Raw genomic sequence first — 57,671 nt, 5'->3', positions numbered from 1 at the left:
AGGTATAGCGGATAACGCTTCCATTGCCACGTGTTGCACCGCAACGACCAGCTCCTCCGAGGAACTTCCTGAACCGGTGGGCAGCCTATGTCTGCTTTCAGGCAGAATCGATCCCTCGATGTCGACCAGTGCCGCTTCAACCTTCGTTCCGCCGAAATCCACTCCAAGCGCGAACTCAGCCACTGGGCTCCCTTTCATCCAACGTTCCCCCAATGTGACTCGCCGAAGGCCATCGCGCAGTCATCTCGGCGAAATACTCCCCAACCACAGCGGCGGCTTCCTTACCGAAAACGCAGTAATCGTCATTGAGATTCGACTCAGTCACCGGGTAGAGGTTCGGCGGCCAATCCCAGAGCATAATGCCGCGGACCCACTCCCGCCCACTGCAGGCGTCAAACATGGCCCGGTACCACCGTGCCTGCTCTGATTCGGATGGTTCGCCGGGAAGTGACCAATCGTTGGGCTTTGCTGCGGAACCGGTGCGGCTGGGACATCCGGCTTCCATGAAGAAGAAGGGTTTACCCTCCTGCTCGACCACCTGTTCGATGCGGTCCAGTTGAGCATCCCATTCCAGCTCCGGGTAATAGCCGCTTGAGGAGATGACATCGACTGCATCCCACCAGCGCACCCTGCCTTCCTGGTACTTGTCGCAGTTGTAGGTGATTGATCCTCGGTAGACCGACCGCACTTCCGCGATGAGCGCGCGCCACTCGTGTTCCCGCTTATCCGACTGCACCATCTCGCAGCCGATGCACAGCATCTCGCAGCCTTCCTCTTCGGCCACGCGGGCATAGTGCAGCATGAAACGGGTATAGGACTCGAACCATTGCCCCCAGGTAGGCTCGCCCGGCGTGTCCTCGTCAAAGAATCCGATGAACGCCCGCCAGGTTCCGTCTGCGCAATTGACTACCGGTTTGAGACAGACTGAGTACCCCTCTGCCTTCGCGGCCCGGATGGCCCAGCGCACCTCTTCATCCGTCACGGTCGGCTCATCCTTGAACGGAATCTCTGTCGACTGCGCGGTGTCCTGCAACACGGCGAAGGACACCGCGACCCAGTTGAGATTCAGATCCCTCATCAGCCGCACGGATTCCTGGGCCGCCGGGGTTCCCCAGGTTCCTCTTACACCGGTCCACCCCCAGGTCATGCCCGCGATTGGTTCGCTCGGGAAAACTACTCCGGTCACTGTGCTGTTCCCCCGGCCACGAGCTGGTTCGCACTCCTCAGCACGCGGCCGGCGGTCAATTCACCCGCATCCAGGGAGCTGGCCGACTGGACGTGAAAGGTAACGCTTTCTCCGGGAAGGAGGGTGACGAGCTGATCATCCACACGCGCACCAGAGTCTACCTTGTCAACAAGCAGCGTAAGGTCACGAACCAGATTCCCGGCTCGTACCCGCACCTCATAGCCCTCGTCCACCGGAACCACCTCGGTGGCAAGTTGAGGTGCGGCTAGCTCGGAATCCCGGTACTCAGCGAAGAACCACAGCGCCCGCTCAGTTCCCACGGTTGCGCACACAAGATCTCCACTCGAGCTTGTGCTGGTGGCGACTTCCTCAGGGACAGTGAGGGTAGCGCTCTCCCGGGCGCCGAGTTGCAGGGGGAGAGTGACTGAAGCCCGCTCATGCCCGCCGTAGGAAAGCAAACGGACAATGACGTCGTCCCGCCATTCCTGATCGGTGTCATTGACGACGCAAACGGCGAGCCCGTTCTCGCGCGGCTGGATGGTGACCAGCCGGTCTTCGTAGGCGTGCTTGATCGCATAGAGAAGCGGCTTGGCCCGCCCGTCGCCGTCGATAGCCGCCCAGGAGGTGACGGGCCAGCAGTCATTGAGCTGCCACACGATGCTTCCCATACACAGCGGACTCAAAGACCGGAAGTGTTCGATCGCCACTTCGATCGCCCTCGCCTGGTTCAACGACATGGCCCAGTGCCAGTCGTCGGTGTCATCAGGCAGCGGCAGATGGTCAACCAAACCGTCGATGAGTTTTGTGTTTCCCTCCATCGCCTTCTGGTGAACGAGCATGCCCGGCGATTCGGGGGTCAGTGGACTGTCGCTGATTGACCGGGTGAGGGTTGACCACGTGGGCGGCCCCTGCCACCCGTACTCTGCCACGAAACGCGGCTGATAGCTGCGGTAGTGAGGGTAGTCCCGTTGATTCCACAGGTCCCACAGGTGAACGGATCCGTGCTGGGGGTCGTTGGGGAAATGGGCCGGATCAGGTGAGAAGGGGCTGCTCGGCGTGTAGGGCCGCTGCGGATCGAGTTCGCGCAGAAGTTCCGGCAACAACTCGTCGTAGTAACCTTTCCCCCAGGTTCGGCCACGCAGGCGTTTGGCCCAACCCCACTCCTCGTGGCCCCAAACATTCTCATTGCTTCCGTTCCACACGACCACGCTCGGGTGTGGAAGGAGTCTGAGAACATTGTCGCGGACCTCGGCTTCCACCTCACTGCGCAGCGGCTCCTCCTCGGCGTACGCGGCGCAGGCAAAGAGGAAATCCTGCCACGTCAGAATGCCCAATTCGTCACACAGGTCGAAGAAGTCATCGCTTTCGTAGATCCCCCCGCCCCACACCCGCAGCAGGTTCATGTTCGCCGATTCTGCCTGAGCCAGACGTTCCACGTAGCGTGCGCGGTCCACCCGGTGAACGAAGGCGTCGTCCGGTATCCAGTTCGCGCCCTTCACGAAAATGGGTCGGTCATTGATGATCAACGTGAACGGGGTGCCGTGAGCGTCCGGTTCAGTGTCAACCCGAACGGTGCGGAAACCTACGCGGCCGTGCCAGGAATCAAGATCGGACCCGTCTGAAACGAGGTCGACCTGCAAATCGTAGAGCGGCTGGGCGCCGTGGCCGCGTGGCCACCAGAGGTCAACGTCGGTCACATCGACATCGACAGCAGCCGACTCCGCGCCTGCCGCCAGATCAACGGTCCGGGTCTCACCGGCAACGCGCACCACGACTTGGGCGCTGGAGGCGACTGCGTGCTCGAGCAGCACGCTGACCCGTACCACTCCCCCGGCACCTTCCACAGAGGCAACCGGGCTAACGGAGGCAAGCCGCACTGTGGACCAGTTCTCCAGACGCACGGCACGCCACATTCCTACAGTTGCAACGTCGGGCCCCCAATCCCACCCGAAGTTGCAGGCCATCTTACGGATGGAGTTGTAGGGGTGGTGGTTGACGTGCGGGCGATAACCTTGCTCGAGACTCGCCTGGTCCGCGTATTTCACCGGCGACGAGAACGTGACGGTCAAGTCGTTCGATCCCTCGCGCAACAGCGCCCGAACGTCGAACCGGTAGGTGCGGTGCATGTTTGCAGTCTCAGCGACGCGTTCGCCGTTCAGTTCAATGACCGCCACCGTATCCAGTCCTTCAAACACCAAGTCAGTGCGTTGGTGCTGATCCCCCCGCCACTGAAAACTCGTGCTGTAGCGCCAGTCACACAAACCGATCCAGGCCAGCAGCCGTTCATTGTCATCCAGGTAGGGGTCCTCGATCAGGCCGGCCGCCATGAGATCGGTATGGATGCTTCCAGGAACCGTCGCCGGTATGGAGCGTCCGGAGATCAGTTGCGGCACCGGGCCGTTAATGGCCTCAACATGCCAGTTCTGGTGCAGGAGTGCTTCGTCCTTCGCGAGCTGTCCGGCGTCGGTCGATGTCACTGTCACTTGGTAGCTCCTTGGGTGAGTCCGCTGTAGATGAAACGCTGCAGAAGTATGAATGCGATCAAGGTAGGGATGATGACAATAAGGGTGCCCGCGGAGATGACCTCCCATTGGGATCCGAAAGGCCCAGTGAATCGGAACAGTGCCGTCGAGATCATCGACAGTTCCTCGGAAGGCAGGTAGAGAAACGGAATGTAGAACTCGTTGTAGATGGCGATGCCCTTGATAATCACCACTGTTGCGATCGCCGGTTTCAGGAGCGGCAGGATGATCCGCCAGAAAATGGTGAACTTGTTGGCGCCGTCGAGCATTGCCGCCTCATCCACGTCCTTCGGGATGGACTGCATGAACTGGACGAAGATATAGATGGAAATGATGTCAGTGCCAAGGAACAGCGCGATCGGCGCCGCATAGGAGTCGTACAGCTCAAGTCCTACAACAATCTGGAAGGTCGCGACCTGCGTTGTCACTCCCGGCACCAGTGTGGCCAGCAGGAAGAGCGCAATGACGACTTTTTTCAACTTGAAATCGAAGCGGTCTATTGCATAGGCCGTCATGGATCCGATCAACACGGTGCCGGCCAGCGAAACGATCAGCACGATCCCCGTATTCGCGAATCCCAGCAGCATGTTCCCCTGCGTGAACGCGATCCCGTAATTCTCGAAGTTGAACCAGTTCTCTGGCGGGTCAAGCGGGCCGGTGGTCAGGTATTCTTCGCGGGTTTTGAAGGAAGTCAGGAAGACCGCCACAAGAGGCACGAGGACGACGACGACAGCGAGCACCAGCGAGAGATACTTCAGGAACGTGGCGATTGCCGCTCGGGTCCGGTGGTTCTCCCGTTGCGGGAATCGAAGGGCGTCGGTTGGCCGAGAGTCGCGGCGCAGCAGGTTGCTCATGTCAGGTTCACCTCGTCGTCGGGCACCAGCTTGCGTTGGATGAATGTCACGATCAGGACGATCAGCAACAGCACGACGGCCATCGCCGATGCGAAGCCCACCTGCCGGAACTGGAACGCGCTTTGGATGGTTTGAATGACGAAAGTGGAGCTGCCGTTAGCTCCCCCGGTCATGATGAACGGGATTTCGAAGACCGCCAGACTTCCTGATATCGCGAGGATGAAGGAAAGGCTGATGATTCGCTTGATTCCCGGCGCGATGATGAATCGGAACTGCTGCCATTTGCTGGCGCCATCTAAGTCTGCCGCCTCGTACAGTTGACTTGGGATGGACTGGATGGCCCCGAGGAACAGGACAAAGTTCAATCCTGTGTACCGCCAAACGGACGTTGCCGCGAGGGATACGTTGACGGCGTCGGGATCGCCCAGCCAGGCCGTTGTCGCACTTTCCAGACCCACAGCCTTCAACAGACTGTCGAGGGTGCCGTCCGGTTGGTACAGGTAGAGGAAGACCAGCCCGATCGCCACCCCGTTAATCAGGTAGGGAAAGAAAAGAACACCTTTGAAGAAGTTACGGAAGCGCGTGTTGAAACTCAGGATGGTGGCGAAGTAGAGCGCGATCCCCATCTGAAGAAAAGACGCGCCAATGTAATAGAGACTGACGAAGAAGACCCGGAAGACTTCGGGTTCCGTGAAGATCTCGATGTAGTTCTCGAGTCCAACGAACTCCTTCTCGAGATCAATTCCGTCCCAGTCCGTGAAGCTGTACCAGATGAGGTTAGCCGCCGGCACGAAAGTAAAAGTGATCAGCAGGGCCAAGGGAGCGATGAGAAAGAGGTAGGGCGTGATTCGCCTGTGCTTTTTGAGGGTGCGTGAGGGGCGAGCCTCTCGTTCAAGTGGCGTACCCGCCGTTGGTGGCGCACCACCCGTCGTTCCTGTCATCTGTGACATGGTCACCGGATCCTTTCCGGGTGCGGCGTCTAGTTCAAGTCGAGGGCTGTTGGATGAAGACATTGCTGCGGTGAGCGCCGACCATCGGTACCGTCCGACGCTCACCGCGTTCGATGCCTTAGCTAACTGGTTACCTCAGCCCGAGCTTGCGCCCAACGAGTGTTGAGATCCTCGAAGAAGGACTCCTTGTCGCCGTCGGCCGCACCCCGCGCGACGTCCACCAGTTGCTGACGGTAGATCTGGCCGAACAGGTCAATCTCTGCCTCGTTATAGATGTCCGAGTGCAGCGTGGCATTTTCAGCTGGCGCTGGGGTCAGTTCGATCAGTTCCACACCGAGTTCTTCGAAGGTGGACAGAGACTCAGGCAGTTCGCTGTCCACCTGCGGCGGGATGGCGCCCTGGCTTTCCGCGAATCCCGACTCATTCGCGAACCAATCAACCCATGCGCGCGCAGCAACCTTGTTTTCAGAGTTGACGTTGATGGCGTTCGAGAAGTCCCCGCCGGTCTGCGAGTAGAAAGTGCCGTTCTCCTGATAGGGGAAAGGCATGAATCCGATGGTTTCCGGGTCAACACCAGCAGCTTCGGCTGCGTCCTCGAACTGGGTGATTGCCCATGAACCCAATGCCATTGTGGCGATCTCTCCCGTGGCTGTCATGCCTTTGGAGCCTTCCCATTCCGTGGTCAGCGGATCGTCTTCGCTCAAGCCCTCGGACACGATGTCGAACAACAAACCGTCGAGCACGTACTGCTCTTTTCCTTCACTCCACGGGTTGTCGATCGAGTTCATCTCGTTGACGGTTTCGGGGTCACCCGAGATGCCGCGGTTGCCCTGCCACTGACCGAGTGGCCAGCCGTCTGCATAGTTGGTGTAGTAGGGAATCGCCTCGGTGTTCTCCTGAATAGCGCGCAACGCGTCGAGGAACTCACCGGGCGTTGTGGGCGTTTCCGTGATTCCGGCTTCCTCCCAGACCGCGGTGTTGTAGAGGAAACCGTTTGCGTTGCCAAAGGTTGCCATACCGTAGGCCGTGCCGTCATAGGCCGCCTTGTCCACGTACCGGTATTGTTCCTTCATCTCCTCAACTGTGCCCAACGGCTCGAAGAACTGTGGCAGCTGGTCGGGGGTCACTGAATTGGGAATACCCAGTACGTCGCCGTAATCGCCGGTACTGAGCCGCGTGGTGACTTCGCCCTCGTAGTCGGTGATTGCCTCAAAGTCGACAGTTACGTCCGGATACTGCTCTTCGAATTCGGCCTTGTATTCCTGGAAAAGAGTGTCGACGAGATCGGTGCGATTCGTCAGAACCGTGATCTCGCCCGATGGTTCGCCGCCTTCTGACCCTGTCTCGCCGCCTCCGGCGGAGCAGCCAGCGAGCAGTAGCGCTGCTGTCGCGACCCCCGCGATGTGCTTCTTTGCCATCTGTAGTCTCCAATTCTCGGATGAAGGAGCTCCTAGAGGGTGATGTACGTCATACATCGGTGGAGCTTGACGCTGACACTACTACCGGCTGGAACACTTCGTCAAGTAATTTATGTCAACGCTGACATAGCAACATAAATTCTTTATAAAAACGCTGGATCTCCGATTTATCCAAGGTTTTTTTCATCATCCTTAGGTGTGAACTGACCGGTGATGTCAGCGAAGACACGCCGTCGCGGTGGTACTCTTTCTTCCATGAGCGGCCCAGTGACACGTGACACACTCAAATTCGGCGATGGACCGTCGAGTTCCGATGCCGGCACCATGCGCGTGGCCAGTGCTCAACCGCGAGCCACTCTTGCGGATGTCGGCAAGCTGGCCGGTGTAAGTTCGAAAACCGTCTCCCGGGTCATGCTTGGTGACAAAAAGGTCGCTGAGCCCACCCGTGAACGCGTGCTGGCCGCCGCCCGCACTCTGCGCTTCCGGCCCAATCAACTGGCGTCCAGCCTCCGCCAGGGCAGTACCACCAACGTCATCGCATTCGTGATCGGCGATCTGACCAACCCGTTTTACGCTTTGGTGGCCGCAGGGGCAGAACGGGAATTGGCACGGCAGGGATTGATGATGATCCTCGCCAGCACTGATGATGATCCAACCAGTGAGGAACCGGTGGTCGAAACGTTGCTTCGACAGCGGGTTCGAGCTCTCATCATGGTGCCGATCTCCCAGGACCAGAGTTATCTTGAGGGTGAGCGGCAGCTCGGGACGCCTGTAATTTGTGTGGATCGCCCCGCCCATAACCTGATTGCGGACTCCGTAGTGCTGGATAACCGGAACGGCATGGCACAAGCCGTTCGCAAGCTCACCGGGATCGGCCATCGTCGCATTGCATTCGTTTCGAGTCCAGTTGGACTGCACACCGACCAGCAACGTTTGGCCGGATATGAGGACGCATTGCGGGAGGCGGGGATCCCGGTCAGCTCTGAGTTGGTGCAGATGCCACAGGTCTACGGCACTGTGGCGGAATCCGTCGATGAGCTTATGGCGCTTCCGGAGCCGCCTACCGCGCTTGTCGCGGCGAACAACAAAATTAGCTCGATCATCATCCATGCTTTGCAGGATCGGCTTGATTCTGTGGCTTTCGTCGGCTTCGACGATTTTGAGCTCGCCGACCTCACCGACATCAGCGTTGTAGCGTACGACGCCGCAGAGCTGGGACGCGTTGCCGCCCGCCTCGCCGTCGCTCGCCTTGAGGACCCAGTCGGTCCCCCTGCACACCAACAGATTCCGACCACGCTCATCGCTCGCGGCTCCGGCGAGAAACACCCAATCGTAGCGCCCCAAGAATTGGCGCACTGATAGTCCACAACTGGAAGGAACACACATGGCGCTTGATCGTGGGCCCATCAGGGTCACAGTCTGGAACGAGAATAGGCACGAAGAAACCGACGAGCGGATTGCGAAGATCTATCCGCATGGCATCCATGGAGCCATCCGTGAGGGACTTCAACAGAATCTTGGCTCCGAAGTTGATGTGCGCACCGCGGTGCTGTCCGAGCCTGAGCATGGACTATCCGAAGAAGTGCTCACCAACACCGATGTGCTGACCTGGTGGGGGCATATGGCGCACGGCGAGGTGAGCGATGACGTCGTGGAACGCGTCCACCGGCACGTTCTTTCCGGGATGGGTTTGCTTGTGCTGCATTCCGGGCACTGGTCGAAGATTTTTGTCAAGCTGATGGGCACTTCCTGCTCACTGCGATGGCGGGGTGCTCAAGATAGGGAGTTGGTTTGGACAGTTGAGCCCACTCATCCCATCACGCAGGGTATACCGCACCCGCTCGTCATCGACGAGCAGGAAATGTACGGTGAATACTTCGACATTCCCACACCCGAGGAACTTATCTTCCTCAGCTCATTCAGCGGCGGAGAAGTGTTCCGCAGCGGCTGCACCTTCCGCCGCGGTCACGGCAAGATTTTCTACTTCAGCCCAGGCGACCAGGAGTACCCCGTCTATCATCACGAAGATATTCGACGGGTACTGTCCAACGCGGTCCAGTGGGCCCTGCCCAGCCAGCGTGAGCGTACCTACCCCGAGCTTGGTGAGTATGAGTTGAACGAATTCTTCAATGGACGCAGCTACGAGGGGACGAAGTGAACGCCCACTTTGAGCCCGTTCCAACAGACGCGCCGCTGCCCGTCGTCGTCGTCGGGGCAGGCGGAATGGGCGCCGCATGGATCGCTGCCGTAGAAGAATCACATCTAGTCGACCTGCGCGGCATCGTAGACCTCAACCAGGACGCTGCCCGGGCTGCCGCCGTCGCCGTCGGGCGACCGGACCTACCCACCGGGACAGCTACGGTCCCCCTTGCCCGCGAGACGGGGGCGCAGGCCGTCATCGATGCCACTATTCCTGAAGCACACCACCCCGTCACCACGGAGGCACTCTTTGCCGGGTTGCCCGTACTGGGCGAGAAGCCGGTCGCGGCCACCCTCCCGCAGAGCCTTGCCCTGGCAGCTACATCGACGCTAACCAATCAGCTGTTCATGGTCAGCCAGTCCCGGCGATACAACCAGCATGTAGTCGACGCCCTGGCCATGTCCCGGCAGTTGGGCACGCTGGGAATTTGCAGCGTTGACTTCTTCAAGGCACCACGGTTCGGCGGATTCCGGGACGCTATGCCCCATCCGCTCCTGGTAGACATGGCGATCCATCAATTCGACCTGGCGAGGCTGCTCCTCGATGCGGAACCGGTCTCCGTCTCCTGCGAAGAGTACAACCCCAACTGGAGCTGGTACGACGGCGACGCCGGCGCCCTAGCCATCTTCGAGATGACCGGCGGCGCGCGGTTTATCTTCAATGGCAGCTGGTGCAGCCCGGGGCTGGAAACCTCCTGGAACGGCCGATGGCGCATCAGCGGTGCGGAAGGATCGGTGCTGTGGGACGGTGATAACCCGCCAATTTCGGAACCGAACCAACCGATCGCGGCCAATGCCACACCCGTAAGCGAAGGCATCCGCGGCGCGTTGGTTGAGTTCGTCACAGCACTGCGTGACGGGACGCGCCCGATAGGCGAGGTCCACAGCAACCTTCTGAGCTTCGCGATGGTTGAAGCCGCGGTACGTAGCACTTCGACCGGACAGCGCGTTCACATTCGGGACCTGCTCGACGAATCACTCGCCACGGCGCTTGATTTACCTTTCCACCCGGCAGTTCTGGATACTCTCCGGACCGGCAACGTGCTGGAGTCTCTGCTTCCCGCGTAATAACGCTTCCCTTTTGGTCCGCGTTGCCCCCGTGATCGATCTCCTCTCGTAGAGGCTAGTTTCAAAGCGACATGAACCTCAATACAACGCACCCAGTACGTGCCCTCGCCAGCGCAGCGCGGCCTTACCGCCGCCGCATCTTTGCCGCGCTGCTTTTCAACGTGCTCAAGGACAGCCCCCTATGGGTGATCCCAGTCATCACCGCGCTTGTCATCGACACCGTGGTGCAGGGCGAGGATCTCCGGCGTCTGGCCTTGTTAATCGGGATTGCAATTCTGGTGCTGGCTCAGAACTATCCCAATCACATCCTGTACGTCCGTCTCTACAGTCGCGTCTACCGCTCCATCGCAGCGGACCTCCGCAACCGCCTAACGGAACACCTTCAGGAACTGTCTATCGGATACCACAACCGCAAGAGTGCGGCCGTGATCCAGAACAAACTTGTCCGAGATGTGGAGAACGTCGAACTGCTGATGCAGCAGGTGTTCCCGGTATGCGTACTGTCAATCAATCTGATGATCGGCGCCATCACTGTCACCGCACTGCAGGCACCGGCGTTCCTTCTGGTTTTTGCGTTGACTGTGCCCCTGGGTGCCGCGCTGGTCGCTGGAATGCGCCGACGAGCGCTACACCGAAACGAGGATTTCCGTCGACGCGTCGAGGACCTGTCCGACCGCGTAGGCGAGATGGCGACGCTCATTCCCATCACAAGGGCGCACGGGCTCGAGCACACTGCTGCGCGACGGGTCGCGGCCACGTCCGAAGACGTAAAGCAGGCAGGGTTAGTGCTTGATCGGTTGAACAGCCGCTTTGAAACGACATCATGGGTCTCATTCAACGTCCTGGCAACACTTTGTCTAGGATTGGCCGGCTGGGCGGCCATCACGGATTTCCTGCCGATCAGTGCTGGGCAGGTAGTACTTCTCAGCACCTACTTCGCGACGCTCACCTCAGCCATCACACAACTCATCGGTCTGGCGCCCATCTTTACGAAGGGGATTGAGTCTGTCCGGTCCATCCTCGAGGTCCTGGGGAATCCGGACCTGGAGGATAACGAGGGCAAGGAAACGGTGCCAACGGTCTCTGGGCAAATAACCTTCGAGCAGGTGTCCTATCGTTTCCCTGACGACCCGAAGAACGCGATTGACCAATTCTCGTTGGACATAAATGTTGGAGAAACCGTTGCGTTTGTCGGCGCCTCAGGGTCCGGGAAATCAACCACCATCAACCTGCTGCTTGGCTTTATCAGGCCCACCGAGGGCCGAATCCTGCTCGACGGACGCGACATGCACGACCTGGACCTTCGCACCTTTCGGCGGTTTGTCTCTGTAGTTCCGCAGGAATCGGTTCTGTTCGAAGGATCCATCTACGACAACATCACCTACGGGATGGAGGACGCCAACCCGCAACTCGTCCGTCAAGCACTTGAGCATGCCAACGCAGCAGAGATAGTCGATGCTCTCCCCAACGGGTGGGACACCTTCGTAGGCCAGAGAGGAGCGCGGCTATCCGGTGGTCAGAGGCAACGCCTGACGATCGCACGTGCGCTCATCCGCGATCCCCGCATCCTCGTTCTCGATGAGGCAACGAGCGCACTCGACTCCTCATCGGAGCTCAAAGTGAAGGACGCGCTCGAAACACTCATGCGCGGCAGAACATCGCTCGTCGTGGCGCATCGCCTGTCTACGATCAGAAGTGCCGATCGGATCGTCGTGCTGGATCGAGGCAGGATCGTCGAAGTCGGGGCGCATGACGCACTCATCGGCCTGGACGGCCATTATGCCCGGCTCCACCGTGCACAAGCGGTGTGATATTGCGCGGACGAACAGAGCTCTCCGGGACACACCGGGCGACCATACAGTGACGGAGCTCTTCGACCAATACCTGACGGAACTAATCGAAGGAACCGATAGACGACATGCTGATACCCATCACCAACACCCCCAGAAACTACGACTGGGGTTCCCGCAACGCGATCGCACAGCTCCTCGCCCGAGAACCTTCGGGGCTTCCAGAAGCGGAGTTGTGGCTAGGCACACATAGCGGGTCCCCCGCCCGAATCGCAGACCCCACTATTGCCAATGGCCACACCGACCTATCTGACTGGATGGCCGCGAACGCAACGGACAACCTATCCGCCAAACTGCCGTTCCTGCTCAAGATCCTTGCAGCTGAGCACCCACTGTCCCTTCAAGTTCACCCCGATACACAGCAGGCACAGCGAGGCTTCGCGAGGGAGAACGAAGTCGGCCTACCTCTCGATGATCCAACTCGAAACTACAAAGATGACCAAGCAAAGCCAGAAATCATCGTAGCCATCAGCGACACCTTCGAGGCACTCGCCGGCTTCAAACCGGCGGAGCGTTCCATCGAGGAAATCTCCAAGCTCGGACCACATACAACCCAAACGCTGACGCCGTTGATTGATCGACTGCTCGAAGGGCTCCAGCCCGCTGTCGAGTGGATACTGCTCAGCCCGCAGTCAACGCTAGACGCGCCCTTGCAAACGCTCGTGCAAGCAGTAGACAACGCCAGCCCAAACACCACCATCAAGTTATTGGCAGCTCGATACCCCCGCGACCGGGGTCTGCTTCTAGCCCTGCTACTCAGAAAGGTCACCCTGAAGCGGGGTGGAGGGCTGTTCCTGCCTGCGCGCAACATCCACGCTTACTTGAGAGGTGTAGGGGTCGAGTTGATGAGAGCATCTGACAATGTGCTTCGGGCAGGCCTTACCCCCAAACACGTTGACCCTTTGGAACTGCTCAGCATTGTCGACTTCGATGAGACAAGCGACAACCGGCTCGATCCGACCGCATTTGGCGTGGGCGTCGGAGCGTATCAACCACCGGATGTCGGCTTTCAGATCGTCCGGGTCGATGGCACAGCACCGGCGACAGTGCATTTGGATGGTTCTGCCATCGCCATTTGCTTATCCGGAACCACTCATGTCCACGGCCGCCATAATGCAATCTTCTTGACCGCCGGCCAGTGTCTCTTCATCTCACCAGACGAAGAGACGATTTCGATGACCGAGGGAGCAGAACTTTTTATAGCGATGGAACGCACCGCTTAACAACCATCCCCGTCGAACAAGCGTTATTCGAACCCTAGAGGTCGACTGTGGACGAAGTGAATCATCGAGCTATTCGTGCGGCGAACGCATCAAGCAGACTCGTGCCAGATCACTGAGGTGTCGAGTATTTGGGTTCAACGACTTTCGGATTGCGGCGGGCGGCTCGCTAAGTGTTGCGGGGCAGGAGGTTGCGGGCACTTCGAGCCTCGCACTGATGTCCTCTGGCTTGGGCCATGTGACCTCAAAGAGGCTGTCCGCCGCGCCCGAATGTACGTGGACGCGGGCGCCGACGGGGTATTCCTTCCGGGTACGGGCGATTTAGCGCTCATTGAGGATTTCGTAGCGTCACTCGACGTACCAGTCAACGTCCTCGCCTCACCCACTCTGACCCGACAACAGCTCGCGAGCGTAGGAGTAGCAAGAATCAGCACCGGCTCATTGATCTACCGCGCCGCACCAACCAATGCCATCGCGGCCGCACGCGCCGTTCGCGACGGTCAGCCTGTCCCTACCGCGATCAGCTACGACGAAATTCAAGCGCTACACCGCAGACCTCTTTTCGCGATCGCTTCCCGGGAACGCGTGGAGGAACCCTATTGCGACCGCTGAGCGAAGCGAACGGAGCTTAACTTCGGAGTTGGGTTTCGACGCCGTCGATGAAACTCTTGATGAGTTCTTGGGATGGTGGGAGTACCTGGGTCGGTAGGACTGCGACCGTTTCATGCTTAGGCCAGGAGTACCAGAGGGTGCCCAATCCGCCGCCCAGCCATACCGTGGGAAACGGCACTGATGAATCGTACTCGGCTCCGGTGATTTGAATTCCGTAGCCCCAGCCGCCACCGGCAAGAAGACCTGCGCTGATGGCCCATTTCGTTGTTCCTCTGTGAGCCGGTTGGTGACCATGGCATCTAGGATGTTATGGCTGAGGACGCCTCCTTCACCCGTAAGGAGTGCGCTGGCGAAGCCTAGTAGATCCGTCGCAGTTAAGACCAGCCCTCTGCGGGCGTCAGGGAAAGCCGGTTTTTGTGCCCATCGGCTGTCGGCTGCGGAATCCAGCTACGTCAGTCCGGGGTCACCAGCGGTGAAAGCTGTAGACAGCCTGTCAGGCGGTGCGACGAACGTAGTTCGTACATTTCCAAAAAGTTGAACGTCGCTGGTACAGCAGCTCGTCGAGTGGCTGGCCGCTGGCGCGGGCGAACAGGACGCCAAGCACCCCGTAGGCAAGGTCGTACCGCCACACCGTGCCCGGCTGTTCCATCAGCGGCAGCTCGGCTAAGCGCGTGATCCATTAATCGGGTGTCAGTGGGACGGACGGATCGGGTGGGCCGATTCCCAGACCAGCATCTGCCGCGGCACTCACAGCCGGGCACTCACCCTCGAAGACGAACCCGAAGCCTCGACTGTGGTAAGCCGCTCAGACGGTTATGGCGGCTCTTACATTTCACTGGTGACGGCGCTGATCGTGGTCTTCCTAGTCGTCAACGGAACCCTGAGCGGAACAGCCCAACTGATTCCGTGGTTGGCTCCCACTGTCCTCGGTACCCCACTGATCGAAATGTAGCGTCGTCGCCTCGTGACCGTGGCTGAGCCTGTCCTGACCGCACCGGGTTCACCACCCAGCAGTCACATGATCCAACCGCCAGCGCTCTTGCCTTACACAACCCGTGACAGCTATTTCCGAGCGGCCGTGCCTCTCGTTACCTGAAATGCCTCGCCGACCGCACGACGACCACAAATCGACCAGAGCCGGTGAACCCAGCGGACGAAACTCCCGAAGCGCGTCTCCTTACGGTTTCGGACCAGACCGACGATTTGTGCCGCCAGTTCGTACGCTACAGAGTGTTGAGCAAAGAACTACTGACAACCCAATGCACACCTCGACTGCACAAAAGCCATTGATTCTGCGCGATGGTGAGAGAGGGAACCTCACAAGCTACCGGACTGTTGCCTGGGGACCCAGCGACTGCGGCGATAGCTTTACCGTCTGGCAGAAGTTCGCGGGTGATGCGCTGCTCGGTGCGGATTCGGTACAGGACAGTCTGGGATTGCCAAAACTGCTCACGGCCGGTGGCGTCGTGTTTCCTGCTGGTGTGCGCGCCGCATTCGAAAGACTCAACGTACCGTGTGCGTCAGTCGTTATCCCCTCGCGGATCTCGGCTTCCTTTCGGAGAGTACGAGCCAGCCATTGGGACTTCGCATCCCCAGGATGCGGGAAAGGAATAACTAGCCCCGTAGTAAATGCACGAACGAAAGTAGAGTAAATGCGTGACCGACCTTTTGTGGTTGATTCAGGCTTAGAATGCAGCTGGGAGCCCTCGCCGGTTCAGGACTGCCTCCCTAGTGCGGCGAGGGCTCCCAGCTAGGTGTCGAACGGGTCGCGTTGGGGGTGTTTCACACCGTTGTACGGGTCCGGTTCAATCAGTGGCGTGGCGCAGAGTTGCACAATGCCGCTTCACAAACAGGCTTAGTGAAGTTGGGTCAAGGTCAGCGTGCTGTCAAGTGCAGAGGGGAAGAGCGTCAAATGGGTCTTGCAATGACAGGACGAGCGGGAACCGGTTTTGGGATGGCTGTTTTCACGGCCCTGGCGCTGACAGCCCATCCGCTTGCGGGCGCATACGCGGCCACCACCTCCTACGGGGTCTGGGAGGCATTCGAGGGAGAAGCCAATGCCTATAGTGGTGCGGTCAGTTTCCCCGTGACCGGTATGCCGTCAGCTGAGCTCACTTCCACCTCACGCAGCGGCGCAGTAGGCGTGCAGTCCGGTACCACTGTGTGGTTGAGCCCGGACACTCCCGTCGGTACCGTATATGGGACAAGTCAGGGACAACAGTATGTGAATCTGCGTCCCGCCGCGGACACACCGACCGGAGCCTCCGTCACGACCTACACTTTTGACTCGCCGACACCAACCTCGGGTTGGGCCTTCACCCTCGGCGACATCGATGCCGACGCCGTCATCATCACCGCAATCGGCCCTGACGGGCTCCCCTTATCGCCTGAGCAACTCGGCTTCCGGGAAACCTTTAATTACTGCGCCGTGTCACCGCGACCTGGTACCTGTTCGGGTACCGATGGACTCGACGTTCCCACTTGGAACCCTGTGACGGGTGAGTTGCTCGGTCACCCGGCAGGCATCGATACCGTCGGAGCGGCTGCCTGGTTTGCTCCAACAGCGCCGCTGTCGTCCCTGACCTTTACCTACCGGCAGCGCAGCGGCTTCCCGGTTTATCAGACTTGGTTTTCCGTCCGCGGCAACACCGTCGGCGGGTCCGTTGGAACCGCCGAGAACCGGGTGGCTGACGTGCAAGTCAGGCTGCTCGATCCTGCAGGGAACGAAGTCGCTGCCACAACCACAGCGATCGACGGTAGCTACGGGTTTCCCGATGTTGTCGCTCAGGCTGGTTACACAGTCGAGATCTTGCCACCAGCAGGATACGTCCCGGTCGATGGCACCACACGCACAGTTGACACAACCACAACTGATGTGACGGGCGTGGACTTCACCCTGGCCCTCAACCAAGCCCCGGCAGCGGTTGACGATACCGCCACCACAACCATCGGAACCCCGGTCACCGTGAATGTGCTGGCCAACGACGACGGCGTCGATTCGGCAATCGACTCCAGCAGCACCCTCCTCCTGAACCCGGTCGACGACACATATGCGCCAACGGTGACCCTCGACGGCGAAGGCACCTACGAAACCACTGCCGCCGGGTCGGTCTCCTTCGCCCCGACGCCAGAATTCACCGGGACTTCACGCATCATCTACCAGCTCAGAAGTGCAGACGGAGACACCGCAACCGCTGACCTGGTCATCACAGTCAACCCACCAAACCCGGAGCCGTCTCCCACACCGGAGCCGTCTCCCGTGCCCGAGCCATCTCCCTCACCGGAGCCCTCTCCCGAGCCGGATCCGACCGCACCACCGGTCCCCACAGCTGAACCCACATCGGCGGTGATTCCGCCGATGGTCAACCTTCCTCCGCCGGCGGGCACGGGCGCAGAGTCAAACAACGACCGGCAGCTGCCCGCCACAGGTATAGCCAGCCAGACTCAGCTCACCGGTGCTGCCATACTGATCGTCGCGGGCGTGGTGCTAATTTATCTGCGTCACATCCGCCTCCCCGGTCGGCACCGGTAGTCTGCGATCCGATGTGCGTCGTAAATCCGTTCTCCGTCTCTAACCGAGGTCGTTGAGAAAGTCCACGGTCGAGGAGATGATCCTGTCTTGGACGGTTGCACGTTCCGCGGTTGGCTTTCCATCTCCTGGCTGCGGGCCGTAGTCACCGAAGAAGGCGTGCACGCCGCCGTCTATTTCAAGGAACGCTACATTGTCAGGCAGCAGCTCGCGTGACGCGTCGACGTCCGCCGGCGTGGTGAGCCCGTCCTCACTCCCGCTGATCGAAAGGGCGTCGAGCTGACTGCCGGACAAGTCCTCCAAGGGGTAGGACGCCCAGAACAGGAGCGCCTCAACACGATTGTCTTCGGCCGCGAACATCGCGGCGGACACGCCGCCGAGCGAGTGTCCTCCCACCGCCCACGTCGTGATGTCAGGGTGGTCCTCCAAAGCCTCACCCGCCTGGCCTGATAGAAGCAGGGAAATCCCGAGGGGCTCCTTGAGGATCACAACGGTAGTCCCGTCGAGGGCTACCTGCGAAAGCAGGGGTACATAGGCGAGTGCTTCCACCCTTGCGCCAGGATAGAACGCAAGCCCGCGACTCGTTCCGTTAGGTGGCGTCAACGTGATCGACGTCGCGTCCTCCTCAAAGTTCACCCCCGCCAGGGCAAACCCGCTCACCGGTTGCCCTTGCTCATCGCGTGCCGGAAAGGGGCTAAGCCATGCCAAGGAGGCCATGAAGCCTATGGTCAGCAGCGACGCGAGTGAGCTCAGAACAATCCGAACCCATGATGTTTTACGGTGACGCCGCCAAGACCGGACCACCAAAATGGACAAGATAATTCCGAGTACGAGCGCCACAACCAGCAGACCGGGTAGGACTGGGTGAGAGCGGGCCACCGCCGGATTGGTGAAGAACATCCACAAAGGAACCAGGACCAGCGCGATCGATGCCAAACCAGCGGGAATCTGACAAAGCATGGCACACTCCCCTCTCTTACAAGCTACGCCCCGTGAAGGGCTAACAGTATTCTCTTACCACCGGCGATGCCCAACTATGGAAAGCAGCATCCGATTCGGCGAGATCAGGGTGGTGTGATGAAGCTTTCGCGGACGAGCTGTGGGCGAGTTATCCGCATGGCTCATCGATCAGGCCAGAGCTACCGACCTTGCGTGTGATTAAGGCACTTAGCGCGGCGTCACGTGCGACTTGGAGCCAAAAGGTCTCGCCGCCGCCTTGGGCAAGGGTTGGGCCTCGGCGTCGAATCGTCTGCTGCTCGCATTCACGGGGATGGGCTGGCAGCGGCCCCATGTTGCGGCCGGACTGACTGACGGAGCTATAACTGAACTTCATCGTGCGTTGCGGGAGACCGTTGTCACCAATGAGTGCGACGGGGTTTGGTAGCGGTAGTTGGACCCGGTCGTCGATCTGCGGGTTCATGAGGCGCGATGATTATTCGGACGTCATCACTAGACAAGCTTACAATCAGACTGGCTTACTTAATGCTCAGTATCGTTCAGCATCGACTGATACTCAGCGTCATGTACTTCCTAGACCGATGGATGGGATAAGAGTATGCAGGTCAGCAGGCGACAGGTTCTCGGCGGCGCTGGTGCGCTTTCCGTTGGTGCTCTTCTGAGCGCATGTTCTGGATTTTCACAACCGCAGAGCTCTGACGGTAGTTCGGGTGAGACCAACGAGTTGCGGTTCACCACGTGGGGTAGTGAGGCTGAAGCGGAAGGTTTCCGCAGAGGCATCTCAGCCTTCGAAGAGGCCAACAGCGGCGCACGCATCAATTTGGACTTAGTTCCATATGAGCAGATTTTCCAGAACATTGATGCCCAGTTGCAGGCCGGCAACGCACCGGATCTGTTTAGAGTCGACTACGGTAACCTCGGCGTTTACAGCAGCCAGGATCAGCTGCTCAGTCTGGCGGACTACTTTGATTCCGCTGAGGTCGAAGCGTTCATCCCGGCCTTGTGGCGTGCGGTGGAGTTCGACGGCATTCCCTATGGTGTTCCCCATCAGACGGATACTTCCGCACTCGTGTACCGGATGGACCTCATGGAAGAGGCCGGAATCACGAATATCCCGACTAGCCTGGATTCTGCGTGGACGTGGGAGGAGTTCGACCAGGCCGCCGCCACGTTACGCGAATTTATGCCGAACGATCAGTATCCCTTCGCCTATAACTGGCAGCTGGCCGGATCCGTGCGCTGGCTGAGCTGGTTGTTCCAAGCAGGCGGCAGATTGCTGGGTGAGGACTTGACTTCATCGGCGATCAACTCACCGGCCGGAGCGCGGGCACTCGACTTTACCAAGGGCTTTTTCGAGAAGAACCTTGTTCCGCCGAACAGTTCGGTCAAATCAGCCACTTACGCCAGTGACGCCTTCGTATCCGGCACCACGGCGATGCTGTTCGCTGGCAACTTCATCCTTCCTGATCTCGATTCTCGCATCACAGATTTCGAATGGGGTGCCACCTACCTGCCACGTGATGAACGGGCGGCCTGTGACCTCGGTGGCAATGCCCTTGTCGCAACGAAGAACGCCCGGAACCCTGACCTTGCCGCTGCTTTTCTGAGATTTATGGTGCAGGAAGAGCAGATGACCGACTTTGTCACCCGAGCATCCGAGCTTCCCACGTTGCAAAGTCTGGTCGGTGCTGACCTTGAGTACGCCGTCCGACCAGACATCGCCCCTATCTGGGTCGAACAAGCAACAACTCTCACACCAAAAGATGTCGAGCAGCTCGCTTCCCCTGCACTGGCTGAAATCAACGTAGCGCTCAGCAATCAACTGGAAGCCGCCTTCGTTCAACAACAGCCCACCGACCAGACCCTGGCAGCCATCGCCGAGGGCATCACTCAAGCAACAAGCTAATGGCGGCTGAAGCCCCCGTGCGCCAGGACCGGTTATCAACTGGTGCGCCACCGCGCAGACGTAGCTGGCGGCGATGGCTAGAAATGGCAGGAGCTACCGGCTTTCTGCTACCCAGTTTCGTTCTGCTTGGCCTGTTTCTGTTTGTCCCGCTGGGCTGGGCTTTCCTGATCAGCTTCCAAGCCTCCGGCGGGTTCGGTGGCACCGAATGGATCGGCTTCACCAACTATCTCCAGCTCATCAATGATCCCGTGTTCTGGCGTTCTCTGCTGAATACGATCCTCTTCACAGCGATCACGGTGCCGCTGAGTATGGGTCTCGGACTTGGACTCGCGGTGCTCATGAATTCGGTACTCCCGGCCCGGAGACTCTTCCGTACCCTCATATACGTTCCCATGGTGATTTCCGGAGTGGCGACAGCGCTCATCGGACTCCTACTCTTCGACGAGAACACTGGTGTGATCAACAAGCTACTGGGAACCGCCTTCCTGGGATCAGTGCCCTGGCAATCCGAGGGAACCGCTGCAATGACATCAGTCATCCTCATTACCCTATGGATTCGACTGGGCTTCAACATGGTCATCTATCTCGCCGGATTGCAAGGCATCTCACCTGAGCTTTACGAGTCGGCCCGGCTGGAAGGAGCCGGCGGATGGCAGCAGTTTCGTCACATCACGCTCCCATTGGTAGGGCCGTCGTCGTTCTTCCTGCTGATCATGAACGTCATCTACTCCTTCCAAGTATTCGACACCATCTTCGTGCTTACCGGTGGCGGTCCTGGTCGGTCCACCTCAGTTTTGGTGACATACGCCTACGAGAACGGCTTCGTCACCCGCAACCAGGGGTACGCCGCCGCAATCGGCATCGTCATCTTCCTCTTCACGTTGATTTTCACCGCCCTGCAATGGCGCGGCAGCCGAACCCGTGACACGGCCGGATAGGACACGCCATGACCAGAACCGCCCACGGCACATCCCCGGTCATCAACGCTGCCCCTGAACCGGTCATCGAACGACGAAAGATAGTCCCGCCGAAGGTGCGGGCCGCCTACTGGGCACGCGTCTGTGCAGCGGTACTGAGCGCACTGATCATGGCCTTTCCCCTGTATTGGATGATCACCATCGCGCTCACTCCGCAATCCGAAATTCTCAGCAGGGAACTATCGTTCTGGCCGCAGCAGCCCACGCTGGATAATTTTCGCCGGATCTTTGCAGCATTCCCTGCCGCGACGTGGTTCGGTAACTCAGTCGTCATCACCGGTATCGTCACGGTGCTGACCGTGACCGTGAATCTGCTTGCAGGGTACGCTTTCGCGAAACTGAACTTCCCCGGCAAAGGGGCCATTTTCCTGCTGGTGTTGAGCACCATGATGATCCCGGTACAGGTTATTATGGTCGCGCAATTCCGACTGGTCACCGAACTGGGTATCTACGGCACCTTCTGGGCGGTGATTTTTCCCTCCGCAGCCTCGGCATTTGGCATTTTCCTTGCCCGCCAATTCATCATCGCCATCCCCGACGAACTCCTCGAAGCAGCGCGAATGGACGGAGCCGGCAGTATCCGAGTCTTCCTGCGCATCGTGCTGCCGCTGTGCAAACCACTGATCGCCGTACTCACGCTACTCACCGTGATGTATCAATGGAACGACTTCGCATGGCCCCTGATCGCCCTCAAAGACAGCGAACTGTTCACCCTGCCCATCGGCCTACTGTTCCTGCAAGGCCAATTCACCACCGACTACGGAGCCATCATGGCTCTAGCCCTGATCTCCGTTACACCCATCGTGCTGCTCTTCCTGGTCTTTCAGAGATACTTCGTGCAAGGACTCGCACGCACCGGCATCCGATAACTCCGCTTCGAAACCACGTTCGAAACGCCTCGCCATCAGAGTCTTCAGAAACGCGATAGGGCCGTCGGCAGGCGCCCGCCGGGCAGGTGCCTCTTGAGACATGCGCTAGGACCGATGTGGCCGACCTCGGACTATCACCGCTGCCACGGTGCATGGCCGAAGTCCACCAATTGTTGCCTCGCAGCCACGGCTCGCGGGGAAGACCTCGTGCGGTTCACTCCTTCCGACGATACAGTAAGCATGCTTCCCTTTAAGGTAGTGGGCATCGATTCGGCGCCGTGTTGCTGGGCGTCCACCCCTTGCGCGGGTGACCGCAGCACCAGCCTTTTAACCGCTAAATGTAGATGAAAGCGGGAATGATGTCGGATCTGAATCAGTGGTCGACCGCACGGTTATTGATCACGTCCGCTCACCGTGTGCCCAACCGCTTCTTCCCTGCTGTAACCGAAGAGGCTCTCGGCGGCCCGATTCCAGTCGGTGACCACACCGGCGCCGTCCATCCCCACGAACCCATCGGCGGCGGTATCAATCAACCGCTGCGCGCGATCATTGATGGCTAGCTGGTCCGTGAACCGGTCATCCAACATACTGTCCCTCATATCCGGCCAGCCGGATACTTCCGGCGATGCTCAATGAATCAGTCGTCACGGCTCAGTCAGAGACCAGTGCACAGCAGCAATCGCGCGCCAATTCACGCACCAAAGTTGCAAAGAACTATCGACCGCTGCGCCGTCTTCGTTAGTACCGAGCCCGCAGCACGAACGGTCGAAGGAAAGTGTTTCAACCTCACCGACACGCCATTTGTGTCTGCCTCACGTAGATCCATGCCCCAGGCAGGAACAAGAAACATCCACACTGTGCGCGCAATACGGATCAGAACCCTGCTCGGCAGAAACCCTCGTTCGCCGAGGGAGTGAAGCCGCTGGGTCGCATCGACGATCACTGTCGACAGACCCTGTCAGCAGCAGCGAAGGCCTCGGTCACCAGACCTACAGCATCCACCGCGCGATTCTCTGCGTTGGGTTCCCCTGAAGTGCTGAACCGATTAGGCTCGGGCATGTCAGGTCAGGCGGGTAGAGGGCGCCAGGCAAAACCTCTTAAGCGCAAGGAAGCATGCCATGTCTGAAAACACCTCTGCCGACAGTAACCACAGCATCCGCGACTGGGCCGACCTCGCCGAGGAGATGTGGTCCTATCTCACCGGCAAGGGTGCGGCAGTCAACTACAGTTTCATCGACATGACCATCGAGGTTCCCCGGGATATCGGCCCGGACGCACCTAGGGCCACCTGGAAACTTAATGGGACAGTGCGCGTTACCACCAGTGATAACGACGCCGCAGGCTCCGACAGTCACCGGAGCTGATCCGTGGGACAGCGCATCCGGCTGGACATAGACCTCTCTGTTTCGCTGCATGACCCGGATGCGGCAGGCCAACCTGGTGAAGGAAAGCACGGAACCGTCACGGCGGCGGGCTCCGAGGTAACCATTTACTGAGACAAACCCTCACTCGCCGGTCTCGGCGGGGCAGGATCGATGGAGAGCCTTCGGCAACTCGGTGCAAGCCTCGCCACCCAGGGACTCACTGTGACTCTCGCGGGCCCAAGCGGCACCATCGTCAGCCTGGGTGCGGTCGAGACATCCGCGACGCAGCGGCTTATCACCCGCTCACCGCACATTCGAGCAGGGTCGCTGGCAGCGCTGGCACCGTTACTCAAATCCCAGAAACGCGGCGGCGGGCCTGGTCTTGTGCCGCCTTCGACTCCACTGCCCATCGTGCCGACCGTGAACCGGCGCGTCCGCCGCCGCCAGATAACCACCACTCATCACACCGCCGGCAGCGGTCGGCCGCGGCTGATCTTCGTACAAAACTCCGAATCGTGGGACGGGCAGATCCCCCGAGAGGTGAACCTCGCGGGAAGCACAACAGTGATCGGTAGCGCACCCGAATCGGATCTCGTTCTTGAAGGTCTGCTCCCACTCCATGCCACTGTGGAACACAACGACGACGATGAGTACGTCCTCATCCCGCACGGACCCGTCCGCGGAAGTGTGCAGCCGCATGAACCGACCATCTTGCGCACCGGAGCGCGTGTGCACCTCGGGAGCTGGTGTTTGGCCTATTTCCGCGAGGAATACGCAGACCACGGACGGCCTTTCGGCGGTAGGAGCGGCGGAGAGTTAGCCTACCAACGCCCGCAGTACGATCCACGCACAGGAGCGGTCGAAGAAGACGGCTCGAGGGGAATCGGGGACTTCCGCCAGAACCCCCACTAATCGAAACGACGCTTGAGCTTCGCGGAGCGACTCGAACGGGACGTGCGCACCCGCATTGCCAGAGGCGCGCGGTGAGCACCAATTCAGGTACGACGGCTTACCGATAATGAGCTGCAGCCGATTGTTCTAGGCATCTAGTGTGATTGCCGTCATGGCATCGTCCCGCTGTGACAATCACTCCACCCGTTCTGTGCCCTATGAGAGGTAGCTGCTGTGAAGTCATTTGCTTGTGGAGATGTGGTTCCTAGTTGTGAAGCCCACTGGGTGTGCAGCACCGAGGACGAAATCCTCGTCAATGTCGCAGCACATGCTCGGGAGGTGCATGGACTGGTCGAGATCTCGGATGACCTCGCCCTGTCGGTCCGCCGGTCTATCGTCGCCGTGAGCTGAACGACGCTCGATGCTCTCCAAGGCCGATAGCGGAAGGCTCGTCTCGTTGGACCTGCTGTCGCAGGCGTGCCTGGGTCAGGGATTGGGCAGCGCGTACCAGCCGATTGTCGACACGGTCCGCGGATCCGTTGTCGGATATGAAGCGCTGGCACGTTTCCCCGGTTTCGAGGAGAAAAACCCCGAGGTGTGGTTCATCGCTGCCCGCACACACGGCGTAGCTGCGGAGCTTGAGGCTGCAGCTCTCCGTTCGGCGCTCAGTGCCCGCAACACGATGCCGCCGAATTGTTTCCTGACCGTCAACGTTTCCCCCGACTTGTTGAGTGCTGATCAGATCCGCGAAATCTGGCGCGCCGAGGATGACTTGTCGGGCTTGGTCGTCGAGCTGACGGAGCAGACCGCGATCGACTCCTATCTGCACCTTGAACCGGATTTGAACCGGCTGCGAGCGGCAGGGGCGTTGATAGCGGTCGATGACGCCGGCGCCGGCTACGCGGGCTTACGTCATCTTCTCTCCCTTCGTCCCTCGATCATCAAGATTGACCGTGATCTCATTCATGACGTTGACCGCGACGAAGCCAAGCGGGCCATGATCGAGATGCTTGGCACGTTCGCAAGCCGGGTGGATGCTTGGATCCTCGCCGAAGGAATCGAAACAGCCGAAGAACTCGACACGGTGACCGGGCTGGGCGTCCCTCTCGTGCAGGGCTATCATCTGGCTCGACCGTCCGATCCCTGGGCTGGTATACCGCTGGACATCGCGCACCGCTTAGCAGCGCGTACACGGACGGATTCGCAGGAGTCGCTCCGCAGGATTGTGGAACCCGCAGTCACAGTTTCCACGATCGAGTCCGCTGCTCGGGCTTTTGGAGAGGACCCCCGGCTGCGGACCGTGGTGTTGCTCAACGCCGAACGACGGCCAGCGTGCGTCTTGGACGCCGAGTCAGCCGCCCTCGGGATCACCACTCCTGCCCTGCGGGTGAACCTGGACACACCGATCGATACAGCTCTCGCACGCTCGATGACCCGAGAACCACAGGAGCGCTACCACCCCTTGATCATCACTGACAACGCCGGACGCTTCGCGGGAATCGCACGCATGGAGCGGATGATCACGGCATTGGCCACGAGAACCGCGGCATTAAACCCAACGGAGGTGTCCTAGTCGGCGAGGTGCTGGCTGAACCGGCGGATCTCTTCATGAAAGCGCAGGGGACCTCGTCATGGATATTGTGACCGATCCGCGGGAAAGCCACGGTAGTGCACTCAGAGAGTGACGAGGCGAGCTTCACGGTGTCGCCACCATGAAGGGCACTGCCGTTGTTCTCGTCGGCGGCAAGCAGCAGGACCGGGCACTGAATCCGTGGAAGGTCTTGATCTGGGTCGACCCCGTCGAACAGAGCACCATTCAAGGGATCGTCGAAGACTCGGGGGTCCAGTTCATGCCACCGCTGTGCACGCACCTGAACGGCCGCTGCGCCAACGGCTTCCGACAAGGTCCTCCCGTCCGGCTCGCGCCAACCCTGCATCCACCGAGTCAGTTCAGTGACCGTCTCACCCCGCTGATGATGATCGACCAGCACCTCGCGGTCGCCTTGAAAACGAAACCGGTATCACTGTGTCCGAGACGAGGCTGCTGCGCCAAGTACATGGGTGGATCCTCAAGGACTATCGCTCGTACCAGTTCTGGTTCACGGGCCACCAGATAGGCGGCCACTAAGGCTCCGAGTGAATGCCGACCACAATTGCCGGTCGTCCCACGACCTGGGCGAGGAAACGCTGACATCCCGGCCGTAATCCGTAAGGCGATTCCTTCCAGCCCTATCGGAGGCACCATGGCCCCGGAACTCCAGCGCGTACGCATCCGACCACTCGGCGAACCGGGGCAGTAGCGGAGTGAATGTCTCGACCGGACAATGGAGGCCGTGCACCAACACAACCGGAACACCATCGGCTGGCGCTCGAAAATACCGGCAGGAGACCCCGTCTAGGTTCACCCGTTGAGGCAAGAAATCATGCACCTGATATCGCCCTCCCTCAGAAGCTGACCGCTCCTACTCGGAACGCATCGCTATCGCCGCACTGTCAGCGGCCGATTGTCCCTCAACATAAATCGTGGCAGTACTTGTCACTGTGCTTGTCCTCGATCACTGGGGCCTCTTCGGATACACCGCAGCGTACATGGCACGGTGTGATTCTTGCAGAGCAGTTTCAACAGACTCGGCTGATCACCGCGGTAACGAGCGGTTCCAGGCCCTCCCGAAGGCGTTCCGGGATCCGACCGTCCATGAGGTGGTCGCGTGCCCTTCGCACGTGGTCTTCAGCGAGTGTTGTCACGTAAGATTTGGCTCCCATGTTGATGAGGACGGAGCGTATGTACGCCGCTTCACGCCGGGAGAGGCGCGGTGATCCGATCAACGGCGCAATTGAATCCCAACCGGGTTGAGAGGCCGCGTAGATGATCAGTGCTGTTCGTTTACCCTCGCGCAAATCACCGAGAGTGGTTTTGCCGGTGCGCGACTCTGTACCAAATACTCCCAGTAGGTCATCGACGAGCTGGAATGCCACGCCAATTTCTCGGCCGAATCGTCCTAGTGCGGCGATCACCGACTCAGAAGCACCGGCTAAGGTGGCTCCGACTTGAAGGGGTGCTTCGAACGTATACACCGCAGTTTTCAAATGACTCGTCATGACAGCCAATTCCGGCGGTGGGATCGTCGGTGAGGTGGTGGCGTCGACATCAAGATATTCTCCGGCCGCAGCAGTGAACACCGCATGATCCAACAACCTCATGATTGCTCGCCGGTTCTTCGCCGGCGCCTCGACATCGGCCAGCAGGCTGTAAGCCTGCGACAAAGCCAGATCACCGGCGATCACACCCACGGATGCCCCGACGTGGGTCGCGTCCGCCATGGTAACTCCCGCGCCCAAGGCGCGACTGCGATACCTCCCGGAAACGTTCGGCACACCACGGCGGACATAGTCCCGGTCGATCACATCATCGTGAATCACCAGGGCAGTATGCAGCAGTTCGAAGGCCGCACCGGCCGTCGCCGCCGAATTCGGATCCAATCCCCCACAGAGTTCGTAAGCGCGCATCACCATGCGCGGCCGAATTCTCTTGCCGCCGACAGTGCTCGCTTCGATGGCCTCCCATAGCTCGAGATAGCCGCTATCGAGCTCGGCCGCCTTCTTCTTCGAGCGCTCGAAGAACTGTGCGAGCATTTCCTCGACCACCCAGTCACCGGAGTCGGCCCACACATCCGAGGTGGGCGAGACGAACTGTTGAGGCTGATGCTCGGTCATCGGCCTCAGACACCACGGGAAGGAGCTGACGACGACGAATCCACGTATCGCATAGCCGCCTCCTTTATCTCGATGATGGAACTAATCTACTGCCTAGTCATGCGAAGCTCCCGCTGCGCGTACGGCCGTAGCGCACGCTGACCCGCATCAAGTGCGGGACACGCGGCCGCGCAGCGCCGTGAAGGCCAGCGTGAAACTGACGGCGCCGACACCGGCGACGGCGAGCAGACCCGGACCCAAGTCGGCCCAGATCCACCCGTCGCTGAGCAGGGAACGTAACGCTGCCAGAAGGTAGGTAATCGGGTTGAAGTCGGCGATCGTCGCCAGCCAGCCGGTGAGGGCTTCCTGTGGCAGGAACGCGGTGGTGAGAAACGCGAATGGAAAGAACAGCAGGAATGAGGAGTTGACTGCGCCCGGGCTGCCGGTGCGCAACGCAATGGCGTAGGGGAAGCCGGTGAAGGCCAGCCCCCAGAGCCCGGCGATGAGAACGAAACCCACCATTCCTGGGATGCCGGTGGTGAAGTTGACGCCGACGAGGAAGCCGAGGATCAGCACCGGCACACACAACGCCATGACAAGTACGAGGTCCGCAACCATCAGTCCGAGTAGGAGCGCTGACCTGCGCATCGGGGTCAGGAGTAGGCGGTCGAAATAGCCGCTGCTGATGTCCGTGACCAGGCCGCTGGCGCGGGAAACACCCGTGACAGCGAAGATGATCGCCACGGGTAGTTGGAACGCGCGAAAGTCCTCGACGCCTCCTGCCTCGGCCACCGGTTCCAGAGCGCCGATGTTCACGACGAAAAAGAAGACCGGAATGATCAGGGCGGGTATCACTTCGGCTGGTGTGCGCGGAATCGCGCGTAGCGCCCGGGTTGCTACGGAGGCGAGGTCCCGGAGGAAGCCTGCCCGGCGCGGCTCGATTTTCACCGAGGCTGAAGTGGCGGCGGGATGATTGCTCATGCGGACTCCGTTTGCTGATGACCTGTCTCACCGGAGCTGGTATCGCTACGGCTGGTGGTGATGTGCTCACCGGTGACCGAAAGAAATACGTCGTCCAGCGACGGGCGGCGTAGAGCGAGCTCACGCACGTCTGCACCGGGAACCTCGGCCAAAGCCACGGCGATCGGACTGATCGCTGACGGCCCGTCGGTTACTTTTAGCGTTAAGGTGCTTCCGCTGATAGTGATGTGCTGCACCGTGTCCAGCCGCTGTAATGCCGATTCCGCTTGGCCGGATTCACCGCCGAGGGTCACGACGACGACGTCGGAACCGATCTGTCGTTTCAGCTCCGTCGGAGTACCTTCGGCGACCAGCTTGCCCTTGTTGATGATTCCCACACGGGACGCCAATTCATCGGCTTCTTCTAAGTATTGCGTGGTGAGAAACACAGTCATTCCCAATTCGGTGTTGAGCCTGCGCACCTCCTGCCAGACACGAGCCCGGCTGACCGGGTCCAATCCGGTCGTCGGCTCATCCAGGAACAACACCTCTGGATCGTGGATGAGAGCTAACGCCAAATCGAGGCGGCGCTTCATACCGCCGGAATACGTGCCAATCCTGCGGTCAAGTGCGTCACCGATATCGACCAGATCGGTCAGCTCAGCGATCCGGTGCCGTGTGACCTGCGGTGTCAATCCATAGAAACGGCCCTGCAGGGTGAGCATCTCCGCGCCGGTCTGCTGATCATCCAACGCTGCGTCCTGCAACGCCACACCCGCGCGCAGACGAATCTCCCCCGACTCGGTAGCGACATCGAATCCCACCACACGGGCACGACCCGATGAAGGAGTGATGAGCGTGCACAACACCCTCGTCAGTGTCGACTTACCAGCCCCGTTGGGGCCGAGGAAACCATAAATTTCCCCCGCCGCCACGGACAAGCTCACTCCATCGACCGCAGCACGACCACCAAATCGCTTGATTATACTCTCCGCCACAATCGCCGGTTCCAACACGCTCATACTCGCTCCCGCCCGCTACGCCCAACGCACACAGTACGATTATCGAAAGGTTCGATGGTCAAACAATAGGAGTTGGGGTGGAGACGCACAAGGGCATGGACCGCAAAGATCAGGTGGGTGGGTTGCTACAACGTTTCGCTGCGGTATCGGAGGATCTCAGCCGCACCTTCGCCACCCGGCACGGCATGCACCACACAGCGGCCCGCGCCATCGTCGAATTGATGGAAGCCGCCCAAACCGGCACGCCCTTGACCGCCGGACAACTCGGCGAGGTCCTCGGCCTCTCCCCCGCCTCCGTAACCGCCCTGGTCGATCGAATGATCTCCGCCGGGCACGTCCGACGTGAAGCGCACCCCACCGATCGACGGCGCATCCTGCTCACCGTGGAACCAGCAGCAGTGGAACTGGGGGACGAATTCTTCCGCCCCCTAGCCGACGAACTCCTCACCATGATGGACCAATACACTGACCAGGAACTGGAACTCATCAGCCGGTTCCTTCAGGACTCCACCCTGACAATCCAAAAACACCTTCACGGCTTCGACTGAAGGCGGCCACACTGGGCGGCAAGCGCGATCACCGCTCTTGTTTCTCGCGCAAGGTCATGATGAGAACGGTCCGAAGAGGAATAATCCGTGGCCGTGGCTGATCGGCATAGGCGTAGTATTCGCTGCCTGCATCGTCTTGTTCATAGTCGGGCGCTTGATTGATATTTAGCAGGTTCCGTTCGTCGGATACTGGCTTGCTCCGATGAGGGTCAGCTTCCGCTACTTCGACGCACTCTCGAATCCCGTACGCGTCATGGTTCCCCAAACCTGCTTCTTTCCGCGCAGCGCGGCCCACCAGCCTTGAATGCGCCACACCGCGGTGAGCTGCCGGTAACCGAGGTTCTCCTGGACTGAGACGAGAAGTGCCACCCACAGGTCCCGCCAGCGGTTGTACCGGTGGAAGGAAGCTTCCTCCACCAGCAGGGCCATGAGCGACACGAAAATGGCGTAGAGGTAAGCGACTGCGATGAACGCTAGCGCATAGGGAACGTTGACCACTCCGAGCAGCAGGCCGAGCGGCACGATGATGATGCCGAAAAGCTCGATCGCCGGGGCAATGAGTTCGAAGATCCAGTAGTACGGCAGCGCCACCATGCCAATGGAACCGTAGCGTGGGTTGAAGGTCATGCCCCGATACTTGGTGAGCACTTCCCACAGTCCGCGGTGCCAGCGCCGTCGCTGGCGCGCCAGGACGGCTGCCGTGGACGGCACCTCGGTCCAGCACACCGGTTCGGCGATGAAGACCACGCGGTACTTCTTCTTCGCCAACCGCATCCTGCGGTGGAGCCGCATGACTAGTTCGAAGTCCTCGCCAATGCAGTCCGCGTCCAGGCCACCCGCTTCGATAACGAGGTCCCGCCGGAACATCCCGAAGGCACCGGAGATCAGGATGAGCGAGTTCAGCTGCGACCAGCCGGCACGCCCCAGCAGGAAAGAGCGCAGGTACTCAACGATCTGGATCCGCGCGAAGTAGTTCCGGGGCATTTTTACGTTCACAACCCGGCCGCCAACAACTTCGCACCCGTTGGCCACCCGCACCACTCCGCCGGTTGCGATCACGCGCTCGGGATCGTCGGTGAAGGGCTTGGACACCACCAGGAGGGAATCGGGATCAAGGAGGCTGTCGGCGTCGACCATCACCACGAGATCCTTGGACGCGGCGTTGAGGCCCATGTTCAGGGAGTCGGACCGACCGGAATTCTCGGTGTCAATGACGACGATGGGCAGCGCCGCATCTCGCGCACGATACACCGCGCGCACCTGCCCCCGGACGGGCACCTTGATCAGCACCTCGCGCGGGTCTTCAACGAGCCCGTACGCGTCGATCAGGATCTGCAGCGTGTCATCCGTGCTGCCGTCATTCACGATCACCACCTCGTGATCGGGGTACCGCAGGTCCAGCACCGAACGTACCGAGGTGGCGATGACCGTGCTCTCGTTGTACGCCGGGATGATCACCGAAATGCCGGGACTGAGCGGCGATGCGGCCGTGGTGCGTGCACCCGCGAACGACTGGCGCCGCAAGTGCGCGGTGAAGTTCACGCTCGCGAAAAGGATCAGCAGCAGCAGCGAAGTGTTGATGACAAGGAAATAGGCGAGGATCGGGTAGGCAGTTACCTCGAAGACCCACTCAACGCCGGACCTCAAAGCCTCGATAATCGCGTCCACGTGTTCCCCCTACCAGTCCACCAGGATTCGCCGGACGTCCGCATCGGCGCTCTGCGCAACCTGTTTCCGCACCTCGCGCGCCTCAGCCCCCGGCATGACTTTGAGCGCCTGGCCCGCGGCCTGCCGGACCGACGGCGAGACAACCGGTGCGCGGGACAGGTCCGCCAGAACGTGCGTAGCGGGCTTGTAGCCCAGCCTTCCCAGCGATCGTGCGCACGCCGCGATAACGACGTCGGACGCGTCCTCACGATCCGGTTCCGCCATCAGGCACTCAAACAGGGCATCCGCAGCCTCCGACATGAGCAGCAGCCCCACCACTGCGGCGGACCCGTAGCGGATACCCGGGTCCGGATCACGGAGCCCCTCGATGAACACCGCAGGGTCCTGCTCCGGCAGGTTGAGCAGCGCGGTGGCCGCGACCGAGTGCGGAATACCGCTCCCCAGCGCCAGCGCGTCGACCAGGTGACCGCCGGCCTCAGGACGGGCCGCGACACCCAGGGCACGGGCCGCGACCAGCCGCACCTCAAGACTCTTGTCCTTCAGCGCCGCAGTCAGCGGATCGACAACGTCTGCTCCGCCAAGGATCCCGAGGAGCTCAGCCGCTTTCGACCGCTTCACCGCGCTCGATGAGGTGATCTGCTCGCGGGACTTCTCCAGCAAGCCACGCCCGGCCAGCACCTGGACCATGGCTTCCCGCACTTCGCCGCGGACCTCCGGGATCATCCGCAGGAGGGCCTCCTCGACGTGCGCACCAACGGGACCGGACGCCGCGACGAGACTGCCAATCAGCGCATCCAGCTCATCATCCTCAGCGACGGCGAGCTTCACCGCCTGTTTGCGGATCGCGGCATCGTAGGCGGCTCGTCGGCGCTCGCGGCGATGCCGCGCACCCTTAACCACGACGACGGCGGCCAGCGCGGTCACGCACGCAATCGCGAGAATGACGATGGCCATGGCCAGGACGTCCCAGGAGACCAGCACGGGACGCTTCTAGCGGGCCAGGATTCCGGCGACCCGGGCCGCGAGCTCGCGCGGACTGAACGGTTTCACCACGTAATCGGTAACACCCGCCGCGAAGCCGCTTTCGATGTCGCGCTCCTGGTTCTTCGCGGTCAGGAGGATCACCGGGACGGAAATGGGCGGCTCCGCTGCGCGCATCATCCGGACCATGTCCACTCCGGACATGCCGGGCATCATGACGTCCGAGATCACCAGGTTGTAGGTATTCCGCGAGGCAAGCTCGAAACCGGAAACGCCGTCGCCTGCAGTCTCCACCTCGTATCCGCTGGACTCCAGCTTGGTTGAGACCAGGTCGCGGATGTCGGCGTCATCATCGACCACCAGGATCTTGTGTGGCATTGCAGCCCCCTCCATGCATGCTCGTTACAGGTTTTCACCGCTGTTTGGTCTAAGCGTAACGGCAGGGACCGGATGCGAAACCGCGAAGCACAGAGTTGATAACTTTATCAAGTATGATCGACGAAACTTTGCGGCTGATAACTTTATCATGACAAATCTTGCTGATAAAGTTATCAACATGCGTAACGCACTTAACAGTCCGTTCAGTCCCGGCTCCGACAACGTTCCGGAGATTTGGGCCGGCCGCACCGAGCAGCTCAGCGACTGGCGCGACGTCATGCGCCCGCGCAGACTTGCCGGATTGCCTGAGCGTGGCAGGACCATTCTCGGTGAAGCTGGTCTGGGCAAATCGACCCTGGTGCGCCGCATCGCACGCGACGCTGCTGCCAGTGGCGGCTGGTCAACGCCGCAGCTGCGCATCCCTTCCGGGGCTGATCCGCTGAAGCTGGTCGCGGCAGCTGTGCTGAAGCTCGCCGACACCGCTGGCCTGGCCTCCTCCCGCGAACAGAGGATCAAAGACGCCCTGGGCCGAGTGCAGGCCGTTGCGGTATCCGGCATCTCGCTCTCTCTGCACCAGCAGTCCGGCCCTGAGCCCTACACAGTGCTCACTGAGCTGCTGGTCGAGATCGGCCGCGCTGCGATCGCCCGGGGCAATGTCATGGTGCTGATCCACGTCGACGAGGTCCAGAACATCACCGGCGATAAGGCCCTCTCCCAGCTGCTGATTGCGTTGGGTGATGCCATCGTGCACGAGGAGACCATCACTGCTCCTGGTGGCATCACTGTGTCCCGGTCATTGCCGATCGCGGTGTACCTGACGGGTCTGCCCGACTTCGCCGACATGGCTGGCGCCCGCACGGGGGCGACCTTCGCCCGCCGCTTCAAGACCACCACGCTGTCAGCCATTGATGACGAGGACCTGGCATCAGCTCTGCAGCCCTTCGTCATCGACGGCTGGGAAGTCCCTGACGACTTGGGCAGTACCAACAGGGTCCACATGGAACCTGATGCTGTGACGGCGATCATCGATCTCTGCCGCGGTGAGCCGTTCCTGTTCCAGCTCTCCGGCGAGCAGGCCTGGTACGCCGGAAGCACTGACGTGATCACGCGGCCCCAGGTCCTGGCTGGCTGGAAAGCGGCGCGTTCTGAAGCTATTACTCATGTCGAGCGGATCCTCGATCGTCTGCCGGGACGTGAACGTGAGTTCCTCCGCGTGATGGCTGAGCTTCCTTCCAAAGAGCGCACCCTCACCCGCATTGCCCAGGAGATGGGTCACGACAAGCCGACAGCTGCAGGACCGACGTCGCAGCGCCTGGACACAGTGCGCGGCATCATCGAGCGCGGTAAGCCCTACACGTTCCGCCACCGCGCCGTGGAGGCGTACCTGACCAGCGACTGGCCCGACGTTGTCTAGAGCATCTGCGTTTTTCGCAGGCACTGTCATGCAAGAGCAGCTTGAAGGCCTGATCTGAAAGTGCGGGGTTTATGCGGGGTGACCGACTGTTAGATAAGTAAAAGCCCCCGGTTTCCCGAGGGCTTTCAGTGGTGGCTCCGACCGGCGTCGATCCGGTGACCTTTCGATTTTCAGTCGAACGCTCTACCAACTGAGCTACAGAGCCTTGCAACCATCTTACGATGATCACCGTTTGACGCTCGGATCTCTCCGGCCGCCGAAGCGACCCTGACGGGACTTGAACCCGCGACCTCCGCCGTGACAGGGCGGCGCGCTAACCAACTGCGCTACAGGGCCTTGCGATTTTGCAAGAGTTTTATCCTAACAGCACCGTGACGGTGCATTGGACCACTCCTGCGTACCCCCAACGGGATTCGAACCCGTGCCGCCGCCGTGAAAGGGCGGTGTCCTAGGCCGCTAGACGATGGGGGCCAGGACCACACAAGTACTTTACTCCTCGTTGTGGACCTCTAAAACTATAGGGCCTCGGCAACGATTACACAAAATGCGAAGAACCCTCCCAAGGGCGCCCAGTAGAGTTTCCTCCGTGCCCATTGAGATGAGCCTTGCGGACTTCGAGTCGGCCGTTGATGATGCCATTGACCAGATCCCGGACAAGCTGGCCCGCGCGATGAACAACGTTGCGATCTTCGTCAAGGAAGAGTACGAGCCGCAACCCGGAGAGGACCCGGAAACCGAACTCCTCGGCCTTTATGAAGGAACCCCGCTCACGGAGCGTGATTCGTGGTGGGACGCCGGTTCCCTGCCTGACCGCATCAGCATTTTCCGGCAGCCGCTGCTCAGGTTATGCGACTCCCGGGAAGAACTGGTCGAGGAAATCCTGGTCACGGTGGTCCATGAAGTTGCGCACCACTTCGGCATCGACGACGAGCGCCTCCACGAACTCGGCTGGGGATAACCTGCTGCTTCCGCCGCGTCTCCACTTCATACTTGTTACATGAGTGCACATTCGCACGGGCCGCACCCCGTCACCGCGACCGGAAAGCACCGGAAGAAACTGGTGCTGGTCATGGCGATCACGCTTGCCGTCGTCGTCGTGCAGGTTATCGGTGCGGTGCTCTCCGGCTCGCTCTCCCTGCTTGCCGACGCCGGTCACATGCTCTCGGACGCAGCCGGAGTGTTCATCGCGCTGCTGGCAGCGTGGATCGCTTCACGGCCGGCAACGGACCGCAGTACCTATGGCTACCAGCGGGCAGAAGTACTCGCCGCGCTGGCCAATGCGGTACTCCTCATGGTGATCGCGGCGGTGATCACCATTGAAGCGGTTCGGAGGTTCAGCGAACCCTCTGACGTGCGGACCGACATCATGCTCATTGCTGCAGTGCTTGGCGCGGCAGCGAATCTTGTGTGCCTGCTCATCCTGCACGGCGGCCACAAGGAGAGCCTGAATATCCGTGGCGCGTACCTGGAGGTGCTGGGGGATCTGCTGGGCTCGATCGCGGTGACTATTGCCGCCGTCGTCATCGCCCTCACGGGGTATCAGCAGGCGGATGCGATCGCCTCTGTCCTGATCGCCGTCATGATCGTTCCGCGCGCGTGGAGCCTTCTGCGGGACGTGATCAATGTGCTGCTCGAATCGGCGCCGAAGGGCGTTGACCCGGCCATGATCCGCGAACACATCCTGCGCGTGGAAGGCGTGGTTGATGCCCATGACATACACGCGTGGACCATCACGTCCGGCGTGCCCGTGTTCTCCGCACACGTGGTGGTGGACGCAGGTGCCCTGAACGCAGAGGGGGTTGACCGGATGCTGGATCGGCTGACCCATTGCCTCAGTAACCATTTCGATACAGAGCACTGCACGTTCCAGCTGGAGCCGCTTGAGCACGCTGTGCACGAGAGCCGCCAACACGCCTAAATTCTCGCCGGATCACGCGACACACCGTTACGCATGTGCCGAAATAACACCATTGTTGTTTATGGTACTCGTGTGACGAATGTTGCCAAAGTGACACTCGCCCCTCTATTCTCGTGACTGTTTGGTAACTTTCCGAGGATCGAGTCATGGTGCATACCCACCCGAAGCACACCCTGCCATTGCTTGCTGGTGCGCTTGCGGCATCGCTCCTGACAGTCAGCCTTGTTTCCGCTCCCGCAATGGCCGCCCCGAGCCTGCCCTCCGCCGCCGAGGTTGAGGCCGCCGAGGACAACGCCACCGCCACCGCCGCGCTCGTATCCGAAATCGAAGGCATCCTCGAAGGCGCCGCTGCCGAGCTGCAGAACGCGCAGGTTGATGCCATGAAGACGCAGGGCGCGTACGTCGACGCCCTTGTCGAACTGGATGAACGCCGTGCTACTGCGACCCGCCTGCACGCGCATGCGGAGCAGGCCGCGAAAGCCTACGACGCCGCCTCGGCCGAACTCGGCGAACTCGCTGGAGACATCTATCGGGCCGGCGGCATCATGCCGAACACCGCCCTGCTGGCATTCGCCGAGGATCCCGGCAGCTTCATGTACCAGGCCTCCACCGTTGAGGGATTGGCAACCTCCCGCACCCGGACCGTGAACGAGGCCCAGACGGCAGCCAAAGCACTGGAGTCACTGCGCGCCGATGCAAAGGAAGCCGAGGAAGCGGCCGCAGCCGCGGCAACAGCAGCCGAGGAAGCAGGACAGGCAACCGAGGCAGCAATGGAAACCGCCGCCGGCCTCGTGGAACGCAAGGAAGCTGAGCGCGAAACCCTCGTTGCGCAGCTCGCCACCCTTAGGGACACGACGGCGGCTCTGGAGGACCAGCGGATCGCAGGGTTGGAGCAGCAGCGTCGCGAAGCTGAGCTCGCCCGCATCGTCGCCGCCTCGGCCGAGGCGGCTACGGAAGTCGAGACCCCAGTGCCGGCAGCGCCATCGTTCGTTCCACCGGCAGAGCCGTCCGAACCGGTAGTTCCGCCTGCTCCCGGGCCGCCGCCCGTAGTCACTTCACCGGCACCCGCGCCGGCACCGCGGCCGACGACGCCCGCTCCCCTACCGGAGCCTCCCGCACCGAATCCTCCGCCAGCACCTGCACCGGCGCCGCCGCCCGCGCCCGCACCAGCACCTCCCCCGACGCCAGCACCGGCGCCCGCGCCCGCGCCTCCACCACCACCGGCTCCGAACCCGCCCACAACGAACCCGGGCGGCGTGGCAACAGCAGTCAACTATGCACGTGCGCGCGTTGGAGATCCGTACTACTACGCATGGGGCGGGAACGGCCCGCGCGGCTACGACTGCTCCGGTCTCGTCCAGCAGGCGTTCGCCGCGGGAGGCATCTCACTTCCGCGCACAGCTTCAGCACAGTTCTACGCTGCCCGCACGCACGTCCCGCTTTCACAGGCGCAGTTCGGCGACCTTGTCTTCTGGGGCGAAGGCGCAGGCATCTGGCACGTTGCCATCTACGTGGGCAACAACACCGTAGTCAACGCACTGAACCCAAGCCAGGGCATCCTCGAAGTCAACCTCGCGAACATGAGCGGAATGGGCGCGCTCAACCCGATGGCGGCACGTTTCTAGAGATTCAACCGGATCAGCCTGTTGGGCCCACCATGGGTCCGAAGCTTTCGCGATCCTTCAGCCGCGTATCCTCGCGGTCCGGGACCACCAGCACTGGCCCCTTCGCGTGATGCAGGACGCCCTGGCTGGTGGATCCCAGGAGCATCCCAGCGAAGCCGCCACGGCCGCGCGTGCCTACAACCACTAGCTCCGCGGTTCGTGACGCCTCGATCAATGTCTCTACCGGTGGGCCGTCAAGCAACTCGACCGTCATGTTCACCTCGGGGAAATGGCTCTGCAGCCAAGCCTTTCCTGCGTTGAGCTGCACCATGATCTCTGAGTGCAGGGCCTCGCGGTCAACCGGAGCCGGCATCCAGGCAAGCGACCCGGTGAACGGCGGCAGCGAACACACAACCCGCAGCGGAAGCTCTCTCGTCTGCGCCTGTTCCGCGGCCACCAGCGAGGCCATCCGCGCTTGTTCCGAGCCGTCGACCCCGACGACCACAACGTTCTCGATCTCCTCGGCCTTCGGACACGGCGCGCCCTTGGGCTTAGGCGGTTCCACGCCGGCCTCGTCAAGCCGGGGGGCGCAAAACAGCGGCACGACGACGGTGGGGCACTTCGAGTGCGCCGGCAACGCCGCGCTCACCGAACCGAGCAGGCGGCCCACGAAGCCGCCGCGGCCGCGGGAGCCAACCACCATGAGCTCCGCTTCCTCGGAGAGCTCCAGCAGCACTCCGGACGCGTCCCCCGTCTCAACCCGCGGTATGACCTCGATGTTGTGCCCGGAGATCCTGCTGACCGCTTGATCGAGAACCGCCTGCGCACCCTCCCGGACCACTGAATCATCAACCGTTGCGTACCCGGCGTCCATGCTCGACGCCGCGAACACGGGAACCGTGTAAGCCGTCACCACATAGAGCGGAGTACGACGGCGTTCGGCCTCCTTGGCCGCCCAAACAAGTGCACACAAACTCTGATCCGAGCCGTCTACACCAACAACAACCCCGTGACCGTTGGAGGGCCCTGACGTGCCCGGCGTGTAAGCCTCACCCATGTTCCGCCTCCTTGCGGTAGAACCGACCGACACCTGCGCTCAGCCTTCAATTATTTGTAGCCTACTCTTCGGTAGGTGGTCTATTCATGGCTCGAAAAGTTATGTAGGCTTCGAGAAATCGTTATCGGGCGGAGCGTCTCCCCAGGGGATCCCCCGCCCGTTTTCGAGTGCGCTTGGTTGACCCGTTCGCAGCCAAGTGTCCGCACAGCCCGGAAGAGGCGCCGGGCTGTGCGGAATTCTCCTTCCCTCAGGAGGTTTCCCGCGTGATACCGAAGCCGGCCACGGCCACCGAATCTGTGCTGCCTGCCGCAGCGGAGATGACAACCACGGTGGTGATCGGTTCGGGACTCTCCGGCTTGGCAGTAGCCAGTGAATTGAGCCGGCGCGGCGTTCATTCGATTGTTGTCGAGAGCGCGGAGTGCCTGAATTCCGGCGCGGGCCGCACCGTCATGACGGATTCCGTGTCACTTTCCGAACGCAGCGAACTTCTTCGTCTTCTGCGCTGCTACGCATCCAGCCATTCGCTCGACATCCGTCAAGAGACTCTTGCGGAGGGGCTGTGCATGGTCGGCTACTCCAATCTCCTTCCGGCTCCCGTGCTCGGATCAAAAAAGTGGGCTGTGCAGACCGGGAACGGCGTACTGCTCGCGGACCACGTGGTCCTGACGAAGTACCCCCAGAATCAGTTACGCAGGTTTGTGCAGTCGCTCGGGCTCGCCGTCGGCAGGGACCTTAAGGCGGCACTGCGGGCAATCGGGCTCTACCTGATCGGCGTCGGCGAGATGCTCACGCCGACCACGCGTGAAATTGTCCGTCAGGCGAAGGTCATCAGCGACGCGATCGTTGCCAAAGGCGCACTTGCCGCGCAGGTTGTCCAACCGGTCAAGGCAGCAGTAATGGCATCGTCAATTGCCCGCCCTGCTGTCCGTCCGGCAATCAGCGCCTGACCGGCGTCGTTATTTTCTCTCTCAACTAGCGCCACGCCCCTCGCGCGATCCGTTAGCAGTCCACTCCAGGTAGTGGTCCACCGCTCCCCCGCGATGAAAGTTCTTGACAGTTTGCGCTGATGTAATGAAACTTATATTCATACGGTCTCTCCCCGGCCATCAGCCAGAACAACAAGGACTATCCAATGAGCACACACACGCCCCTTCGCCCGCCCGGCGCCAAACAGTCGCGGCGGGCGCTCGTGGCCGGATCTGTGGGTAATTTCATCGAGTGGTACGAGTTCGGGATTTATGGGGCATTCGCCACCATCATTTCCGCGAACTTCTTCACCACCGAGGGCGCCTCCGATTTCGAGGGACTCATCAGGACCTACGCGTCGTTCGCGATAGCCTTCTTCTTCCGTCCCGTCGGGGCAGCACTGTTCGGCCGGATCGGTGACCGGATAGGGCGGCGTCCAACCCTGATCGTCGTCCTGCTCCTCATGACCGGGGCAACAACGTTGATCGGCGTACTTCCCACCTACGAGGCGATCGGTATTACCGCACCCATACTCCTCACCCTGGTGCGCATCCTGCAGGGGCTATCTGCCGGCGGCGAGTTCGGAGGCGCTGTTGCGCTGATGACGGAGTTCGCCCCTCCCGGGAAGCGCGGACTGTTCGGGTCCTGGCAGTCGTTCACTGTGGCTCTCGGCCTGCTGGCCGGAGCAGGGGTTGCCGCTGTACTCTCATCCACACTGAGCCCTGAAGCCCTCACCTCCTGGGGTTGGCGGCTTCCGTTCCTCCTCGCGCTGCCCCTTGGCCTCGTGGCACTTTACCTACGCCTGAAGCTCGAAGAGACTCCGAACTTCCAGCGTGCCGCAGCGGCCGAGAAGGCAGGTACTCCTGACATCGCGGTAACACATCCGACCAAGGGCCAAACCGCTGCGGCCATCGCGATTGGCATCGGCCGCCTCATGGGATGGTCAGCCGCCGGCTACACGTTCCTGGTTGTCCTGCCGTCCTACTTGCAGACCAGCCTCGACACCACCTTCCAGGCCGCGCTGATCGTCACCGTACTTGCCAACGCAGGGTTCGCTGCATCAATCATCCCGAGCGGAATTCTCAGCGATCGGATCGGGCGTCGTCCGGTGATGGTGGCCGGTGCCGTGCTCATCGTCCTCCTAGCCCTCCCGCTGCTGAACATCCTCCAGAATCCGGACAGCTCACCGTTCCTCATGGGCGCCGGCGTCTTCCTTGCAGGAGCCATCGTTGGAATGATGGCCGGACCGGGCCCAGCCATGCTCTCTGAAATGTTCCCGACGACCGTCCGTTACACGGGCCTCGGGCTCGCCTATTCGCTGTCCAACGCGGTGTTCTCCGGTTGTGCGGGACTCATCATCACGGCGCTCATCGCCTCCACCGGAAACAATGACATCCCCGCCTACTACGTAATGGTGATCTGCTTCGTCAGCGTCTTTGCCCTCGCCTCCCTACGGCGCAACACCCACAAGGAAGCACTACGGGACTAGATTGCAGTTGAGGAAAGGAATCAGTTCCATGCGAATAGTCGGGCTCATGTCAGGCACTTCCTATGACGCGATCGATGCTGCAGCGGTGGATGTCGTCGTCGACGGAGGTTGCCTGGTGGTAACGCCGCTGGGAATGGTCAGCGAACCCTACGCCGGGGAGTTGCGCGCCGAGCTCGCAGGAGCGCTTCCCCCGTCGAAGACCACCATGGAACAGGTCTGCCGGTTGGATACCGGCGTTGGCCAGGCGTTTGCCAGCCTTGCCAAGAGGGCCAATGAGGAACTGTGCGGCGGGCGGGCCGACTTCATCGCATCGCATGGCCAGACCGTGTTCCATTGGGTTGAGGAGGGTGCTGTTCGGGGCACCCTCCAGCTCGGACAACCGGCTTGGATAGCAGAGGTCACGGGGTGTCCAGTCATCTCCGACTTCCGTTCCCGTGATGTTGCCGCGGGCGGGCAGGGAGCCCCGCTTGTGAGTGCTTTCGACGTGCTGTGGCTCCGCGCGCAAGCAGGCAGGCCCGTGGCACTCAACCTCGGGGGTATCGCAAACATCACCGTAGGCGGGGATTCACCCTTGGCCTTCGATACGGGACCTGCCAACGCACTCATGGATGCCGCCGTCGTACACCTGACTGATGGCAGGCAGCAGTACGACCACGAAGGCCAGCTGGCGCGCCGGGGGAACGTTCATCCGGAACTCTTCGCGAGGTTGTTCGCTGAGCCCTACTATGAGCGCCCGGCTCCCAAGACAACCGGCAAGGAACTCTTTCACCTCCCATACCTCCTCGACGCGCTGACGGGACTCGGGAGCATCACCACCGAGGACGTCATAGCCACACTGAATCGACTGACCGCGCGGACGGTTGCCGACGCCGTCCGTTCGGTGCAGGGAACGGCAGTAATCGTGTCCGGCGGCGGCACAAGGAACCCGGCACTGATGGACGCCCTTCAGGAGGAGCTGGGAGGTATGGACTTCACGGTGTCCGATCAGCTCGGCGTCCCATCGGATGCCAAGGAAGCGATCGCCTTCGCCGTCCTGGGTTTCCTCTCGGTTCACGGCGTCCCTGCCTCGGTTCCCAGCTGCACCGGCGCCCGCCACGCGAGCCGGCTCGGATCAATCACGCCTGGCAGCGGGCCGCTGGTCCTGCCCCAACCTATGGGAAACGCTCCGGAGTCCCTGCGGATTGGGGGGCCTAAGAATGACCAGTGAGGCACCGGCAACCGCAGGTCTGGTTGCACGCATCCACACGCTGATCGGAAGCCTCTCGCCTGCGGAAGCGCGGGTGGCCGGACTCATTGCCGAAAATCCTGCCGGGACGTCCCAGCACACCATCGAAGAGTTGGCGCAACAGGCCTCAACCAGCACCGCGACGGTTGTCCGGACGGCGAAGCGCCTCGGCTATCAGGGTTATCCGCAGCTCCGCCTTGCTCTCGCCGCCCAGCCAACCCGCGAGCCCCGGGAATCATCGCTGGCGGCTGACGTCAGGGACGGGGACAGCCCCTACACGGTCCTGCAGAAACTGGCGGCTTTCGAGCGCGATGCGATCCGTGCCACGTCGGAGCTGGCCGATCCGGCTGTCCTTGACACAGTGGTTGGCCTGCTGACCGGCGCACGCCGGATCGATGTCTACGGCATCGGCGCTTCCGGACTGGTGGCCATGGACCTCTCACAGAAGCTGCAGCGAATCGGGCTCTACTGCATGGCACACACCGAGCACGACGCCGGAATGGTCAGCGCAGCGCTGTTGGGCACGGACGACGTTGCGATCGGCATTTCACACACTGGCACAACTCCCGGAACCCTGCTGCCCCTGCGGCGCGCGAGGAATTCCGGTGCCACAGCTGTGGCCCTGACCGGTGCCAGCGGATCCGCGCTCGCCCAGGACGCCGAACACACCCTGCTCACGGCGGGCCGGGAACTGGGCTTCAGGTCCGCGGCGATGGCTAGCCGCACCAGCCAACTCCTGATCGTCGACTGCCTGTTCGTCGCCGTTGCGCAGAGAACCGCTTCGGCACGGGATGCTCTGATGAAGACCCATGACGCCATCAGTTCGGCGGGCGACAGGCGCCAAATGCGAAAGGAAGACCAATGAAGAACCTCGAATCCCTGGGTACTGAGTCCCGCAACCCGAGGACCAGCACCCTCGACAGCATGTCCGTTTCCGAGATCCTCGCGATCATGAATGACGAAGACGCCTCCGTTGCAACGGCCGTACGCGTTGCACTCCCCCAAATCGCGCAGGCAATCGACCTGATCGTGACCGCGAGGGAGCAGGGCGGCCGGTTGATTTATCTGGGCGCCGGTACCAGCGGGCGCCTGGGCGTGCTCGACGCCGTCGAGTGCCCGCCGACGTTCGGTACCTCACCCGACGAGGTCGTCGGCCTCATTGCGGGCGGTGAGTCGGCGTTCACCCAGGCCGTCGAGGGCGCGGAGGACAGCGCGACAGCCGGCGAACAGGATCTGCGGGACATCGCGCTCGGGGCCAACGATGTGGTGGTGGGCCTCGCCGCAAGCGGCCGGACGCCCTACGTGGTGGGGGCCCTCGATTACGCCCGTACCGTCGGAGCGGCCACCGTGTCAGTGGCGTGTAACGAGGACGCGGAAATCAGCGCCCACGCGGACGTCGCCATAGAGCTCAAGACCGGGCCGGAGGTACTGACCGGCTCCACCCGGCTCAAAGCCGGAACGGCACAGAAGCAGGTCTGCAACATGCTTTCGACAGTGAGCATGGTCCGCACCGGGAAGGTGTACGGCAACCTCATGGTGGACATGATGCCGACCAACGCCAAACTGGTTGACCGGGCACAGCGGATTGTCGCCGCGGCAGGCGAAACGGACCTCGCCACTGCGGGTCGCGCGTTGGAGGATGCCAACGGACACGCGAAGACCGCCGTCGTTATGATCAAGGCCGGCTGCACCGCCGAAGAGGCCGCTACGCTGCTTCACCAGGTCAAGGGCGATGTGCGCAGCGCGCTCAGGCTCAGAGGCGTGGGGAACTGATCGGTGTGGGCATCCTCAAATCGACGCCCGACGCCGGCGCCCTGCCCGGCCTCGACGGTGAGGTTGCCGCGCAACTACGGTCTGCGTGTGGCGAGGACAGCGTCCAGTTGCGCAGCATCGACCGGCTTGCGATGGCGCACGATGCTTCGCACTACCTGCTGGTTCCGCAGGCGGTGGTGACCCCCAGGACAGCGCACGACGTCGCTTCCGTGTTCACGGTGGCCGACCGCGCCGGGATTCCGGTCACGCTGAGGAGCGGTGGGACAAGCCTGTCCGGCCAGGCCGTGGGCGCGGGTCTGCTGGTTGACGTCCGCCGCCATTTCAGGCGGGTTGAAGTGCTCGACGGCGGAAGCCGGGTCCGCGCGGGATCGGGCGCCACCATCCGCCAGATCAACGCCCGGCTGGCGCCCCACGGGCGCGCACTCGGACCCGATCCCGCGAGCGAGATCGCGTGCACAATGGGCGGGGTAATCGCGAACAACTCCAGTGGAATGGCGTGCGGGACCGGTAATACCTCCTACCAGACCATCGAGTCCATGACACTGGTACTCGCGTCCGGGACAGTGATTGACACCGGCGCCGCGGATGCCCTGGAGATTCTCTCGCAGAAGGAACCGTCTCTGGTCGAAGGGCTGGTGAACCTGCGTCGGAAGATTCAGGACAGCCCGGATTTCCGCGCGGAGATAGCCCGTCAATTCGCCATGAAGAACACCATGGGTTACTCGATCAACGCCTTCACGGACTTTGATTCACCCGTGGATATCCTCACGCACCTGATCGTCGGCAGCGAGGGGACGCTGGGTTTCATTTCCGACGTGGTTCTGCGGACCGTCAATGTCCAGCCATTCGCAGCAACCGGATTGGCTGTCTTCCCACGCATCGCCGACGCAACTGACGCTCTACCCGCGTTGATAGGCTCCGGTGCGCGGACCGTCGAGTTGCTCGACGCCGCGGCCCTGAAGGTGGCGCAGCAACTCCCCCAGGCGGAAGAGTCGCTACGGAACCTGCTGATTGGCGAACACACGGCCCTGCTCATCGAGTACCAGGGTGCCTCCCCCGAGGAGGTAAGCGAACGGATCAGCGGCGCGGAAAAACTGCTCTCATCGCTGCCGCTCTCCGCTCCCGTTGAACTGACTCCGGATCCGGCACGGCGGGCGGGCTTGTGGACCATCCGCAAGGGGCTCTACACCGCTGTTGCCGGAGCCCGCGCATCGGGCACCACCGCGTTGCTCGAGGACATAGTGGTCCCCATGCCGAAGCTGACGGAGACGGTGAGGTCACTCATCAGCCTCTTTGACCGGTATGGGTACACCGAAGCCGTAATCTTCGGCCATGCCAAGGACGCCAACCTGCATTTCATGCTCACACCCAGGCTGGACGACGCCGCCGAGCTGGACCGCTACGAGCGTTTCACCGAAGACCTCGTTGACCTTGTCCTGGGCAACGGCGGATCGCTGAAGGCTGAGCACGGGACCGGCCGCATCATGGCGCCCTATGTGCGCCGCCAGTTCGGGGACGGCCTGTATGAGGTCATGCGGGAAGTCAAGCGACTGTTCGACGCGACGGGATTGCTCAATCCCGGCGTCCTCCTCGACGACGATCCCCGCGGGCACATGCACCACCTGAAGCCCGCCCCAACGGTGGATGCCGAGGTGGACCGGTGCGTGGAATGCGGCTACTGCGAGACCGTCTGTCCCAGCCGCGATCTAACGACGACGCCGCGGCAACGCATTGTCCTGCGGCGGGAGATGGCCCTTGCCCCGCCGGCGTTGAAAGCCGAGCTGGAACGGGACTACGGTTACGAGGCTATCGACACCTGCGCAGCCGACGGACTGTGTGCGGTCGCTTGCCCTGTCGATATTGACACCGGCTCGCTGATGAAGAGACTGCGGGCAGAACGCTTGCCCTCCGTGGCACAGACCGCGGGCACGTTTGCGGCTTCGCATTGGGGAGGAGTGGCTGCCGCGGCCCGCGCTGGTTTGGGTGTTGCTGCGGCTCTCCCGGCCCCCGTTACCCTCGCCGCCTCGAAACTGGGCAGAAAGATCCTGGGAGAAGACGTAATCCCGTTGGCCGCGGCCGACCTGCCCGGTCCGGCGGCGCCGCTACGTTCACAGACGGCGCTCTCGGGGGACCGGCAAGCCGGCACTGAGTACGCCGGCGTGCTCTTCGCTTCCTGCATCGGCGGGATGTTCGGTGCCTCTCCGAATTCGACCGCGTCCGGCGTTGCACCCGCACTGATGGAACTCGCTTCCAAGACTGGGGTGCCGCTTCAACTCGCAAGCGGGGCAGGCAATCTCTGCTGCGGCACCCCCTGGCAGTCGAAAGGACTTGTCGACGGATACCGGAAGATGGGCAACGCCGTCGTCGAATCCCTCTGGGAGGACACGCGCGGCGGGCAACTGCCGGTTGTTGTTGACGCGTCCTCGTGCACCCATGGGCTGCAGGGGTTGGCCGACGCTTTGACGGCAGAGAACCGCCGGCATTTCGCTGACCTCACCGTGGTTGATGCCGTCACCTTCGCGCGTACCACCATTCTGGGGAGGCTTGAACCGGCTCCGGCCAAGATTTCCAGGCTGGCGGTCCACCCCACGTGTTCGGCCGTCCACCTCGGAATTGTGGAGGATCTCGCGGCCGTTGCGGAGGCCGCAGCGGACTCTGTGCAGGTGCCGGCTGACTGGGGATGCTGCGGTTTCGCCGGGGACCGCGGCCTGCTGCATCCGGAACTGACGGCTTCAGCCACCGCCGTCGAAGCCAGACAGGTGGCTTCGACGGACGCCGACGCCTACGCGTCCTGCAACCGCACGTGTGAGATGGGAATGAGCCGGGCAACCGGAGAGGATTACCGGCACGTCATCGAGATCTTGGCCGAAAGGCACGCCTGACGCGCCTTTCGGTAGGCAACCACCGTCAGCGCCCCGGCCGGGACAACCCGAGGTGCCCGCGCAGCGTCGATGCCGTGTATTCACCCCGGTAGAGGCCACGCCGCTGCAAAACAGGGATCACATGATCAACAAAGTCATCGACCGCCCGGGACAGGGATGGATGCGTGATATCGCCTTACCCACCAGTTCGGCTGATCCAACCTGATTGGGACTGGCTGTCGCCCAGTTACGTGTTTAACTTGGTCTCGTTGCTGGCGCCCCAGGTTTACCTCGGTTGATGCAAATTTACTCGTAGTAGTTTGTCATCCCTGCCATCAGGCGGGAAACTACTGACTATGTGGGCCATGTGAAGTCGGTTCAGGATCATGACATGGTCTGCGTCATTCGGAAAGGTGGGATGCTTCGAGCCTAGGTCAGCGATAACCTCGTAGGAGCCACCCATCGCACGTAAAAGGGTGCGGAGATCGCCCAAGTCGAGTTTGTCCCCTTCCCTAGCAATCAGAGGCACCAATTCGTGATTATTCGTACCTTCGACACGCAAGGCTTCTAAGCGCGCGTAGCCCACGGTCCAGTTGTGCTTATTCAAAGCTGCGGCAATCGCCTGCACTTCGCGCACCTCGGCTGCCGAAAGGTAATCGACGAGGTCTCCTACCACTGCCTGCTTAAGTTCGCTGGGTATCCGTCTGCTCGCAATGAATGAGGGCAGTTCAGATACGGGTAAAATCGACGGCGAGACGAATGATCCGAAGTGCTCGGATGCAAGGATCGCGGCCTCCAGGGTCGACCAATCGGTCATGAGCCGACCAGTGAATGTTTCTTCCTCATCGGCTAGAAGGTCTCGCCTGATGAGCTGCGCGACAAAGTTGCCTGACTGCGGTTTCAAATTATCCGCATCAACGAAGCCAGGTTCAAGTTTCTCCGCGAGTGCTATTCGAATCGAAGCGTCCGGCAGCGTTTCAAATGCGTTGAGAATTTGGAGAGTTACATCGGCTCGGGCCTCTTTCGGGTGCTGTTCGTACCCACTGATCGGACCAACCTCTCTAAGTAACTTTCCGAGATGTCTATCGACCTCGCCGTACTCGTCAAGGTACGCCTTGACGTTGGAAAAACTACAGTCTGTGCGGGTGCTCTGCGTCAGCGCAGGCCAGACAGAACTAGCTACGGAATTCAGTTCAGAGACACGGCAGTCTTCACTGGCCGCAAAAACCATGGCGTCGACGTCGACCGTACTGTTTGTAGGTGCAGCATCGCTGACGATGCGAAGGAAGCACTGTGGGTTTACCACTGAATATTGCGTTGTCATGGATGCCTTCAGCGCAGCCATATAGTCCGACAGATGGTTCACAGCGTGGATGTACGCGACTTCGGCTGTGTCGAGAAGCGCATCGAGGCAGATCAAGTCGGTAGATGTGATCGCGCGAAGATTCATTTCATTCACCCGGTAGCAGCTGAACTGGATGGCAGCGGAGCACGCTACAGGATCGAGGTCCTTGAGGGAATCGATCTTCGCTCCCGCAGCGCTGATCAGAGTGAAGGTCGCGATCGCTTGCTCACTTGTCCGCGGCGACGTTATCGCAGCCAGTTCTGTGTAGTTCGATTCGATGAGTTCCTTGACTGATCTGTTCGTCTCGTAGTCGATGTCTTGAGCGCAGGCACCTAATGCTGAATTGAACTGTGCCAAGCGATCATTGCTTTCCGCTGGGGCGTCCGCTGCGATGTAACGGAATATGGAGGGCCAGAGAGGAGCCATTTGGGCGAACAGAAGCCTGGTTTGCTTGCCCTGTGCAACGTACGTATTGAGGAAGGACTCTTCGTGCTCGTTATAAGCAATCAAACGGTGGATGATCACGTGCGCGTCATTGGCTTTGTGGGCGAGTAGGTAATCCAAAATATGTACGTTGTACACGCCTGGCTCGTTTAGCAGATCCGCGCCGCGATCCTCTAATACTTGTTCAACGTCGGTCTCGGATAATGGGTAAGTCGGATCGAACTTGCCTGGTTCAACAAATCGCATAATATATTCCATGGCTTCACTGCCTAAATGCTCGCCATGGAATACGGACACGTAGAGGGCAAAATGATGCGTTAGGTACCCGTGTCGCACTAAGTCGCGCGCCAGGTCGGATTCGAGCTTCTGGTCAGCAAGATCCGCGAAGCTCAAGGGAGGGGCAGTGCTGTTCTCAGAATCATCGACTGCTACACGAAACTCTTGGCGTGCCCAAAGTTGCTGCCAGGTATGGTGTTGTAGGAATTGGATCTTCTCTGTAACTTCACCGATTGCGGCGGTTACCTCTGAGAGGTTCACCTCACCCCAGTCCTTCTGTTCGAGGCCGACGTTGAGAAAATTTCCGAGTTGTTCAGCCGTCAACTGGATGGAAGCATTTTGGGAATAGTTATCGGAGAGGGTAATGATGAGTTCCGACCCGTCAGCGATGTTTGTCCAAAACTCCCTAGTGAATGTGGTTTCGTCGGCGACTGCGGCCCCATTCACAGATAGGGTCACTGACGGGGTGGCTCGATTGGGCCCGGGGCGGATGCCTTCTCGTAGTGCTTCTCGGCATTCTTGGAGTCGGGTACCAAGATATTTTGCCCGGTTCGGTGCAATCTGTTCGGACGTTCGGCGTGCTTCGATTTGAGTCCGCCGCGCGATTTCGGACGCGAGGTTCTCGCTGACTAACCGACGCCACATCAAGAAAAGGCCGTCGAGTGTGCTGTTCTGCAAGCGAATCTCCTCGAAGTCTCCCAAATGGGAGCTTTTGAATAAGACGATGGCGAACAACAAGTCGTCAGTAAGGCCGGGCACCTGACGGCTCGTAGCGATTAAGCGGTTTCGGTATACCTCGAATTCGTTGCGAATATTTCGAATCATTCGCATGTCTGCAACATGGCGGCTTGCGAGTCGAACTAGCGCGGGAGAGATTATGAATTTATCGCTTCGCATTGCATTGGACATCAAGTCACGAGCGTTATCGTGAGTGATGAACGGTACGACTGGGATGATCACATCGAAGAACTTGGTCCGATTAGCGCGAAGAAGTGCATCCCGTGCCCTATCAGTCATAGATGTGACCACGCCGGCGGCGCCGTCGCTTATGGTGGTTTCGTCCTTTTCATGGGTCGTATTGGCGGCGGGCGCTTCCTTGCCGATCACTTCGAACACGCTGTCGCGAATTGCATAAACGAAGACGATTCGTCGGTCGAGCTGCTTCGAGCTGTTCAGTAGCCGGTTGAGAGCTCGGAGGGTGTCAAAGACATGGGCATCCTCAAAGCGGTCGATGTCCTCGATGATTACTAAATTGCACTCGCTTACCTGGAAGAAGTAAACGATCTCGTCCAAGTATTGGTCGAAGTAGGATTCGGAGTCGCGGTCAAGAGTGACTGTGGTTGGGCCAGCACTCACAGAGTTGACCACGATTCGCCCTTGCACGCCGCGCAACACAAGCCAGGCAAGTCCCATTGAAAGAATCTCCAGCCCCAAGTAGGACCCAACCTGCTGCCATGGGCTTCCACCCAGCCATGCTATAAACTTCGGGATTAGGCCAATCATGATAAGGACTGTGTACGCAGCTGATCCCCAGATCGATGCCCAAATCAGATCGAGCCTTAGGTCAGGTTTATTCGCTCGAGGGAAGCGAGAACCGCGAGTCTGCGACGGTGGAAGACGGTAGATAAGTTGTTTGACTATCTCCTTTTGGATGCGATTCGTGGGCGTCTCCACAGTCGAGTTCTCGCCACCATTCTCTGGAGGTTTCCCGTTCTCCCTAGGGGAAGATGTTGAGAGAGAAATTTCTACGACCTTCTCGCCGTAAATTTCGGCTATCTGACGCAAGATGCTGCTCTTGCCAGTGCCATACGAACCTGTGAGAGCTAGGTTTCGTGTATCTTCATGCTCTATCGCTCGACGCAGCAGGTCGCGATACACGCCATGGTGGTCTTCGTCGAACTGCGGAGCTAAAGTCTGAACCGGCATCTGTTCGCCTTCTCGTGAGGCGTCTTTTGGTTCAGGGAGAATAGGTGAAGTCACGATTCGATCGTAGTGCCGGTAAAGACACTGTCCGTAAACTTGATCGGTATTTACAACGCTGTAGTTATGTCGGGCAGCGCCGCCTAACGGTGTTCAGGCATGGTGATGACTAGCTGGATCGGGTTGAACGGGTGTCTTCTCCGGCATTCATGACACCCCGTGTCACTACGGTTCGTAGTGACCTAACGCCAAGGTCCCTACGAAGCGATCCCAATCGCCGGTGGCTGCCTAGCCGGCGTCGTTGTTTCCCTGCTTCAGCCGGCGGCGTGCGCCGAGCGCAAGGACCACCGCGAGTGCAATCAGCACCGCGACCATGAGGATAACGCCCCAGGATACGCCCGAGTCCGCTGCCGGCTCCTCGTCGAGGGCATCAGGTTCCCCTGTCTCGATGGGGCCGGCCGTACCCGCTGACGCGTTGGGGGTTTCCGAAGCGGTCCCGCCGCCGGAAGCGGTGAACTCGAACGTCCCCTCAATGGGGTGCGAGTCGGAGGAAACCACGCGCCAGTTCACCGTGTAGGTGCCCGCAGGAGCACCGGTGCGGATGGCCTGCGTGGCAACGGTGTCTGTGATCGAGACGTCTCCCTCGGCCCAGTTCTCACCGGATTCATCAAGCACCTGCACCTCAGAGCCAATGGTCGCCGGGACATTGGTAAAGGTCAGCGCAACGGCTTCCGGGACGGTCTCCAGTGTGGCGCCCGGTTCCGGGTTCGACGACGCCAGCTCATCGTGCGCTGAAGCCGCGGTTGCCGAGCTGAATACCAGCGCGAACGCAACCAGCAGCACACCGGCAAGGAGCGCAGCGACGCGCGAGATTGAACGAATACCGGGCAACACCGTAACGGCAGCGGAAGCAGACTTCATAAGCTTAAGGTTACGGGAGGTGCCTGACAGGTTCCTGAAGCGCGGGTTGGATAGACTTTTGCCGCAACTCCCTCCCACCGCAAGGATGGCCTGTGCCTGCACCGCGCCCCACAACCCAGCGCACCGCGATGGACCGCTACTTCGAAGTGACCGCCCGCGGCTCGACCTACTCCCGGGAGATCCGTGGCGGTATCGCCACGTTCTTCGCCATGAGCTACATCGTGGTCCTCAACCCGCTGATCCTTGCCGGCGCCGATTCATCGGGCGGTGAGCTGGGCTTCGAGCGGGTTGCCGCCGTGACCGCATTGGTAGCAGGCATCCTGACCATCCTCATGGGCGCGTGGGCCAAGTACCCGTTCGCGCTGGCGACCGGACTCGGCGTCAACGCGTTCGTGGCGATCACCGTTGCCACCAATCCCGAACTGACCTGGCCGGACATCATGGGCCTTGTGGTGCTGGCCGGCCTCACCATGCTCGTGCTCGTGCTGACCGGTTTCCGGACGGCGGTGTTTAATGCAGTGCCGGAGAGTCTGAAGACGGCGATCGTCGTCGGAATCGGCCTGTTCATCGCGTTGATCGGGCTGGTGAATGCGGGCTTCGTCCGGCGTATTCCGGACTCCGCGCAGACCACGGTTCCGGTGGGGCTCGGCTTCGAGGGAGTTCTCCTCGGGTGGCCCACCCTCGTGTTCGTCTTCGGTCTGATCCTCACCATCGCACTGGTGGTGCGGAAGGTGCGCGGCGGCATCCTCATCGGCGTCATCGCGTCCACCCTCCTCGCCGTTCTCATCGAGGCGGTGGCGAATGTGGGGCCGAGTGTTGGGCCGGAGGGCGCCAATCCGCAGGGCTGGTCGCTAGTGGTGCCGGAGCTTCCCGAGGGTTCCTGGGTAGGCTTGCCGGACCTAAGCCTGGTCGGGAACGTGAGTGTGTTCGGTGCGTTTGGGAGCCTCGGCGCAACCGCCGCCCTGCTGCTGACCTTCACCATTCTCCTCAGCATCTTCTTTGATGCGATGGGCACCATGGTGGGCCTCGCCAATGAGGCGAAGCTCGTGGACAAAAACGGCAACATTCCCGGCGTGAACCGGGTGCTTATTGTGGACGCGCTGGGCGCCGTAGCCGGCGGCACCGGGTCCGTCTCCTCGAACCAGATCTACGTCGAGTCCGGCGCAGGTATTGGTGAGGGAGCCCGCACCGGCATCGCGAATATTGTCACGGGCACACTGTTCCTCCTGGCCATGTTCATCACCCCGCTGATCTCCCTGGTGCCGTTCGAGGCGGTGGCGCCGGCCCTCGTCGTCGTTGGCTTCATGATGGTTTCGCAGGTGGGCCGGATTGACTGGCAGGACTGGGGCGTCGCAATTCCGGCGTTCCTCACCTTCGCGCTCATGCCGTTCACGTACTCGATCGCGAACGGGCTGGGTGCGGGGTTCATCGCCTACGTCCTCGTGCGTACGTTCCAGGGCCGGGCGAAGGAGATCCATCCGCTCATGTGGGCGGTTGCCGGAGCGTTTGTGCTGTTCTTCGGAATCGGGCCGCTCGAGCAACTCCTCGGCGTCGGCTGACTGCGCGTCGAGTTGGGGGTTTAGCGGGCTGACCAACCGCCGTCCATCGTGTACGACGCACCGGTGACCATCCCCGCCTGCTCCGACGCCAGCCATCCCACAAGGGACGCGACCTCCGACGGCTCCACCAGGCGCTTCACGGCGCTCTCGGTGAGCATGATCCTCTCCAGCACCTCGTCCTCGCTGATTCCGTGCACGCGCGCCTGGTCCGCAACCTGGTTCTCAACCAGCGGTGTCCGCACATACCCCGGATTCACGCAGTTGCTGGTGACCCCGTGCGGCCCGCCCTCCAGCGCCGCGACCTTCGAAAGGCCCTCCAGCCCGTGCTTCGCCGACACGTAGGCCGTCTTGAACGCGGACGCCCGCAGACCATGCACGGAAGACACGTTGATGATCCGCCCGAACTTCTTCCGGTACATCGACGGCAGCACGGCCCGCATCAGCAGGAACGGCACCTCGAGCATGAGGATATGAATGCGGCGGAAATCCGCGGGATCGAACTCCTCAATAGGGCTGACCACCTGGATTCCGGCGTTGTTGATCAGGATGTCGGCCTCCAGCGCCAGATCCTCAAGCTCGCCCGTCTCCAGCAGGTCCACAGCCCAGACCTCGCCCTCCACCTCCTTGGCCAGGCCCCCCGCACCCTCCGCATCACGATCGACGACGACGACGAACGCCCCCTGCGCGGCCAGCTCCCGGACACACGCCGCGCCGATTCCGCTCGCACCGCCGGTAACAATCGCCCGGCGGCCCGCGAGGGGACCGGCACCCGGCGGCGCGGGCACGCCGGGACGCGTGCCGCCGTCGTCGTCGTTCTCCTGTACTGCAGCCATGCTCAGCGTCCCGTGCCGGCCGGGATTCCGTGGCGTTCGGCGTCGGCGGCGTCGATATCGCGCAGTGAGACGCCGCGGGTTTCACGCAGCGTTACGACGGCGATCGCCGTCACCACACAGCCTCCGAGGACGTACAGTGCAACGCCGAACCAGGAGCCGGTCTCCTGGAGGATGGCCGTGGCGATGATCGGCGCCAGCGAACCGGCGAAGATCGATGTCACCTGATAGCCCAGCGAGACGCCCGAGTAGCGCATGCGGGTTGGGAACATTTCGGCCATGATCGCCGGCTGACCCGCGTACATCAGTGCGTGGAAGCACAGGCCGATGGTGACCGCGAAGATGATGACCACGGGGTTCAGCGTGTCGAACATCGGGAAGGCGAAGAACGCCCAGGATGCGCACAGCACCGCACCAGCGAGGTAAACGGGCTTGCGACCGAAACGGTCCGAGAGGCGGCCGACCTGCGGGATCACGAAGAAGTGCACCACGTGGGCGATCAGCAGGGCGAGGAGTAGCTGGCTGGTGTCGTACTGGTGGACCTGGACCAGGTAGACGATTGTGAAGCTCACGATGATGTAGTAGATGATGTTTTCCGCGAACCGCAGGCCCATGGCGCCGAGGATGCCGCGCGGGTACCGCTTCACCACTTCGAAGACGCCGTAGCTGACGGCCTTCTCGCGCTCCACCTGTTCGCGCGCTTCCACGAAGATGGGCGCTTCGGTCACGTGGGTGCGGATGTAGTAGCCGATGATGACGACGACGGCGGAGAGCCAGAACGCTACACGCCAGCCCCAGCTCTGGAAGTCTGCAGCGGAGAGAATGGTCGACTTGGTGAGTAGTACGGCCGTAGCCAGCAGGTTGCCGATCGGGACGGCCGCCTGGGGCCAGCTGGACCAGAATCCGCGGGAGCTGTTGGGGCTGTGTTCGGCGACCAGAAGCACGGCGCCGCCCCACTCGCCGCCGAGAGCGAAGCCCTGGATGAAGCGCAGCAGCACCAGGAGCGCCGGTGCCCAGTAACCGATCAGGTCATAGCCGGGCAGGCAACCCATGAGGAACGTTGCGACGCCCACGAGGATGATCGTGACCTGCAGCGTGTGCTTGCGGCCGAGCTTGTCACCGATCTGACCGAAGAAGATGCCACCGAGCGGACGCGCGATAAAGCCGACCGCGTAGGTGAGGAACGCGTTGATGATGTTGTCGAGCGCCGTGTTGCTGTCGGGGAAGAAGAACTCGCCGAAGATCAGGGTGGCTGCGGTGGCGTAGAGGAAGAACTCGTACCACTCGACGACGGTACCCACCATTGATGCGGCGACGATCTTCTTCAGGCCGGTTGGTTCCTTGGTGCTGCCACCGGAGTCCGGTTGGGACGAACGCGAACTGACGCTCATGTGCTGCTCCTTCTGTGTCGGCTCTGACACTCGGCCTGAACCACACCACAGTCTCGCGCAGAATCTCCGCGCTCGAGCGCTCCCTCGGCGGCCACGTCCTCGTCCGTGCCAGCGGCGGTTGGGAGCTGACCGACCTCGGCGCCCACGCGGTAGCCGCCGCCGAGGAGGTGGACCGCGCCCTCAGCGCGCTCGAAAAGAACGACGACGGCGCAAGCCGGCTTTCCGGCGTCGTACGCATGAGTGCCACTGACGGTTTCAGCGCCTATATCGCGGCGCCCGCTTTCGCACGGCTCCGGCGGAACCATCCCCGGCTCAGCGTCGAGATTGTCGCGGCGACGCGGCGCGCATCGCAGACGCGCAGCGGGCTGGACCTCGAAGTGGTGGTGGGCAGGCCGCAGGTGCATCGGGCCGAGGCAATCCGGCTGGGCGAGTACATGCTCGGGTTGTATGCGTCGCGCGATTATCTGGCCGAGCACGGGAGGCCCTCCACCATCGAGGAGGTCCTGGAACATCCGCTGGTGTACTTCATCGATTCGATGCTGCAGGTGGACAGCCTGGATGCCCCGCGGCGGCTGCTTCCGACCATGAAGGATTCGCTCAGCTCGACCAACGTGTTCGTGCACGTGGAGGCGACGCGCGCCGGGGCGGGGATGGGGCTGCTGCCGTGCTTCATGGCGAACCTTCACTGTGACCTCGTGCGGCTCCTGCCCGAAGAGGTGGCTGAGCGACTGGGCTACTGGCTCGTCGCGCGCCCGGATTCACTGCGGCAACCGGCGGTGGCCGCCGTCGTCGGGGTGTTGCGGGACGCGACGGACGCTTTCGAGGACCGGTTGCTGGGGCGAGTGTGACCATCTGCCTCCCCGCAAACCAACCGCCGTGTCCCGCGTCGGCTGAAGGGGACGGACATGCCTCCTGGATGCTTGCCTGCGGTGCAGGCAATGCATGGGCGGGTTCTAGTGGTCGTTGCAACACCCCCGTCTTTCGGGAGTTACAACGACAATGGCTTCATCATCTATCAGCGGGTCTTCCTTAGCGAAAGAGTCGTCTTCGGCGGAA

49 protein-coding genes and 3 tRNA genes (1 of these 52 running past the window's edge) are annotated in these 57,671 nt (G+C 61.2%); 28 read left to right on the top strand and 24 right to left on the bottom strand.

Annotation, left to right across the window (positions count from 1 at the left end; translation table 11 throughout):
• From ACX80C_RS16185 to ACX80C_RS16160, 6 genes are all read right to left on the bottom strand, one after another.
• On the bottom strand, positions 1 to 183 hold the beginning of the coding sequence (locus tag ACX80C_RS16185) for an ROK family protein (protein WP_459327484.1). 798 nt of this gene lie to the left of the window's left edge; the window shows 183 of its 981 coding nt (coding positions 1-183); the start codon lies at positions 181 to 183; its stop codon lies beyond the left edge, outside the window.
• Positions 176 to 1,186 (bottom strand): glycoside hydrolase family 113, encoded by a 1,011-nt coding sequence (locus ACX80C_RS16180; RefSeq protein WP_459327482.1) that lies wholly within the window; start codon positions 1,184 to 1,186, stop codon positions 176 to 178. Before ACX80C_RS16180 ends, ACX80C_RS16185 begins: the two co-directional genes overlap by 8 nt.
• Positions 1,183 to 3,669, bottom strand: a complete 2,487-nt coding sequence (locus ACX80C_RS16175; protein WP_459327481.1) for a glycoside hydrolase family 2 protein — start codon at positions 3,667 to 3,669, stop codon at positions 1,183 to 1,185. Before ACX80C_RS16175 ends, ACX80C_RS16180 begins: the two co-directional genes overlap by 4 nt.
• Entirely contained in the window at positions 3,666 to 4,562 is an 897-nt protein-coding gene (locus tag ACX80C_RS16170; protein ID WP_459327480.1) for a carbohydrate ABC transporter permease, read from the bottom strand. Before ACX80C_RS16170 ends, ACX80C_RS16175 begins: the two co-directional genes overlap by 4 nt.
• Positions 4,559 to 5,512, bottom strand: a complete 954-nt coding sequence (locus ACX80C_RS16165) for a carbohydrate ABC transporter permease (protein ID WP_459327479.1) — start codon at positions 5,510 to 5,512, stop codon at positions 4,559 to 4,561. The genes ACX80C_RS16170 and ACX80C_RS16165 overlap by 4 nt, the downstream gene beginning before the upstream one ends.
• A gap of 122 nt (positions 5,513 to 5,634) precedes the next feature.
• Positions 5,635 to 6,930: an ABC transporter substrate-binding protein gene (locus ACX80C_RS16160; RefSeq protein WP_459327478.1), complete on the bottom strand. Its 1,296-nt coding sequence runs from the start codon at positions 6,928 to 6,930 to the stop codon at positions 5,635 to 5,637.
• Between the two features lie 255 nt (positions 6,931 to 7,185).
• Between ACX80C_RS16160 and ACX80C_RS16155 the strand changes: the two genes are divergently transcribed.
• From ACX80C_RS16155 to ACX80C_RS16130, 6 genes are all read left to right on the top strand, one after another.
• The gene (locus tag ACX80C_RS16155; RefSeq protein WP_459327477.1) at positions 7,186 to 8,289 is read left to right on the top strand and encodes a LacI family DNA-binding transcriptional regulator; all 1,104 of its coding nucleotides are present in this window, start codon (positions 7,186 to 7,188) and stop codon (positions 8,287 to 8,289) included.
• A gap of 25 nt (positions 8,290 to 8,314) precedes the next feature.
• On the top strand, positions 8,315 to 9,088 hold the full coding sequence (locus ACX80C_RS16150; protein WP_459327476.1) for a ThuA domain-containing protein: 774 nt from the start codon (positions 8,315 to 8,317) through the stop codon (positions 9,086 to 9,088).
• Entirely contained in the window at positions 9,085 to 10,197 is a 1,113-nt protein-coding gene (locus ACX80C_RS16145; RefSeq protein WP_459327475.1) for a Gfo/Idh/MocA family protein, read from the top strand. The genes ACX80C_RS16150 and ACX80C_RS16145 overlap by 4 nt, the downstream gene beginning before the upstream one ends.
• A 71-nt stretch (positions 10,198 to 10,268) precedes the next feature.
• Positions 10,269 to 12,008 carry an ABC transporter ATP-binding protein gene (locus tag ACX80C_RS16140; protein ID WP_459327474.1) on the top strand — a complete coding sequence of 580 codons (1,740 nt, stop codon included), beginning with the start codon at positions 10,269 to 10,271 and terminating at the stop codon, positions 12,006 to 12,008.
• 107 nt (positions 12,009 to 12,115) lie between these two features.
• The gene (gene manA, locus ACX80C_RS16135) at positions 12,116 to 13,270 is read left to right on the top strand and encodes a mannose-6-phosphate isomerase, class I (RefSeq protein ID WP_459327473.1); all 1,155 of its coding nucleotides are present in this window, start codon (positions 12,116 to 12,118) and stop codon (positions 13,268 to 13,270) included.
• Between the two features lie 75 nt (positions 13,271 to 13,345).
• On the top strand, positions 13,346 to 13,879 hold the full coding sequence (locus ACX80C_RS16130; RefSeq protein ID WP_459327472.1) for an isocitrate lyase/phosphoenolpyruvate mutase family protein: 534 nt from the start codon (positions 13,346 to 13,348) through the stop codon (positions 13,877 to 13,879).
• A 16-nt stretch (positions 13,880 to 13,895) separates the two neighbouring features.
• Here ACX80C_RS16130 and ACX80C_RS16125 read toward each other — a convergent pair whose 3' ends face one another.
• The gene (locus tag ACX80C_RS16125) at positions 13,896 to 14,057 is read right to left on the bottom strand and encodes a hypothetical protein (protein WP_459327471.1); all 162 of its coding nucleotides are present in this window, start codon (positions 14,055 to 14,057) and stop codon (positions 13,896 to 13,898) included.
• Positions 14,058 to 14,372: 315 nt separating this feature from the next.
• On the bottom strand, positions 14,373 to 14,555 hold the full coding sequence (locus tag ACX80C_RS16120; RefSeq protein WP_459327493.1) for a serine hydrolase: 183 nt from the start codon (positions 14,553 to 14,555) through the stop codon (positions 14,373 to 14,375).
• A gap of 1,278 nt (positions 14,556 to 15,833) precedes the next feature.
• Between ACX80C_RS16120 and ACX80C_RS16115 the strand changes: the two genes are divergently transcribed.
• Positions 15,834 to 17,411, top strand: a complete 1,578-nt coding sequence (locus tag ACX80C_RS16115; RefSeq protein WP_459327470.1) for an Ig-like domain-containing protein — start codon at positions 15,834 to 15,836, stop codon at positions 17,409 to 17,411.
• A 39-nt stretch (positions 17,412 to 17,450) separates the two neighbouring features.
• On the opposite strand, the gene ACX80C_RS16110 is transcribed toward ACX80C_RS16115, so the two are convergent.
• Positions 17,451 to 18,125, bottom strand: a complete 675-nt coding sequence (locus ACX80C_RS16110) for an alpha/beta hydrolase (protein WP_459327469.1) — start codon at positions 18,123 to 18,125, stop codon at positions 17,451 to 17,453.
• Positions 18,126 to 18,963: 838 nt separating this feature from the next.
• On the opposite strand from ACX80C_RS16110, the gene ACX80C_RS16105 reads away from it, so the two are divergent.
• The 3 genes from ACX80C_RS16105 to ACX80C_RS16095 all read left to right on the top strand — a co-directional run bounded on the left by ACX80C_RS16105 (position 18,964) and on the right by ACX80C_RS16095 (position 22,117).
• Positions 18,964 to 20,271, top strand: coding sequence for an ABC transporter substrate-binding protein (locus ACX80C_RS16105; protein ID WP_459327468.1), 1,308 nt, complete (start codon positions 18,964 to 18,966; stop codon positions 20,269 to 20,271).
• Positions 20,272 to 20,354: 83 nt separating this feature from the next.
• A complete protein-coding gene (locus ACX80C_RS16100) occupies positions 20,355 to 21,209 on the top strand; it encodes a carbohydrate ABC transporter permease (RefSeq protein WP_459327467.1) in 855 nt (284 codons plus the stop codon).
• Between the two features lie 170 nt (positions 21,210 to 21,379).
• Positions 21,380 to 22,117 (top strand): carbohydrate ABC transporter permease, encoded by a 738-nt coding sequence (locus tag ACX80C_RS16095; protein WP_459327466.1) that lies wholly within the window; start codon positions 21,380 to 21,382, stop codon positions 22,115 to 22,117.
• Between the two features lie 392 nt (positions 22,118 to 22,509).
• Here the strand turns inward: ACX80C_RS16095 and ACX80C_RS16090 are convergent, their stop codons facing one another.
• Positions 22,510 to 22,704 (bottom strand): PAS domain-containing protein, encoded by a 195-nt coding sequence (locus tag ACX80C_RS16090; protein ID WP_459327465.1) that lies wholly within the window; start codon positions 22,702 to 22,704, stop codon positions 22,510 to 22,512.
• A 531-nt stretch (positions 22,705 to 23,235) separates the two neighbouring features.
• Here ACX80C_RS16090 and ACX80C_RS16085 point away from each other — a divergent pair.
• The 5 genes from ACX80C_RS16085 (at position 23,236) to ACX80C_RS16065 (ending at position 25,945) form a co-directional block, all read left to right on the top strand.
• Positions 23,236 to 23,481 (top strand): hypothetical protein, encoded by a 246-nt coding sequence (locus tag ACX80C_RS16085; RefSeq protein WP_459327464.1) that lies wholly within the window; start codon positions 23,236 to 23,238, stop codon positions 23,479 to 23,481.
• A gap of 3 nt (positions 23,482 to 23,484) precedes the next feature.
• Complete coding sequence (locus ACX80C_RS16080; RefSeq protein WP_459327463.1) at positions 23,485 to 23,613, top strand: hypothetical protein; 129 nt, start codon at positions 23,485 to 23,487, stop codon at positions 23,611 to 23,613.
• A 39-nt stretch (positions 23,614 to 23,652) separates the two neighbouring features.
• Positions 23,653 to 24,393, top strand: a complete 741-nt coding sequence (locus ACX80C_RS16075; protein WP_459327462.1) for an FHA domain-containing protein — start codon at positions 23,653 to 23,655, stop codon at positions 24,391 to 24,393.
• A gap of 213 nt (positions 24,394 to 24,606) precedes the next feature.
• A complete protein-coding gene (locus tag ACX80C_RS16070; protein WP_459327461.1) occupies positions 24,607 to 24,783 on the top strand; it encodes a DUF1059 domain-containing protein in 177 nt (58 codons plus the stop codon).
• 10 nt (positions 24,784 to 24,793) lie between these two features.
• Positions 24,794 to 25,945 carry an EAL domain-containing protein gene (locus ACX80C_RS16065; RefSeq protein ID WP_459327460.1) on the top strand — a complete coding sequence of 384 codons (1,152 nt, stop codon included), beginning with the start codon at positions 24,794 to 24,796 and terminating at the stop codon, positions 25,943 to 25,945.
• 1,046 nt (positions 25,946 to 26,991) lie between these two features.
• Here the strand turns inward: ACX80C_RS16065 and ACX80C_RS16060 are convergent.
• The 3 genes from ACX80C_RS16060 to ACX80C_RS16050 all read right to left on the bottom strand — a co-directional run bounded on the left by ACX80C_RS16060 (position 26,992) and on the right by ACX80C_RS16050 (position 30,041).
• Positions 26,992 to 28,017 (bottom strand): polyprenyl synthetase family protein, encoded by a 1,026-nt coding sequence (locus ACX80C_RS16060; protein ID WP_459327458.1) that lies wholly within the window; start codon positions 28,015 to 28,017, stop codon positions 26,992 to 26,994.
• A 216-nt stretch (positions 28,018 to 28,233) separates the two neighbouring features.
• Entirely contained in the window at positions 28,234 to 29,046 is an 813-nt protein-coding gene (locus tag ACX80C_RS16055) for an ABC transporter permease (protein WP_459327457.1), read from the bottom strand.
• Complete coding sequence (locus ACX80C_RS16050; protein ID WP_459327456.1) at positions 29,043 to 30,041, bottom strand: ATP-binding cassette domain-containing protein; 999 nt, start codon at positions 30,039 to 30,041, stop codon at positions 29,043 to 29,045. Before ACX80C_RS16050 ends, ACX80C_RS16055 begins: the two co-directional genes overlap by 4 nt.
• An 83-nt stretch (positions 30,042 to 30,124) precedes the next feature.
• Here ACX80C_RS16050 and ACX80C_RS16045 point away from each other — a divergent pair, with 83 nt between their 5' ends.
• Positions 30,125 to 30,595, top strand: coding sequence for a MarR family winged helix-turn-helix transcriptional regulator (locus ACX80C_RS16045; protein WP_459327455.1), 471 nt, complete (start codon positions 30,125 to 30,127; stop codon positions 30,593 to 30,595).
• Positions 30,596 to 30,814: 219 nt separating this feature from the next.
• Here the strand turns inward: ACX80C_RS16045 and ACX80C_RS16040 are convergent, their stop codons facing one another.
• Genes ACX80C_RS16040 through ACX80C_RS16030 form a run of 3 tightly spaced genes read right to left on the bottom strand, consistent with a single transcriptional unit; the run spans position 30,815 to position 33,622 of the window.
• A complete protein-coding gene (locus ACX80C_RS16040) occupies positions 30,815 to 32,263 on the bottom strand; it encodes a glycosyltransferase family 2 protein (RefSeq protein ID WP_459327454.1) in 1,449 nt (482 codons plus the stop codon).
• A 9-nt stretch (positions 32,264 to 32,272) separates the two neighbouring features.
• Complete coding sequence (locus ACX80C_RS16035) at positions 32,273 to 33,244, bottom strand: HEAT repeat domain-containing protein (protein ID WP_459327453.1); 972 nt, start codon at positions 33,242 to 33,244, stop codon at positions 32,273 to 32,275.
• A 9-nt stretch (positions 33,245 to 33,253) separates the two neighbouring features.
• Positions 33,254 to 33,622 (bottom strand): response regulator transcription factor, encoded by a 369-nt coding sequence (locus tag ACX80C_RS16030; protein ID WP_459327452.1) that lies wholly within the window; start codon positions 33,620 to 33,622, stop codon positions 33,254 to 33,256.
• A 178-nt stretch (positions 33,623 to 33,800) separates the two neighbouring features.
• Between ACX80C_RS16030 and ACX80C_RS16025 the strand changes: the two genes are divergently transcribed.
• Positions 33,801 to 35,036 (top strand): P-loop NTPase family protein, encoded by a 1,236-nt coding sequence (locus ACX80C_RS16025; protein WP_459327451.1) that lies wholly within the window; start codon positions 33,801 to 33,803, stop codon positions 35,034 to 35,036.
• A 129-nt stretch (positions 35,037 to 35,165) separates the two neighbouring features.
• On the opposite strand, the gene ACX80C_RS16020 is transcribed toward ACX80C_RS16025, so the two are convergent.
• From ACX80C_RS16020 to ACX80C_RS16010, 3 genes are all read right to left on the bottom strand, one after another.
• Positions 35,166 to 35,241, bottom strand: a tRNA-Phe gene (locus ACX80C_RS16020).
• A 57-nt stretch (positions 35,242 to 35,298) separates the two neighbouring features.
• Positions 35,299 to 35,372: transfer RNA gene (locus ACX80C_RS16015), tRNA-Asp, on the bottom strand.
• Positions 35,373 to 35,434: 62 nt separating this feature from the next.
• A tRNA-Glu gene (locus ACX80C_RS16010) sits at positions 35,435 to 35,507 on the bottom strand.
• Between the two features lie 73 nt (positions 35,508 to 35,580).
• Between ACX80C_RS16010 and ACX80C_RS16005 the strand changes: the two genes are divergently transcribed.
• The 3 genes from ACX80C_RS16005 (at position 35,581) to ACX80C_RS15995 (ending at position 38,579) form a co-directional block, all read left to right on the top strand.
• Positions 35,581 to 35,994, top strand: a complete 414-nt coding sequence (locus ACX80C_RS16005) for a metallopeptidase family protein (protein ID WP_459327450.1) — start codon at positions 35,581 to 35,583, stop codon at positions 35,992 to 35,994.
• A gap of 39 nt (positions 35,995 to 36,033) precedes the next feature.
• Positions 36,034 to 36,954, top strand: a complete 921-nt coding sequence (locus ACX80C_RS16000; RefSeq protein ID WP_459327448.1) for a cation diffusion facilitator family transporter — start codon at positions 36,034 to 36,036, stop codon at positions 36,952 to 36,954.
• Between the two features lie 146 nt (positions 36,955 to 37,100).
• Positions 37,101 to 38,579, top strand: a complete 1,479-nt coding sequence (locus tag ACX80C_RS15995) for a C40 family peptidase (protein WP_459327447.1) — start codon at positions 37,101 to 37,103, stop codon at positions 38,577 to 38,579.
• 13 nt (positions 38,580 to 38,592) lie between these two features.
• On the opposite strand, the gene ACX80C_RS15990 is transcribed toward ACX80C_RS15995, so the two are convergent.
• Positions 38,593 to 39,615, bottom strand: a complete 1,023-nt coding sequence (locus ACX80C_RS15990) for a universal stress protein (protein ID WP_459327446.1) — start codon at positions 39,613 to 39,615, stop codon at positions 38,593 to 38,595.
• Between the two features lie 263 nt (positions 39,616 to 39,878).
• Between ACX80C_RS15990 and ACX80C_RS15985 the strand changes: the two genes are divergently transcribed.
• The 6 genes from ACX80C_RS15985 (at position 39,879) to ACX80C_RS15960 (ending at position 47,950) form a co-directional block, all read left to right on the top strand.
• Positions 39,879 to 40,562, top strand: coding sequence for an FAD-dependent oxidoreductase (locus ACX80C_RS15985; protein WP_459327445.1), 684 nt, complete (start codon positions 39,879 to 39,881; stop codon positions 40,560 to 40,562).
• 185 nt (positions 40,563 to 40,747) lie between these two features.
• The gene (locus ACX80C_RS15980) at positions 40,748 to 42,070 is read left to right on the top strand and encodes an MFS transporter (RefSeq protein ID WP_459327444.1); all 1,323 of its coding nucleotides are present in this window, start codon (positions 40,748 to 40,750) and stop codon (positions 42,068 to 42,070) included.
• A gap of 28 nt (positions 42,071 to 42,098) precedes the next feature.
• Positions 42,099 to 43,277 carry an anhydro-N-acetylmuramic acid kinase gene (locus ACX80C_RS15975; RefSeq protein WP_459327443.1) on the top strand — a complete coding sequence of 393 codons (1,179 nt, stop codon included), beginning with the start codon at positions 42,099 to 42,101 and terminating at the stop codon, positions 43,275 to 43,277.
• The gene (locus ACX80C_RS15970; RefSeq protein WP_459327442.1) at positions 43,267 to 44,160 is read left to right on the top strand and encodes a MurR/RpiR family transcriptional regulator; all 894 of its coding nucleotides are present in this window, start codon (positions 43,267 to 43,269) and stop codon (positions 44,158 to 44,160) included. Before ACX80C_RS15975 ends, ACX80C_RS15970 begins: the two co-directional genes overlap by 11 nt.
• Positions 44,157 to 45,068: an N-acetylmuramic acid 6-phosphate etherase gene (gene murQ / locus ACX80C_RS15965; RefSeq protein WP_459327441.1), complete on the top strand. Its 912-nt coding sequence runs from the start codon at positions 44,157 to 44,159 to the stop codon at positions 45,066 to 45,068. Before ACX80C_RS15970 ends, murQ begins: the two co-directional genes overlap by 4 nt.
• A 5-nt stretch (positions 45,069 to 45,073) precedes the next feature.
• Positions 45,074 to 47,950, top strand: a complete 2,877-nt coding sequence (locus ACX80C_RS15960) for an FAD-binding and (Fe-S)-binding domain-containing protein (RefSeq protein ID WP_459327440.1) — start codon at positions 45,074 to 45,076, stop codon at positions 47,948 to 47,950.
• Positions 47,951 to 48,215: 265 nt separating this feature from the next.
• Here ACX80C_RS15960 and ACX80C_RS15955 read toward each other — a convergent pair whose 3' ends face one another.
• Positions 48,216 to 51,974 carry a YobI family P-loop NTPase gene (locus ACX80C_RS15955; RefSeq protein ID WP_459327439.1) on the bottom strand — a complete coding sequence of 1,253 codons (3,759 nt, stop codon included), beginning with the start codon at positions 51,972 to 51,974 and terminating at the stop codon, positions 48,216 to 48,218.
• A gap of 228 nt (positions 51,975 to 52,202) precedes the next feature.
• A complete protein-coding gene (locus tag ACX80C_RS15950; protein ID WP_459327438.1) occupies positions 52,203 to 52,835 on the bottom strand; it encodes a copper resistance CopC family protein in 633 nt (210 codons plus the stop codon).
• 128 nt (positions 52,836 to 52,963) lie between these two features.
• On the opposite strand from ACX80C_RS15950, the gene ACX80C_RS15945 reads away from it, so the two are divergent.
• On the top strand, positions 52,964 to 54,394 hold the full coding sequence (locus ACX80C_RS15945) for an NCS2 family permease (protein ID WP_459327492.1): 1,431 nt from the start codon (positions 52,964 to 52,966) through the stop codon (positions 54,392 to 54,394).
• Positions 54,395 to 54,414: 20 nt separating this feature from the next.
• Here the strand turns inward: ACX80C_RS15945 and ACX80C_RS15940 are convergent, their stop codons facing one another.
• On the bottom strand, positions 54,415 to 55,227 hold the full coding sequence (locus ACX80C_RS15940) for a 3-hydroxybutyrate dehydrogenase (RefSeq protein WP_459327437.1): 813 nt from the start codon (positions 55,225 to 55,227) through the stop codon (positions 54,415 to 54,417).
• A gap of 2 nt (positions 55,228 to 55,229) precedes the next feature.
• The gene (locus tag ACX80C_RS15935; RefSeq protein ID WP_459327436.1) at positions 55,230 to 56,615 is read right to left on the bottom strand and encodes an MFS transporter; all 1,386 of its coding nucleotides are present in this window, start codon (positions 56,613 to 56,615) and stop codon (positions 55,230 to 55,232) included.
• Between the two features lie 14 nt (positions 56,616 to 56,629).
• Here ACX80C_RS15935 and ACX80C_RS15930 point away from each other — a divergent pair, with 14 nt between their 5' ends.
• Complete coding sequence (locus tag ACX80C_RS15930; protein ID WP_459327435.1) at positions 56,630 to 57,463, top strand: LysR family transcriptional regulator; 834 nt, start codon at positions 56,630 to 56,632, stop codon at positions 57,461 to 57,463.
• Positions 57,464 to 57,671 lie beyond the last annotated feature (208 nt).

The organism is Arthrobacter tecti (assembly GCF_054511355.1).
Note: the sequence above shows the minus strand (reverse complement) of the source record. Positions and strands in the feature narration are given on the sequence as shown.

What these genes read in the sequence shown, in the direction of transcription:
- ACX80C_RS16170 (WP_459327480.1), bottom strand. Translation starts at nt 4,562, where the DNA reads ATGAGCAACCTGCTGCGCCGCGACTCTCGGCCAACCGACGCCCTTCGA.
- ACX80C_RS16165 (WP_459327479.1), bottom strand. Translation starts at nt 5,512, where the DNA reads ATGTCACAGATGACAGGAACGACGGGTGGTGCGCCACCAACGGCGGGT.
- ACX80C_RS16160 (WP_459327478.1), bottom strand. Translation starts at nt 6,930, where the DNA reads ATGGCAAAGAAGCACATCGCGGGGGTCGCGACAGCAGCGCTACTGCTC.
- ACX80C_RS16155 (WP_459327477.1), top strand. Translation starts at nt 7,186, where the DNA reads ATGAGCGGCCCAGTGACACGTGACACACTCAAATTCGGCGATGGACCG.
- ACX80C_RS16150 (WP_459327476.1), top strand. Translation starts at nt 8,315, where the DNA reads ATGGCGCTTGATCGTGGGCCCATCAGGGTCACAGTCTGGAACGAGAAT.
- ACX80C_RS16140 (WP_459327474.1), top strand. Translation starts at nt 10,269, where the DNA reads ATGAACCTCAATACAACGCACCCAGTACGTGCCCTCGCCAGCGCAGCG.
- manA (WP_459327473.1), top strand. Translation starts at nt 12,116, where the DNA reads ATGCTGATACCCATCACCAACACCCCCAGAAACTACGACTGGGGTTCC.
- ACX80C_RS16115 (WP_459327470.1), top strand. Translation starts at nt 15,834, where the DNA reads ATGGCTGTTTTCACGGCCCTGGCGCTGACAGCCCATCCGCTTGCGGGC.
- ACX80C_RS16110 (WP_459327469.1), bottom strand. Translation starts at nt 18,125, where the DNA reads ATGGCCTCCTTGGCATGGCTTAGCCCCTTTCCGGCACGCGATGAGCAA.
- ACX80C_RS16105 (WP_459327468.1), top strand. Translation starts at nt 18,964, where the DNA reads ATGCAGGTCAGCAGGCGACAGGTTCTCGGCGGCGCTGGTGCGCTTTCC.
- ACX80C_RS16100 (WP_459327467.1), top strand. Translation starts at nt 20,355, where the DNA reads ATGGCAGGAGCTACCGGCTTTCTGCTACCCAGTTTCGTTCTGCTTGGC.
- ACX80C_RS16095 (WP_459327466.1), top strand. Translation starts at nt 21,380, where the DNA reads ATGATCACCATCGCGCTCACTCCGCAATCCGAAATTCTCAGCAGGGAA.
- ACX80C_RS16090 (WP_459327465.1), bottom strand. Translation starts at nt 22,704, where the DNA reads ATGTTGGATGACCGGTTCACGGACCAGCTAGCCATCAATGATCGCGCG.
- ACX80C_RS16085 (WP_459327464.1), top strand. Translation starts at nt 23,236, where the DNA reads ATGTCTGAAAACACCTCTGCCGACAGTAACCACAGCATCCGCGACTGG.
- ACX80C_RS16075 (WP_459327462.1), top strand. Translation starts at nt 23,653, where the DNA reads ATGGAGAGCCTTCGGCAACTCGGTGCAAGCCTCGCCACCCAGGGACTC.
- ACX80C_RS16065 (WP_459327460.1), top strand. Translation starts at nt 24,794, where the DNA reads ATGCTCTCCAAGGCCGATAGCGGAAGGCTCGTCTCGTTGGACCTGCTG.
- ACX80C_RS16055 (WP_459327457.1), bottom strand. Translation starts at nt 29,046, where the DNA reads ATGAGCAATCATCCCGCCGCCACTTCAGCCTCGGTGAAAATCGAGCCG.
- ACX80C_RS16030 (WP_459327452.1), bottom strand. Translation starts at nt 33,622, where the DNA reads ATGCCACACAAGATCCTGGTGGTCGATGATGACGCCGACATCCGCGAC.
- ACX80C_RS16025 (WP_459327451.1), top strand. Translation starts at nt 33,801, where the DNA reads ATGCGTAACGCACTTAACAGTCCGTTCAGTCCCGGCTCCGACAACGTT.
- ACX80C_RS16005 (WP_459327450.1), top strand. Translation starts at nt 35,581, where the DNA reads ATGCGAAGAACCCTCCCAAGGGCGCCCAGTAGAGTTTCCTCCGTGCCC.
- ACX80C_RS16000 (WP_459327448.1), top strand. Translation starts at nt 36,034, where the DNA reads ATGAGTGCACATTCGCACGGGCCGCACCCCGTCACCGCGACCGGAAAG.
- ACX80C_RS15995 (WP_459327447.1), top strand. Translation starts at nt 37,101, where the DNA reads ATGGTGCATACCCACCCGAAGCACACCCTGCCATTGCTTGCTGGTGCG.
- ACX80C_RS15990 (WP_459327446.1), bottom strand. Translation starts at nt 39,615, where the DNA reads ATGGGTGAGGCTTACACGCCGGGCACGTCAGGGCCCTCCAACGGTCAC.
- ACX80C_RS15980 (WP_459327444.1), top strand. Translation starts at nt 40,748, where the DNA reads ATGAGCACACACACGCCCCTTCGCCCGCCCGGCGCCAAACAGTCGCGG.
- ACX80C_RS15975 (WP_459327443.1), top strand. Translation starts at nt 42,099, where the DNA reads ATGCGAATAGTCGGGCTCATGTCAGGCACTTCCTATGACGCGATCGAT.
- ACX80C_RS15970 (WP_459327442.1), top strand. Translation starts at nt 43,267, where the DNA reads ATGACCAGTGAGGCACCGGCAACCGCAGGTCTGGTTGCACGCATCCAC.
- murQ (WP_459327441.1), top strand. Translation starts at nt 44,157, where the DNA reads ATGAAGAACCTCGAATCCCTGGGTACTGAGTCCCGCAACCCGAGGACC.
- ACX80C_RS15950 (WP_459327438.1), bottom strand. Translation starts at nt 52,835, where the DNA reads ATGAAGTCTGCTTCCGCTGCCGTTACGGTGTTGCCCGGTATTCGTTCA.
- ACX80C_RS15945 (WP_459327492.1), top strand. Translation starts at nt 52,964, where the DNA reads ATGGACCGCTACTTCGAAGTGACCGCCCGCGGCTCGACCTACTCCCGG.
- ACX80C_RS15940 (WP_459327437.1), bottom strand. Translation starts at nt 55,227, where the DNA reads ATGGCTGCAGTACAGGAGAACGACGACGACGGCGGCACGCGTCCCGGC.
- ACX80C_RS15935 (WP_459327436.1), bottom strand. Translation starts at nt 56,615, where the DNA reads ATGAGCGTCAGTTCGCGTTCGTCCCAACCGGACTCCGGTGGCAGCACC.